Below are 57671 nucleotides of genomic sequence, written 5' to 3' on the forward strand. Positions count from 1 at the left end.
CGTGCTCGGCAATCCCAGGCTCGGCTTCGTCTGCACGGGGCAGACCGTCGACGGCCAGCCGGGGCTGGAGGGTTACTACAAGGAGTGGGACCGCGATCTCGCGCCCGAGGAGCGGCTGCAGTTTTCGCCCGGCGAGCGCTGTCCGCCGTTCCGGGCCGATCTCGCGCCGCGCCTGCCCGGAAACACATGGCCGGAGGACCGGCTGCAGAAGGTGCTTCGCAATTATGCGATGGAGTACGTTACGTCGATCGTGCCGGAGACGATCCGGGTGCTTGGCCCGGAAGAGGGCGGCCACCTCGCCGGCGCCGCGGCGCGGCTCGTCGGGATGCACACCTTCGACGAGGTAGCTCGGCTGTTGGGCGGCGTGGATTCCGGCGCGGCGGGTTTCGCCAAGGCCTTTGCCCGGCTTGCCCGCGGGCAGGACGACGACGCGGAATTCCAGGTGGAAGGCTTGGGCGCCAGCGTGCGCCAGACGTCGTGGCGCCTGATGGCGGAACGTGAAGCGCTGTCGCCTCAAGTGTTCGATGCCTGGAACGAATTATGGGTGGGAGCAGCGCTTGCGCATGACCGCTTCATACGCGTCGAAGTGACGGAACGCCGCGACCGCGGCGATGCGCACTGGAGCTGGAAATTCGGCTGATCAAAATGAAAAGGCAGCGCTGCGACACTGCCATTCACACTGTTTCAAAGGGCCGCGTCAGGTCCTTGTCATCGTGATCTTGACGCCGCGGATCTCGCCCTTGGAGTCGATCTGCACGCTCTGCTTGTTGCCGGTGGTCCGCAAATTCAGGTTCGCTGCAAATCCGGAGGCCTCGACGAATACTTCGATCTGGCCGCCGCCTGCGGTGCCCTGCAGATTGCCGAAGATATTGCGGCTCTTCTCGCTCCAATTGCCCGAGATGCGCTCACCCTGGCTGGTGACGTCGCTCGACAGGTCGAACTTGTAGCTGTCGCTGGCGCAGTGCAGATTCTGCTTCAGGCCAAGCCCGCTGGCGTTGACCTTGTAGTCGGCCTTGCAGCGGATGTTCTCGGTGGTGCCGTTGGAGAGCGCGACCGTGCCCGTGCCGCTCCAGTTTCCGTCAAAACCGGCAAACGGGCCTCCCGCCTGGGCATGGCTTGCGGTGACCGACAACATGAGCGCGGCGCCGACGCCAGCAGCTGCGAGAGCCTGACCGAACAAGCTGGAACCAAACAGTTTCATCGTAGTTTTCCCATCAAATAGACGTTCTTTGCAAAGATACGTCTCGCCGCATCGAAGATTTAGTGTTCCCGCAGTATCTTAGGTTCAAATGACGGAGCGTTGTTTCCGGCGCTTTCGGCACGAAAAAGTGCGCAATCGGCCGAGTGGAATCGAAACATTCACACCGACTTCGTCAGCGCAGCATCTAGCTTTGCACCGCATTGTCTGCAACAACCAATTGCCGGGAAAGTGTGGCGGAAATACACTTTAGATATCAGTTGGTTATTAAAGGTGCTTAGGTCGCCGTCAAGGTCGCCGTAAATTTGTCCGCATTTACCATGCTTGTCATCTGCTCGTTGCTGCGTTACGCGGCACTGCCATCCAAACAAATCCGTTCCGGCGATGCCGAAAGCGCAAATCGGGGAACAGGGTTTCTTGCTGCCGAAATGAAGGAATACGATGCGTAAATCTCTCTTGGCCCTCACCTTGTTGTCGATCTCGGTCTCATCGCATGCGGCATTCGCGCAGCAACAGCGCAGCGGAACGGCGGAAGAGCAGAAGGCCTGCACCCGTGACGTGCAGAAGTTCTGCCGTCCGGTCATCGATCAGGGCGATTTCACCGTCCTGGCGTGCCTCAAGGAAAATCGCTCCAAGATCAGCGCGGCCTGCAACCAGGTTCTCAAGAACAACGGCCAATAAAAACGCGCTGCGTCCGTTAACCCTCGCGGAAACGGCATTTTCGGCTCTATGACGCGCGTCACGGGCGGGGTTAATCAGCCCATATAGCATTGGTTTTGGCGACGTATTCCCCTATATGGGGCTCGCGATCTCCCGGCATGCGCCGAGCATCGGCGCATGCCGCCAATTCCGATTGATGTAGCCAGTTTCTTAATGACCAGCGCGAGCGACCTGAGATCCGGAAAGACCCACCGCGACGAGAATTTTCCTGTCGCGTCGTGGATCATTCATCCGCGTCACCGGGCGCTGATCCTCGCATTCTACAATTTCGTCAGGACGGCCGACGACATCGCCGATCACGCGACGCTCGGCGCCGACGACAAGCTGCGCTATCTCGACCTGCTCGAAGCCGAGTTGCTGGGCAAGGGCGACACGCAACCGGAGGCGGTCAGCCTGCGCCGCGCTTTTGCAGAGCGTGCGATGGCGCCGCGCCACGCGCTCGACGTGCTGGTCGCGTTCCGGATGGACGTCACCAAGTTGCGCTACGAGAACTGGGACGACGTCATTCACTATTGCCGCTATTCCGCGATGCCGGTAGGGCGCTTCATGCTCGACGTTCATGGCGAGAGCACCTCGACCTGGGCCGCGTCGGACGCGCTGTGCGCGGGGTTGCAGATCAATAACCATCTGCAGGACTGCGCCAAGGACTACAAAAACCTCAACCGCGTCTACCTGCCGCGCGATGCGCTGGCCGCAAGCGGCGCCACCGTTGAGATGCTGGGCGAGGCGAAGTCGCAGCCGGCGCTGCTGCAATGCCTCCATGCGCTCGCGGTGCGGACCGAAGCCCTGCTCAATGAAAGCAGGTCGCTCAGCGCCGAGGTAAAGGATTTCCGGCTCGGGCTCGAAATTGCCGTGATCCAGGCCTTTGCCGACAGGATCGTCGGCATGCTGAAGGTGCGCGACCCGCTTAGCGAGCGCGTGCATTTGAGCAAGCCCGAATTGCTCGTGCAGGGCATCGGCGCCATCACGAGCGAAATGATCAGGCGCGCTGCGGGGCGTCGCCCCCAGACAAAACCGGTGGCCGGCGCATGACGTTGCAGACGGCGGCGGCCAACGCAGATTACGGCACCACTGCGTCGGGCAGTTCGTTCTATGCCGCGATGCGCATCCTGCCGCGCGACCAGCGCGAGGCGATGTTCCAGATCTACAGCTTCTGTCGGCAGGTCGACGACATCGCCGATTCCGATGGGCCGCGGCCCGAGCGGCTGGCAGCGCTGCAGCAATGGCGCGAGGACATCGATGCGCTATATCACAGTCATCCGCCGCCGCGCCTGCAAGATTACGCCGCCTCGGTGAAAACCTTCGGCCTCAAGCGCGAGGATTTTCTCGCTGTGGTCGACGGCATGGAGATGGACGTGCCACAGGACATTCGTGCGCCGGATCTTGCCACGCTCGATCTCTATTGCGATCGCGTTGCCAGCGCCGTCGGGCGTCTGTCGGTGCGGGTGTTCGGCCTGCCCGAGGATGACGGAATCCAGCTCGCCCATCATCTCGGCCGCGCGCTGCAATTGACCAACATCCTGCGCGACATCGACGAGGACGCGGGGCTCGGCCGGCTGTATCTGCCACGCGAAAGCCTGCTGCTTGCCGGCATCACCACCGACGACCCCAATCGGGTGATCGTCGATCGCGCGCTGCCGAAAGTATGCCTGCCGCTGGCCGAGCGCGCGAAAAAGCATTTCGAGAAGGCCGACGAGATCATGAAACGCAATTCGCGCCGCGTGGTGCGCGCGCCGCGGATCATGTCGAAATATTACCGCGCGATCCTGGACCTGTTGCTGGCCCGCGGCTTTGCCGCGCCGCGTGAGCCGGTCCGTGTCCACAAATGGGCGAAGATCGCCATCCTTCTCCGTTACGCGATCATCTGATGCAGAAAAACGCTCATATCATCGGCGCCGGCGTTTCCGGCCTCTCGGCCGCTGTACGGCTCGCTAACGCCAATTACCGGGTGCATGTCCACGAGGCCACGCAGCAGGCCGGCGGCCGCTGCCGGTCCTATTTCGACGCGGCCACCAATCTCACCATCGACAACGGCAATCATTTGCTGTTGTCCGGCAACCGCCATGCGCTGGCCTACGCCAGATCGATCGGCACCGAGGCGGGGCTGGTCGGGCCGAAGCTTGCGCAGTTTCCCTTTGTCGACATCATGACCGGCCAGCGCTGGCAGCTCGACCTCGGCGACGACAAATTGCCGCTATGGGTGTTCGACGAGGCGCGCCGCGTCCCCGATACCAAGCTGTTCGATTATCTCGCATTGGCGCCGTTGATCTGGGCAGGCACTGGAAAGTTGGTCGGCGACACGATCCCCTGCAAAGGCACGCTGTACCAGCGGCTGGTGCAGCCGCTGCTGTTGGCCGCGCTCAACGTCGATCCGCCCGAGGGTTCGGCGGGGCTGGCCGGTGCGATCGTGCGGGAAACGCTGCTGGCGGGCGGGCAGGCCTGCCGGCCGCTGATCGCACGCGACGGCTTGAGCGCGGTGCTGGTCGAGCCGGCGATCAGGCTGTTGCAGGACAAGGGCGCCTCGATCCAGTTTGGTCATGAGCTGCGCGAATTCGCGATGACAGGCAACGCCGTTGGCGAGTTGAAATTCGGCAGCGACGCGATTGCGATCGGCCCCGACGACGTCGTGGTGCTCGCGGTGCCGCCGCGCCCGGCGGCGGCGCTGTTGCCGGGCCTGAAGACGCCGTCGAAATTCCGCGCCATCGTCAATGCGCATTTTCGCTTCGATCCGCCCCGCGATGCCGTGCCCATCCTCGGCGTGGTCGGTGGCCTCGTGGAATGGCTGTTCGCATTTCCGCAACGGCTGTCGGTCACCATCAGCAATGGCGACCGCCTCGTCGACATGCCGCGCGAAGAACTCGCGCTGGCGATCTGGCGGGATGTCTGCAAGGCTGCGGGGCTGCAGGGCGACCTGCCGTTGCCGCCCTGGCAGATCGTGCGCGAGCGTCGCGCGACTTTCGAGGCCACACCGGAGCAGAACGCGCTGCGGCCGGGGGCGGTGACATCATTCAAAAACCTGTTTCTCGCCGGCGACTGGACTGATACGGGATTGCCGGCAACCATCGAAGGATCGATACGGTCGGGCGACCGCGCCGCCGATCTGATCCTGGCGAGGCGTTAAAAGCCCGACGGACGTTGCGTGACCGGGTTCACAGAACCCGGTCGCGAATAGAGGGATGTCTAGCGAATGCTTTCCGTAGACAAAAAAATTGCAGTCGATTCCGTCGCGACCGTCGACCCGGTCGCGCTGGAGAAGAGCATCTCGTCGGCGACCGAAGCGCTGCTCGGCTATCGGCAATCCGACGGACATTTTGTGTTCGAGCTGGAAGCCGACAGCACCATTCCTGCCGAATATATCCTGCTGCGTCACTATCTCGCTGAGCCCGTCGACAGCGCGCTGGAAGCCAAGATCGCGAACTACCTGCGCCGCACGCAAGGCAATCATGGCGGCTGGCCCTTGGTGCAGGACGGCCCTTTCGACATGAGCGCGAGCGTCAAATCCTATTTCGCGCTGAAGATGATCGGCGATTCCGTCGATGCGCCGCACATGGTGCGCGCGCGCGAGGCGATCCGCAGCCACGGCGGCGCGGCCCGCGTCAACGTCTTCACGCGATTCCTGCTGGCTTTCTACGGCGTGCTGAGCTGGCGCGCGGTGCCGGTGTTGCCGATCGAGATCATGCTGCTGCCGATGTGGTCGCCGTTTCATATCAACAAGATTTCCTACTGGGCGCGCACCACGATCGTGCCGTTGATGGTGATGGCGGCGTTGAAGCCCTTGGCGAAAAATCCCAAGGGCGTCGGCGTCGACGAGTTGTTCCTGCAGGATCCCAAGTCGGTCGGAATGACGCCGAAGGCGCCGCATCAAAGCTGGGGCTGGTTCACGCTGTTCAGCACGCTCGACAAGATCCTGCGCGTCGTCGAACCGCTGTTTCCGAAGAAGCTGCGCCAGCGCGCGATCGATGCGGCGCTCGCTTTCACCGAGGAGCGGCTGAACGGCGAAGACGGCATGGGCGCGATCTATCCGCCGATGGCCAACATCGTCATGATGTACGACGCGCTCGGCAAGGGACCGGACTATCCGCCGCGCGCGGTCACCCGCAAGGGCATCGACAAGCTGCTCGTGATCGGTGAGCACGAAGCCTATTGCCAGCCCTGCGTCTCGCCGGTGTGGGATACCGCGCTGACCTGCCACGCGCTGGCGGAGGCCGGCGGCGAAGATACCATCAAGAAGATGGAACAGGGCCTGGATTGGCTGAAGCCGAGGCAGGTGCTTGATCTCAAGGGCGACTGGGCGGTGAAGGCGCCCGATGTCCGTCCGGGCGGCTGGGCGTTCCAGTACAACAATGACTATTATCCCGATCTCGACGACACGGCTGTGGTCGTGATGGCTATGGACCGGGCGCGGCGGGCGTCGGGCAGCAAGGAATACGACGAAGCGATCTCGCGCGGCCGCGAGTGGATCGAGGGCCTGCAGAGCCGCGATGGCGGCTGGGCCGCCTTCGACGTCAACAACCTCGAATATTACCTCAACAACATCCCGTTCTCGGACCATGGCGCGCTGCTCGATCCGCCGACCGAGGACGTCACCGCGCGCTGCATCTCGATGCTGGCGCAGCTCGGCGAGACTGCCGAGACCAGCAAGGCGGTCGCGGACGGGATCGCCTATTTGCGCCGCACCCAGCTCGCGGAAGGGTCATGGTACGGCCGCTGGGGCCTCAACTACGTCTACGGAACCTGGTCGGTGCTGTGTGCGCTCAATGCCGCAGGGGTGAGCCACCAGGACCCGATGATTCGCAAGGCGGCCGATTGGCTGCTTTCGATCCAGAACGAGGACGGTGGCTGGGGGGAAGATGCGGTCAGCTACCGACTCGATTACAAGGGATTTGAGGGCGCGCCGTCGACCTCCTCGCAAACGGCATGGGCCTTGCTTGGACTGATGGCGGCCGGAGAGGTCGAAAACCCGGCCATCGTGCGGGGTGTGGAGTACCTAAAAGCCACACAGACCGAGAAAGGGCTGTGGGACGAGGCGCGTTACACGGCTACAGGCTTTCCGCGGGTGTTTTATTTGCGTTATCATGGCTACTCGAAGTTCTTTCCGCTCTGGGCGCTGGCGCGGTATCGGAATTTGAGAAGCACCAACAGCAGGGTGGTAGGGGTCGGGATGTGACTTTGGGCGTGGGGGCCGCCGCGATCGTGGACAATTCGGTTGATCGCAATTCGAATGATCCGCGGCCAGTTTTGATCGTAACAGGATTGGTGCAGGAGGCCCGCATCGCGGCCGGGCCCGGCATGATCGTCATCTGCAGTTCCAGCGACCCGCAGCAATTGCGCGCGTTGCTGGCGACGCTGGATTCCACCACTTTCAGGGGTGTCATCTCGTTCGGCGTCGCCGGCGGGCTGGATCCGTCGCTGAAATCGGGCGACGTGGTGGTGGCGACCGAGGTTCTGGCGGGCGATACCCGTTTTCTGGCAGGTCTGGCGCTAAACGAGGAAATGATCGCCAGTGCGGCATTGCGTCGCCGCCGCGTAGTCCGTGGTGGCCTGGCCGGCGTGGAACAGGTGATTGCGGCGACCGCCTGCAAGGCCGCGCTGCATTCGGAGACGGGCGCGGCAGCGGTCGATATGGAAAGTCATATTGCCGCGGCCTATGCGGCTAAGGCCGGCTTGCCGTTCGCGGCGCTGCGGGTCATCTCCGATCCCGCCAGCCGGGCGCTTCCAGCGCTGGCCATGAGCGCCATCAAGCCGAACGGCGACATCGACCTCCGCAAGGTGCTGCGCGGGGTGGCGCGCAATCCCACCTCGCTGCGCGCGCTGGTCTCCACGGGAATCGATTTCAACCGCGCGCTGCGCTCCCTGCGTGGTTGCCGCGGCTTCCTGCACGGCGAAGAGGGGCTCGCCACCGCGGCGGTCTGATCCGCGCCGGCTTTTCAGAAAGCACCAAATTAAAGAGAAAGGCTCCGGTTGGTTCGAACCGGGGCCTTTGAAAATAGCTGCCTCGCCCTGAAGCGCGCGCATGGGCGGCCAGCTCCGATGACGTTCCGCATTCCAAGCTTAAATCAACGTGATCCGTCACCCGGGGATGAACGCAAGTGTGTTCACCTAGAGGTTGGCCGCGCGCAGCACGGCCCTCGCAGGGCGGCGGCCAATTCTTGTTAAAAGAACTTGCCGCTCATTCTTCGAGGCTCGCCCAGCCGTGCAAGTGCACCGCAAGGTTCGCACCTCCAGCGACAACGGCGAAGCCGTTGCGTGGGGATGACGGAGATGGTGCGAGCGCGCATGCATCGACCCCAAAATCATCAGGCTTTGGCTCGCCGTATTCAGATGCGGGGCTGGGTAAGCGCGTTCGCGTCCCTGGCGCCTCTGAGCGTGGCGTTGGTTTCAGATGCATTGATCCCGGGCGACACGCCAAAGCCTTCCTCGCAACTGGCGTCGCTTTTCCGACCGCAGGAACCCGCCGGGATACTTGACAAGCGCCGGCATTCGCTCAAGGATGAATTATGATCCTGTATTCATGAATTAAGGTTCACTATGGCAATTGCTGCAGTTCGCCTCAATCAACTCGTTGAAACCAAAGCGCGCATCCTGGATGCCGCACGCGACGCCGTGGCGCTGAGCGGGTGGAAGGATGCCCAGATCGCCCTGATCGCCGCACGGGCGGGGGTGGCTACCGGCAGCGTGTACCGCTACTTCGACTCGAAGGCGGACCTGTACGCGCAAGTGCTCGGGCTGGTTTCCGAGCGCGAGGTGGCCGTGGTCGCCGCGATCGTCGAGGCGGAGGGATCTGCGTCCCAGTGTCTGGTGGACGCGATTTACACCTTCTCGATACGCGCGATGCGCGGCCGCCGTCTGGCCTACGCGCTGATCGCCGAACCATGCGAGCCGGAGATCGACGCGGCGCGCCTGAAATACCGGGCGGCGCTCGCCGATCAGATCGCCGGGCTTGTCCGGCGCGGCATCGCCAGCGGCGAATTCATCCAAATCGACGCGAACGTTGCGGCATCGTGCGTGACCGGCGCTTTCATGGAGGCCCTCGTCGGTCCCCTGGCGCCGGAAGCGGCTCCCGATTCCGAAGCGGCAAAGTCGATCGCACAAGCCATCGCGGGGCTTTCCGCGCGCATGCTGTTTCGGCACGCCACGCCTGAATTGACCCTGGTATCGAAAGTCTCGGCATGAATGCGCGCGTCCAGCCGGTTGCCGTCGCGGAAGCGAAAGCCAGTCCGTTTGCGACCCACGAAGTCCGCAATCAGGCGCGGCCAGCCCTCGGTTTCAACGCGTTCGATGACGATCGGGCGCTGAGCGGCCTGATCGCAAAGATCGTGCCGTGGGCAAGGGAAAAACTTTCTGCGCTCGGCGCCCATGCCGGAAGCGATTCCGTGCAGGAGGCCGCGCGACTTGCCAACGAGCACGAACCGAAACTGCTGACCCATGACCGGTATGGCAACCGGAATGACTGGGTCGAGTTTCATCCGGCATGGCATCAATTGATGGCGCTGGCGTTCCAAAGCGAGGTCCATAGTCTGGCCTGGTCGACGAGCGAACCGAATGGACATTTGGCGCGTGCGGCGCTGAGTTACCTCTGGAATCAGATCGAGAACGGCGTCGGCTGCCCTACCGGGATGGCTTACGCCGCGATCGCGGGGTTTTCCGACAAACCGCAATTTGCGACGTGGCGGGAGCGAACGCTGGTGGCGGACTACGACCCGCGGCGGCTTCCCATCGAAGCCAAGCGTGCGGCGGTCATCGGCTATGCGATGACCGAGAAGCAGGGCGGCTCCGATCTGCGCGAAACCCAGACCACCGCACGATTCATCGAACGCGGTGCGCATGGCGAGATCTATTCGATCACCGGCCACAAATGGTTTTTCTCGGTGCCGGTGGCCGACGGGTTCTACACGCTGGCCCGGACCGAATCCGGCGTAAGTTGTCTGTTCGTGCCGCGCCTGCTGCCCGACGGCAGCGCCAACCGCATCTTCATTCAGCGTTTGAAGGACAAGTGCGGCAACCGTTCAAACGCTTCGAGCGAAATCGAATACCACGACACGTGGTCGATCCTTGTCGGCGAAGAAGGGCGCGGCATCAGGGAAATCCTTTCGCATGCTCATCTGACCCGGCTGGATTTTGCGGCAGGATCCGCCGGGCTGATGCGGCAGGCCTTGAGCCTGGCATTGAACCACGCGCAAACGCGAACGGCGTTTGGCAAGCCCATGTCCGAGCTTCCCATGCAGCGCAATGTGCTCGCCGACCTCGCACTTGAGAGCGAGGCGGCGATGCTTGGCGCACTTCGGGTCGCGCGGGCGACCGACGGCCTGCAGACCAGTGAACACGAACGGCTGCTGGCGCGGGTTGCCACGCCCGTGGTGAAGTTCTGGAATTGTCAGCGGGCACCCTCTTTCAGCTACGAGTGCCTGCAGGTGCACGGCGGCAACGGCTTCATCATGGAGAATGCGATGGCGCGCCTTTACCGCGAGGCGCCGCTGAATTCGATCTGGGAGGGCACCTCGAACATGATGTGCATGGACGTTCTGCGGGCCATGCAACGGGATGCACGCTGCCGGGACGCATTTGTCGACGAACTGCGTGCGAGCAGGGGCCTCAACCGGATCTACGACAGCAGCACGGAAGATCTTGCCGACCGGTTGAGTGCACGATACCCGGATGACGGGCATGCGAGGGCGCTGGTTACCCGGATGGCGCATGCGTTGCAGGCTGCCGAGATGTTGCAGCATGGCGATGCCGATGCCGCCGATCTCTTCGTGAAATCCAGGCTGGGCATGGATGGGATGCACGTATTCGGCGCTCTTCCATCGTCGGAAGGCCTTGCCCAGATCGTGGAGCGTGCCTCCGTCATCCGCCACTAGAAAGGGACCGCGGTTGCGGGCCAGGTAACATGCGTCAAACCGAAGTTCGCTCTGTCAACGATATCCGGGCCACCGTGGGGGAAGAGGAGTGGGCGGCGCGGGTTGATCTCGCGGCGTGCTATCGCCTGGTGGCGCTCTATGGAATGACCGACCTGATCTACAACCACATCAGTGCACAGGTCCCGGGGCATGACGACCAATATCTGATCAATCCGTATGGCATGCTGTACGAGGAAATCACGGCGTCGAGCCTCGTCAAGATCGACATCGAGGGGCAAACTCTGCTGCAGCCCGATCACGGCTACAACGTTAACGTCGCCGGATTCTATCTGCATGCCCCGATCCACCGGGCGCGGCCCGACGTGAAGTGCGTTCTCCATACCCACACCAGGGCTGGCACGGCAGTCAGCACGCTCGCCGAAGGGCTGCTTCCGTTGTCCCAGACGGCGATGCGGTTTCACGGGCGGATCGGCTATCACGACTTCGAGGGACCGGCGATCGATCGGGACGAATGCGACCGGGTCGTCGCCGATCTCGGCCGAAACGACGTACTGGTTTTGCGCAATCATGGTCTGCTGGTCTGTGGCAACACGATTCCACAGGCGTTCAATGCGATCTATTGGCTGGAGCAGGCTTGCCGGATACAAATAGACGCGCTCGGTTGCGGCCGGCCGCTTCACGCGCCGACAGAAATGGCGATCGGCAACACGGTGACCTGCTTCGCGGGCACCGAGATCACGCTGGACAATGAGCGCGACACCAATCCGGTATTGAATGAGGCGGCGCAAAATCTGCAAGCCGGTTACGGGCTGCTGGAATGGCCGGCGCTGCTGCGAAAGCTCGACCGCATCGACGGGAGCTACGCTCAATGAGCATTGAGCTCGCGGCGTTGCGAATCGGCTTCATCGGCGCCGGCCGTGTTGCGCAAACGCTCGCGCTGGCGTTTGACCGCGCGAACCTGAACGTCGCGGCTTTCTACAACCGTGGCTCCGATGCGGCGCAGCGCCTAGGATCCCGGGTACCGTCAGCACGGCCGATGCCGCACGCGCAGCATGTCGTGGACGATTGTGACGTGCTCTTCCTGACGGTGAGCGACGACGCGATCCTGCCGGTCTGCCGCGATTTGCGCTGGGAGCCACGTCACCGCGTCGTCCATTGCAGCGGAGCAACCGAATTGACCGCGCTGGATCACGCGAAATCCAGCGGTGCCGTAACCGGCGGATTCCATCCGATGCAGATGTTTGCAAATCCCGACGTCGCGCTGGAGGGTTTGCGGGGATGCACCGTCGGCATCGAAGCAGACCCCGATTTCAGGCGTGACCTGGAACGGCTCGCCACCAGCATCGGGTGCGAACCGCTGGCGCTGCCGGCCGGCGTGCGGGCGCTTTATCACGCCTCGGCCTACTATGTCGGTCCGTTCCTGATCGCATTGCTCAAGGAAGGCGTCGAACTCTGGAAGAGTTTTGGCGCCAGCGAGGCCGACGCGCTGCGTGCCATGATGCCGCTGCTGAGGGGAACGGTCGCGGCCGTTCTTGACGGCGGACTGGCCAACGGCATGGGTGGCTGCGTGGCGCGCGGGGACGTCGGAACGATCCTCAAGCACCTCGAAGCATTGGATGAGCGCTTTCCTTCCTCGGGCGCGTTGTACCGCGAACTGGCCCTCCGCAATGTGCCGCTCGGAATCGAGCGTGGCACACTCAGTGCTGGGCGCGCGGCAGCGATCGAGAATCTGCTTCTGCGGACTCGGACGAAGTAGCGGTCGTTCCGTGACAGTCTGAGAGACACGCAAAAAAGAAAGGGCCCCGGTTCGCCTGAACCGGGGCCCAAAAATCTTTTGTTGTGTTCCGCTCAGGCGGCGGTGGATGCCTTCTGTTGCTGCTTGGCGGCTGCCGCAGCCGCTTCGTCCTTGCGGATCTCGGACAGGCGCTTCTGCACCTCGGCCGAGAAGATGTATTGCGCCGGACGCTGCTTGGAGAGATCGATCTCGGGCGCCATCGGGCCCGTGGTGCGGACGCCGCGCAGCGCGACCCACATCGCCTTCAGCGGATTGACCAAGGCTGCGTTGGCAGCCGTCGGCTCGTAGCCGCAATGCGCCATGCAGTCGGCGCACTTCTCGTACTTGCCGGTGCCGTAGGTCTCCCAGTCCGTCGTCTCCATCAGCTCCTTGAAGGTCTTGGTGTAGCCTTCGCCGAGCAAATAGCAGGGCTTCTGCCAGCCGAAGATGTTGCGGGCCGGCATGCCCCAGGGCGTGCATTCGTAGCTCTGGTTACCTGCGAGGAAGTCCAGGAACAGGCCGGAATGCATGAAGTTCCACTTCTTGCCCTTGCCGAGCGCGAATACGTCGCGGAACAGCTTCTTGGTCTTGGTGCGGTTGAGGAAGTGCTCCTGGTCGGGCGCGCGCTCATAGGCGTAGCCCGGCGACATCGAGACACCGACGCCAAGTTCGGTGGTGAAGTCGAGGAATTTTGCGATCTCTTCCGCCGGATGGCCATCGAAGATCGTGGCATTGACGTTGACGGTAAAGCCGCGCGCTTTCGCGGCCTTGATCGCCGAGACGGCGCGGTCGAACACGCCCTTCTGCGACACCGCCTTGTCGTGGTGGTCCTTCAACCCGTCGAGATGCACCGAGAAGAACAAATAGGGCGAGGGCTCGAACAGATCGAGCTTCTTCTCCAGCAGCAGCGCGTTGGTGCACAGCGAGACGAACTTCTTGCGCGCCACGAGGCCGCGCACGATCTCGCCGATCTCCTTGTGGATCAGCGGTTCGCCGCCGGGGATCGCCACCATCGGCGCGCCGCATTCGTCGGCCGCATCCCAGCATTCCTGCGCCGACATGCGGCGGTTGAGGATCGCGTCGGGATAGTCGATCTTGCCGCAGCCGACACAAGCGAGGTTGCAGCGGAACAACGGCTCCAGCATCAGCACAAGCGGATAGCGCTTCCGGCCAAGCAGCTTCTGCTTGATCAGATAGCCACCGATACGCATTTCCTTGAAGAACGGTATTGCCATTTGAGAGATTTTCTTTCTGGACTTGAGTCTGGGCCTGGAGCCCAGACTTGGAACTCTTGAAGTGGATCAACCCGCAGTCAGTTCGGCCGGAAGACGGAACTCGATATTTTCTTCCCGGCCGGGAAGTACCGACACCTTGACGGGTCCGATACGCCTCAAAGCCTCGATCACGTCGTCGACCAAAACTTCGGGCGCCGAGGCGCCCGCCGTAATGCCGACGGCTTTCGCATCCTTCAACCAATCGGGATTCAACTCGCTCCCGTCGGCAATGAGATAACTCGCGACCCCGACCTCGGTGCCGATTTCGCGAAGCCTGTTTGAGTTGGAACTATTGGCGGCCCCCACCACCAAAATGACGTCCACCAGTTTACTTAGGTCCCTTACCGCAGATTGGCGGTTCTGTGTCGCATAGCAGATATCCCGGATGTCGGGGCCTTGAATATCTGTAAATTTGGCCTGAAGGGCGGCAATTATGTCCTTTGTGTCGTCCACGCTGAGGGTGGTCTGGGTGATATAGGCCAGCGGGGCGTCGGTCGGCAGCGTCAGCGCCGCCACCTCGTCGACGTTCTGGACCAACAGAACCGGCCCCGGAACCTGACCCATGGTGCCCTCGACCTCGGGATGGCCGGCATGCCCGATCAATACCAGGGTACGGCCCTTGGACATATACCGCTTGCCCTGATTATGGACCTTGGTGACCAGCGGGCAGGTGGCATTGAGGACGGGCAGGCCGCGGGCGGCGGCCTCCTCCTCAACGCTGCGGGCCACGCCGTGGGCGCTGAAGACGGTTACCGCCAGCGGCGGAACCTCCGACAGGTCCTCGACGAAGATCGCGCCCTTGGCTTTAAGGCTTTCGACCACGTATTTGTTGTGCACGATCTCGTGCCGAACATAGACCGGCGGACCGTACTTCTCGAGCGCGCGCTCAACGATTTCGATGGCACGCACGACGCCCGCACAAAATCCGCGGGGCTGCGCTAGATACACTTCCATGGGATGTCCATTACGCTGTTGCACCAGGTACTGAATTCGCAAATTCACCCAAAGGTCTCCGTGCAGCCGGTCACATCCGGATCTGCAATATCCGCACCATGACCGGAACCCGCAGGTAATCCCACCCAAGTAGATGGAAGCGCAGGACTATGTGTCAAAAATTGTGCGGTTGGAAAAGGTGCATCGCGCAATGGTTACCAAGCCGTAGGTAATTAAATACCTAAAAGCGGCTTATGAGAACCGTTGTTCCTTACCGGTTCGTCACTTTATCGCCCTTTCGGACGGGCTATACCGGCCCCCGAACACCGTCCGGTCGGTTTTGGCGGCTTCGCTTGAACCCTTGTGAACCCTTGGGCAAGTAACCAAAACAACATTAGATCGGCTCCGGGAACTCCGCTAGACAGCGGGCGTTTTCGCCCAGCTCTCCTTGAGATTTAGAAAGAAACGAAGTGCTGACCAGTATTGTTGTCGCCATTGTCAGAACCTGTACGCGGTTTGCCACTCTCGTCGTCATCGTCTCGCTGCTTCTGGCGGTCGGGGCGAGCTACTATGCGGCCCGGCATTTCGCCATCAACACCGACATCAACACGCTGATTTCGCCCGACCTCGACTGGCGCAAGCGCGACAATCAGTTCGAGCACGCGTTCGACCGCGAAAAACTGATTCTCGCCGTGGTCGAGGCGCCGACGCCCGAGCTCGCCAGTGCCGCGAGCAAGGCGCTTTTCACAAAGCTCTCCGGGGACACCAAGCATTTCGAATCGGTGCAGCCGCTGGGGTCGGGCGAGTTCTTCGAAAAGAACGGGCTGTTGTTCCTGCCGGTGGAGGAAGTCGGCAAGGTCGCCGGCCAGCTCGAAGCCGCCGCGCCCCTGATCGAGATCATGGCCGGCGATCCCTCGATCCGCGGCCTGACCGGGGCGCTGGAGACCGGGCTTGCCGGCGTCAAGCGCGGGCAGGTCAAGCTCGACAATACCGAACGGCCCTTCAACCTGATCAGCCAGACGGTCGAGGACATCCTGAACAAGGGGACGGCGACATTCTCCTGGCGCGAACTTACCAGCGACAAGCCTTTAACCGATGCCGATCGCCGCGCCTTCATCGAGTTCAAGCCGAAGCTCGACTACAGCGAACTGGAACCCGGCAAGGGTGCGACCGACGCGATCCGGCAGGCCGCGACCGATCTCAATTTTGCAGGCCAATACAGCGCGCGGGTGCGGCTGACCGGCCCGGTTCCGATCGCGAATGAGGAATATTCGACCGTGCAGGACGGCGCGATCGTCAACGGTGTCGTCACGGTGCTCATTGTCCTCGTGATTCTCTGGATGGCGCTGCACTCCTCGAAGATCATCTTCGCGGTGTTCGTGAACCTGTTCATCGGCCTTTCGCTGACGACCGCGGTCGGCCTGATGATGGTGGGGTCGCTGAACCTGCTGTCGATCGCCTTTGCCGTGCTGTTCGTCGGCCTCGGCGTCGATTTCGGCATTCAGTTCAGCGTCCGTTATCGTTCCGAGCGTTTCAAGAACGAAAATCTGGCGCTGGCGCTGGAGAGCGCGGCCAGACGCTGCGCGGTGCCGCTTTCGCTCGCCGCGATGGCGACCGCCGCCGGCTTCCTGTGTTTCCTGCCGACCGACTACAAGGGCATTTCCGAACTCGGCAAGATCGCCGGCGCCGGCATGCTGATCGCGTTCATCACCAGCATCACGTCCCTGCCTGCCATGCTGAAGCTGCTTCACCCGCCCGGCGAAAGCGAGCCGGTCGGTTACGCGTTTCTGGCGCCGGTGGACGAGTTCCTCGAAAAGCATCGCGTCATCATCGTCGTTGGTACGCTGCTCCTCGTCGTGGCCGGCCTGCCGCTGCTCTATTTCATGAAGTTCGACTTCAACCCGATCAACCTGCGCAATCCGAAGGCTGAATCGATCGCGACCTTCCTCGACCTGCGCAAGGACCCCAACACCGGCGCCAACGCCATCAACGTGCTGACCACCTCGGAAGCGGAAGCGAAGAAGATCGAGGCGCGGCTTGGAAAGTTGCCGGAAGTCCTGCGCGTGATGTCGATCGACAGTTTTGTCCCTGAGGATCAGCCGGCGAAGCTGCAACTGATCGCGAAGGCGGCGAGGGTGGTCGGGCCCGCGCTCAATCCCGATTCTGTCGATGCCGCGCCCACCGATGAAGAGAATGTGGAGGCGCTGAAGAGTTCGGTCGACAGCCTGCGCAGGACCGCCGGCGACGGCAAGGGGCCGGGCGCGGTCGCATCGCGGCGGCTGGCGGACGCGCTGTCGAAACTTGCCGGCAGCAACCAGGCGACGCGCGACAAGGCGCAGGGCATTTTCGTCACCCCGCTCAAGATCGTATTCGATCAGCTCAGGAACACGATGCAGGCCGGCCCCGTCACGCTCAAGACGCTGCCGCCGGAACTGCTGAACAGCTGGAAATCCAAGGATGGGTTGATTCGCGTCGAGGCGCTGCCGAAGGGTGATCCCAACGACAACGACAATTTGCGCCGATTTGCCGATGCGGTTTTGGCGGCCGAGCCGAATGCGATCGGCGGGCCGGTGTCGATCCTCAAATCCGGCGACACCATCGTGAAGGCGTTCATCCATGCCGGCATCTGGGCGCTGCTGGTGATCAGCCTGCTGCTCTATTTGACGCTGCGGCGGATCTCCGACGTGCTGATGACGATGGTGCCGCTGCTGGTGGCCGGCGCGGTGACGCTGGAACTCTGCGTGCTGATCGGGCTGCCGCTCAACTTCGCCAACATCGTCGCATTGCCGCTGCTGCTCGGCGTCGGCGTCGCCTTCAAGATCTATTATGTCACGGCCTGGCGCGAGGGCAGAACGAACCTGCTGCAGTCGAGCCTGACGCGCGCGATCTTTTTCTCGGCGCTGACGACCGCGACCGCCTTCGGAAGCCTGTGGCTATCCAGTCATCCCGGCACCGCCAGCATGGGCAAATTGCTGGCGCTGTCGTTCGTCATCACGCTGGCCGCGGTGCTGCTGTTCCAGCCGGCGCTAATGGGCAAACCGCGCGATGTCGGGAAGTAGGCAGATATCGCCGATATCGGCGGGCTGGGCCGCCGTGGCCGCCGCCTGCTTCTGAGCGGGCGCAGCCTTCGGCGCGGGCGCAGGATTCGCCGCAGCGGGTGCCGGATTTACCGCACCCGTGGTCTTCGGCGCCGTCGGCGCAGGTGCTGCGGTTTTGGGCGGCGCGCCGGCTGGTCCCTTCGGCGCACCCTTGGCCATGCTGTTGGCAGGGCTCGAGGGAATCGGCGGTCCGACACGGGTCCAGGTTTCACCGCCGCACAGGAAGCCGAGCACGCAGCCCTGAATCTCGAGCTGGTCGGTGCCGACAGGCTTGATCGTCGAGCTGTAGAGCTGTCCGTCCTTGGCGTTGTAGACTTGGCCTTCCCAGGCATCGACGCCGGGCTTCTTCTTCATTTCGATCAGGATCGGCATGCCCAAGGTCGGCCGGCTCTGCTTGGCGGTATCAGGATTATTCTTGTCCTTGCCGCCCGGCGTCTTTTCCCAGGCGACGACGCCCCACATGTTGCCGCTACATTGGGCGACGCGGATGTTGGCCACACCATCGGCTACTTTCCAGTCACCTGTGGGATCGGCGGCAAGCGCAACGGTAAGACCTGTGGCCAAAAAAACTCCCGAATAAACTATTGTACGCACGATGGTTCTTGGGCAGTGCAACATGGTTCAGACCTGTGTTTAAGTAAGATGATCCAATGCGGGGGTCAAAACGCCGCATTGAGTGTTTTCAGTTGACGAAACGGCCATCAACCGACGTATGTAGCGAATGCCAAGTTCATATCTAGACGTTTCCGGGCTGTTTGAAGAGCGGCAGGCGCAGCGCAGTTCCATGCATGCGCGCCATTTGAACGAGCAGCTCGTCCGGGTGCTGAAGACCATCGGCTACGATGTGGGCTTTCAGAAGGGTCAAGGTCAATACCTGTTCGATCGGGACGGCGCCCGCTATCTTGATCTACTGAGCGGATTTGGCGTTTTTGCGATTGGCCGCAATCATCCGGCGTTGCGTCTGGCGCTGAAAAGCGTGCTCGACAGCGATTTTCCCAATCTGGTTCAACTTGATGTGTCCACGCTCGCGGGCGTGCTGGCGGAACGCCTGCTCGAACATGTGCCATATCTGGACAAGGTGTTCTTCGCCAATTCCGGTGCCGAGACCGTCGAGGCCGCGATCAAGTTCGCGCGCGGCGCGACCGGCCGCCCGGGCATCGTCTCCTGCTCGCATTCCTTCCACGGCCTGTCCTACGGCGCGCTGTCGCTGATGGACGATGCGAACTTCCGCAGCGGATTCGAGCCGCTGCTGCCGGGATGCACGCAAGTGCCGTTCAACGATCTCGCCGCCCTCGAGCAGGCGTTGTCGTCGCGTCAGGTCGCGGCCTTCATCGTCGAGCCGATCCAGGGCAAGGGCGTCAACCTGCCCACGGACGAATTCCTGCCGGGCGCCGCTGCGCTCTGCAAGAAGTACGGCACCATCTTCATCGCCGACGAAATCCAGACCGGTGTCGGCCGTACCGGAAAATTCCTCGCGGTCGAGCACTGGAATGTCGAGCCGGACATGGTGCTGCTGGCGAAGGCGCTGTCGGGCGGTCACGTGCCGGTCGGCGCGCTGCTGACGCGCAAGCACATCTTCGACAAGATATTCAACCAGATGGACCGCGCGGTCGTGCACGGCTCGACCTTTGCGAAGAACGATCTGGCGATGGCCGCCGGTATCGCCACCCTCGACGTGATCAAGAACGAAAAGCTGGTCGAGCAGGCCGCCAAGCGCGGCGCCGAACTTCGCCTCGCGCTGACGCGGATGGTGCCCGGCTATGAATTGCTGAAGGAAGTGCGCGGCAAGGGATTGATGATCGGCATCGAGTTCGGTCCGCCGAAATCGCTGCGGTTGAAGGCATCCTGGAATCTGCTGGAGACCGCCAACAAGGGCCTGTTCTGCCAGCTCATCACGGTGCCGCTGTTCAAGGATCACAAGATCCTGACGCAAGTCTCCGGCCACGGCAGCCACACCATCAAGCTGCTGCCGCCGCTCGTGATCACGGAAGAAGACTGCAGCTGGATCGAAAAGTCTTTCGACGACGTCATCGCCGCCAGCCACAAGGTCCCCGGCGCGATCTGGTCGCTCGGCAAGACGCTGGTCGACAACGCGGTGCGGAAGTCGGCGTAAGCACAGGCCCTGTAGCCCCGTAGCCCGGATGGAGCGCAGCGCAATCCGGGGTGTCTCGCCGGCCGACAGATTTTTCCCGGATTGCGCTGCGCTCCATCCGGTCTACATGCCACCGTCTCTCGAGGAGAAGCGCATGGTCAACATCACCGGCGGCTGTCATTGCGGCGCGATCCGCTATCAGGTCGTGGGCGAACCGATCGTTCATGCGCTGTGTCATTGCGCGGATTGCCGGCGCCACGCCGGCGCGCCGATGGTCGGTTGGTCGATGTATGCGGAGGACGCGCTCAAGGTGACGAAGGGGACACCCAAGGTCTACGAATCCTCCGAACATGGCCGGCGGCAGTTCTGCGCGAACTGCGGCACGGGTCTGTTCTACACCAATGCGAATGTGTTGCCCGGCATCGTCGATATCCAGAGCGCGACCTACGACGATCCCGACGCCGTTCCGGCCATGGTGCACATCCAGACCGCCGAGCGCATTCGCTGGATGGAGCGCGCGCACGAACTGCCCACCTTTGAGCGCTATCCGCCGCAGACATAGCGGCTTGAAGCAAGCCCAGATGCCGTAGCCCGGATGGAGCGCAGCGCAATCCGGGGTGTCTCGCCGGCCGACAGATTTTTCCCCGGATTGCGCTGCGCTCCATTCGGGCTACATCTCCTCAACAGCGAAAAGCGTTGCTGCCGATCGTTTCATTTGTGGACGAATATTCTGCGCATTTTGCGGCCGAGGATATTCCGCACGTTCACGCTGTCGGGCATATTCAAACACGGTTTTTCAAATCGCGGTGAGGGCCGTCGCGCGGCTATCCGCTTTTGCGTTGCGATACCCAATTGGGCGGGGTGACTTCATGACAAAGAGGATCTCCGATGACCAAGTCGATCCCAACACTCGCCGCCGCGCTTCTGATGACCGCGATCACAACGCCTGTATTCGCGCAGGCCGCGATTCAGGAGCCGGGCGCTTTTGCGTTCTATCATCCCAACGCCGACGTGCTCGGGGGCAGGCCGGCCTATCGATCGTTCGATCAATCGAATGCCTATTACAATTCCAACGCCTATTACGGCGAGGCTGTGCCCGCGCCACAACTGCGGCAGAGGCCGGTCGCGCCGCGGCATTATCGCAGGGGGCAATAACGCGAGCGTGTCGTTCGCTCCGTTCAATGAAGCGGGCTACCTCGCTGAATTGGATGGAGCGCGCGCACGAGCTCCCAACCTTCGACTGCTATCCGCCGCAAACATAGCGCGCTGCCGCTTTCCTTCTGTATGGGAGTCGGCGTAAATCAAGAGCGATCCGACGGCGGGGCGGAGACATATGCCATCCATAACCTATTGCGACGACTCGATGATGGCCTATCGGTCGGCGCGAAAGACATTCCAGCCCGGTGAACGTGTCGTCTTCGACGAGGGATACCGGCTTGCGCATCTTCCGCTTGTCAATGCCGGACACGCTGCGGTTATCAGCGAGGTTAAAGGGCGCGATTATCGAAACGGTACCTATGAGAAGACGCGCCATGCGCTGGTGATGCCAATTTCCGCGGACGCTTTTCTCGAATCCGACCAGGTTCAGGCGCTTGAGCTCGCCATGAAGTCATCGCGCTTCGCGCCAAAGATTGCGTGGGAAATCTGCGAACGCCGCCGGTTACAGTTGCATGCAACGCTTGCCAGCGGCATTCCGGAGACCGATCTCGATCGCTATGCTGCGGTGGTCCAGGATCTGCTGGATCAAATCGGCCCGATATCCGTTTGCTTGAAAGGGCCGTTTCTGGGCACCAGGAACACCGGCCGTATCTATTTTCCGGTCTACCCGCAGAAGATCGGAGACGACGATGCGTTTGCGCTGGTGCAAAAGCGCATCGGCGTGTCGCCGACGAAACTCTACCTTGTCGGATATTATCATATGCGCCAAGAACTCGATCTGCTGGAAACAAGGGAGCTGGCCGAACTGATCGATCATTGGCGGGATCGGATTGTCGTCAGGACGACCATTCCTTTCCTGGAATTGTACGCCACCAACGATGATCTTGCGCTTTCAGCGCGCGTGCACGCGAAAATTGGGGCCAAGGACGCGCAGAGGTAATTCGGCAAGGTGCTACCTCGCATCCTCCAGAATCATCACGGCACCTTTCTCCGCGATCATCGCCGTCGGCGTGTTGGTATTGCCCGACGTAATGGTCGGCATCACCGACGCATCGGCGACGCGCAACCCGGCAATCCCGTAGAACCGCAACCGCTCGTCAACCACCGCCATCGAGTCGCTCGCGGTGCCCATCTTCGCCGTCCCCACGGGATGAAAGATCGTGGTGCCGATATCGCCGGCGGCTTTCGCCAGCGAGGCGTCGTCGTCGCCGACGGCGGGGCCCGGCAGGTACTCCTGCGGGCGATAGCGTTCGAGCCGCTTCTGCTTCATCAGCCGCCGCGTGGTGCGGATGGCATCGGCCGCGACCTGGCGGTCGTCGTCGGTCGAGAGATAGTTCGGCGCGATTGAGGGCGCCTCGTCCGGCTTTTCGGAGCGGATGCGCACGGTGCCGCGCGAGGTCGGCTGCAGGTTGCAGGCGCTGACCGTGATGGCGGGAAAACGATGCAGGGGATCGCCGAACTTGTCGAGCGACAGCGGCTGCACGTGGAACTGGATGTTGGCGCGCTCGCGGGTGGAATCGGAGCGCGTGAAGATGCCGAGCTGCGACGGCGCCATGGTCAGCGGCCCGCGGCGGCGGAAGGCATAATCGAGCCCCATCATGCCGCGCCGGATCAGATTGTAATAGGTCTCGTTCAGGGTGCGCACGCCAAAAACCTTGTAGATCGCGCGCTGCTGCAGATGGTCCTGCAGATTGCGCCCGACGCCCTGCTTGTCGAGCGCGACATCGATGCCGAGCGGCGACAGCCAGTCGGCCGGCCCGATGCCGGACCGGTGCAGCACCTGCGTCGATCCGATTGAGCCAGCACACAAAACGACTTCGCCCTTGGTGCGCGCCTCGACCACTTCATTGCCCTGGATGAAGCGCACGCCGACGGCGCGCCCCTGCTCGACAATCAGCCGGTCGACCAGCACATTCTTTTCCAGCCTCAGATTGCTGCGGTTCAGCACTGGCTTGAGGAAGCCGCGCGCAGAAGACCAGCGCCGGCCGCGCTTCTGGTTGACGTGGAAATAGCTGATGCCTTCATTGTCGCCGGTGTTGAAATCGGCAATGCGCTTGATGCCCATTTCCTCGGCGGCGTCGCCGACCGCGTCGAGAACCTCCCAGGACAGTCGGGGCGCTTCGATCCGCCAGCCGCCGCCGGTGCCGTGATGTTCGCTCTCGCCCAGGAAATGATCCTCCAGCCGCTTGAACAGCGGCAGCACGTCGTCATAGCCCCAGCCGGTCATGCCGAGCTGCCGCCAGTGATCGTAATCGGCGGCCTGTCCGCGCATCGAGATCATGGCGTTGATGGCAGAGGAGCCGCCGATCACCTTGCCGCGCGGATAGGCAAGTGCCCTTCCATTGAGCCCGGGCTCCGGCTCGGTTCGAAACATCCAGTCCGAACGGGGATTGCCGATCGCAAAGAGATAGCCGACCGGGATGTGAAACCAGATCCAGTTGTCGTTGCCGCCGGCTTCCAGCAGCAGCACGCGGTTTTTCGGGTCGGCTGAGAGCCGGTTGGCCATGATGCAGCCGGCCGTGCCCGCGCCAACCACGATATAGTCGAAATCGCCTTCAAGCCGTTTCGGCATTTCTCAGTTTCCACCCGTTGACGCCGTCATGCCCGGACAAAAGCGCGAAGCGCGTCTTCGCGCCAGATGTTCCAGGCATCCACGTCTTTTCTTGGTCGTTTATTAGTCAGACGTGGATGGCCGGGACAAGCCCGGCCACGATGGCGAGGCGGGAGGGTGTGCCGTCAGGGTGCGTTGGTTGGACCGCCCCTTGCATGCTACAGGGACAGAAGCGTTCAAATCCGGAAAGCCTGTTATCTCCATGCCCATCGTCAACCGTGTCGCCGAGTTTCAACCCGACATCCAGGCCTGGCGCCGGGATATTCATGAACACCCGGAACTGCTCTACGACGTGCACCGCACTGCGGCATTGGTAGCGGACCGATTGCGGGAGTTCGGCTGCGACGAGGTTATTACCGGTATCGGCCGCACCGGCGTCGTCGGCGTCATCAAGGGCAACCGGCCCGTCGGCAACGGCGACGTGAAGGTCATCGGGCTGCGGGCGGATATGGACGCGCTGCCGATCGAGGAGGCGACCGATCTGCCTTACGCTTCCAGGACGAAGGGCCTGATGCACGCCTGCGGCCATGACGGCCACACCGCCATGCTGTTGGGTGCGGCGCGCTATCTCGCCGAAACCCGCAATTTCGCAGGCGATGCGGTCGTGATCTTCCAGCCGGCCGAAGAGGGCGGCGCGGGCGCGGTTGCGATGATCAAGGACGGGCTGATGGACCGTTTCGGCATCGAGCAGGTCTACGGCATGCATAACGGTCCGGGCATTCCGGTCGGCTCGTTCGCGCTGCGGCCCGGTCCGATCATGGCCGGAGGCGATGCCGTCGTCATCAAGATCGAGGGGCGGGGCGGGCACGCCGCGCATCCGAACAAATGCATCGATTCCGTCCTTGTCGGCGCGCAGTTGATCACGGCGCTGCAGTCGATCGTGTCGCGCAGCGTCGATCCGCTGGAATCGGCCGTCATTTCGATGTGCCAGTTTCACGCCGGCCACGCCCGCAATGTGATCCCGCACACCGCTGAGCTGGCGGGCACCGTCCGTACTCTGAACGGCGACGTGCGGAAGATGGTGGAACGGCGGGTCCGCGAGGTCGTCGCCGGCGTGGCGCAGGTCACCGGCGCCAGGATCGATCTGACCTATGATCGCGGCTATCCGGTAACAGTCAATCATGTCCAGCAGACGGATGTCGCGACGCGGGCAGCCCGCGAAATCGCCGGCTATGCCAATGTACAGGTGATGCCGCCGCTGATGGCGGGCGAAGATTTCGCCTTCATGCTGGAGCAGCGGCCGGGTGCGCTGATCTTCTGCGGCAACGGCGACAGCGCAGGGCTGCATCACCCCGCCTATAATTTCAACGACGAGGCGATCGTGTTCGGCACCTCTTACTGGATCAAGCTGGTCGAGAACACGCTGGCCGCGTGAGGCCGCCCAAGGCCTCGCTGGGCTAAGGGCTTCGCCGGGCTTTCCAGCTCTGGTCGGCCAAGCTTCCGGGTGGAATGGGGGCTCTGCGGCAGCGTGCTGGGTGGACCGCCGCTTGCATGCTACAGAGGCGTTACTGTTCCAACCTGAGGTTCGAGAAAGTCCCATGCCCATCGTCAACCGCGTCGCCGATCTGCAACCCGATATTCAGGCCTGGCGCCGCGATATCCATGAAAATCCTGAATTACTGTACGACGTCCACCGCACTGCAGCATTCGTGGCGGACCGCTTGCGCGAATTCGGCTGCGACGAGGTGACGACGGGCCTCGGCCGCACCGGTGTCGTCGGCGTCATCAAGGGCAAGCAGCCCGGCAAGGGCGAGATCAAGGTGATCGGGCTTCGCGCCGACATGGACGCGTTGCCGATCGAGGAAGCGACCAACCTTCCCCATGCCTCCAAGACGCCGGGCCTGATGCATGCCTGCGGCCATGACGGCCACACGGCGATGCTTTTGGGTGCCGCGCGCTATCTCGCCGAAACCAGGAATTTCGCCGGCGACGCGGTCGTGATCTTCCAGCCGGCCGAGGAGGGCGGTGCGGGCGCCGCCGCCATGATCAAGGACGGTCTGATGGACCGGTTCGGCATCGAGCAGGTCTACGGCATGCATAATGGCCCGGGGATTCCGGTCGGCTCCTTTGCCATCCGCCCCGGTCCTGTCATGGCTGCGACCGACTCGATCGACATCAAGATCGAAGGACTCGGCGGCCACGCCGCGCGCCCGAACAAGTGCATCGATTCCGTGCTGGTCGGTTCGCAGTTGATCACCGCCCTGCAATCGATCGTAGCGCGGACCATCGATCCCCTGGACTCGGCCGTGATCTCGATCTGCGAGTTCCATGCCGGCAACGCGCGCAACGTGATCCCGCAGACCGCCGAACTGCGCGGCACCGTGCGGACGCTGACGCCGGAAGTCCGCGAAACGGTCGAGCGGCGCGTCCGCGAGGTGTGCGAGGGCGTAGCCAAAATGACCGGCGCCAAGGTCGATCTCGTCTACGAGCGCGGCTATCCCGTCACCAAAAACCACGCCGAGCAAACCGACTTCGCTACGCAGGTGGCCAGGGAAGTGGCCGGCGCCCAGAACGTCCACGACATGCCGCCGCTGATGGGCGCGGAAGATTTTTCCTATATGCTGGAAGCGCGGCCGGGCGCCTTCATCTTCTGCGGCAATGGCGACAGCGCAGGGCTCCATCACCCCGCCTATGATTTCAACGACGAGGCGATCGTGTACGGCACCTCGTACTGGATCAAGCTGGTCGAGAACAAGCTGGCCGCGGCGTAAGGGCGCCTCGCTCCTCTCTTGAACTTCCATCGTACGTGAAGTCGAATGCATATCAAAGAAGGCCCGTATCTCCAGTACGGGCCTTCCTTATTTGCCGCTCAGCCGCGACTTGAGATGCCGATAGGGCGCCTCAGGGCCCGGATGAACAAACAAAGACACGGCTAAAATCCCAGCCGTGTCCCGGCGCTACCGTCTACGGTCCGGCGGCACTCAGTAGCGCGCCGGCACGTACATTTCGGGCGGTATCGGTCCGCGGCTATATTCCGGGTTGCGAACCCGCGCCGGCAGAACCACCCGGTCCTGCTTGATTTCCTGGTAGGGAATTTGTTCGAGCAGATGCGCGATGCAGTTCAGCCGTGCCTTCTTCTTGTCGTCTGCCTCGACTAGGTGCCAGGGAGCTTCCGGAATGTGGGTACGCTCCAGCATCGCTTCCTTGGCCTTGGTGTATTGCTCCCAGCGGCTGCGCGATTCCACATCCATCGGGCTGAGCTTCCACTGCTTTAGGGGATCGTGGATCCGCATCGTGAAGCGCAAATGCTGCTGTTCGTCGGTGATGGAAAACCAGTACTTGATGAGGATGATTCCGGAGCGTACGAGCATACGCTCGAATTCCGGCACCGACCGGAAGAATTCTTCGACGTCGTCTTCAGTGCAAAAACCCATCACGCGCTCGACGCCGGCGCGGTTGTACCAGCTGCGGTCGAACAGCACGATCTCGCCGCCGGCCGGCAAATGCGAAACGTAACGCTGGAAATACCATTGCGTGCGCTCCCGCTCGTTCGGCGCCGGAAGCGCCGCGACGCGGCAGACACGCGGATTGAGCCTCTGGGTGATGCGCTTGATGACGCCGCCCTTGCCGGCGGAATCGCGCCCCTCGAAAATCACCACCACCTTCAGCTTGTGGTGCTGCACCCAGGTCTGCAATTTTACCAGTTCACCCTGCAGACGGAATAATTCCTTGAAGTAGACGCGCCGATCGATCGTCTCTTCTTCCGTATGGTCGGCAAATTCATTGGTCAGCGCATCGAGACGATCGTCGTCGATTTCAAGTTCCAGTTCCTCATCGAAACTATCCAGCATTTCCGCCTGAATGCGGTCGTGGATGGTGCCATTCGGGGGCCTTTTGGTCATGGCGGGCTCCAGCTGCAGAACTATTGGGTTCGCATGGTGTGCGAACGTCGGTGTCCTGCCGTATCATCGGTCAGGGCACTTTGCGGAAAGCAAAAGGCCGGAGTTTGGTTCCGGCCTTCCGCTACCTGTCGAGGCTGCCCGCATGACAGCGACCCGATCGCACCGCCGATACTCAGAACAGATTCGAGAACAGCACGTAGAGGCCTGCCGACAGGCAGATCGCGGCCGGCAGCGTCAGCACCCATGCCATCAGCAGGTTGCGGATGGTCGCCATCTGCAGGCCGGAACCGTTGGCTGCCATGGTGCCGGCGACGCCGGACGACAGCACGTGGGTGGTGGAAACCGGCAGGCCGAACACGTCGGCGACGCCGATCGTCGAGGCGGCAACAAGTTCGGCGGACGCGCCTTGCGCGTAGGTCAGATGCGACTTGCCGATCTTCTCGCCGACGGTGATGACGATGCGCTTCCAGCCGATCATGGTGCCCAGCCCGAGCGCGATCGCCACCGCGATCTTGACCCAGAGCGGGATGAACTTGGTGGCTGAGTCGAGCGAGCCCTTGTAGGCCTTGAGGATGTCGACCTCTTGCTTGTTCAGGTCGTTTTCCTTGTCCTTCATCAGGAAGCGGATCGCTTCCGAAGTCAGGTACATGTCGTTACGGGTGTTGCCGACGGCTTCCGCCGGCACCTTGTTCAGCGAACCGTACTTCTGGACCTGGTCGCCGATATCCTTCACCAGCACGGCCAGCGAGGGGTAGGTGCCTTCGCTGATCTTGCGGGCGGCGACGTATTGCGTCACCGCGGGCCGCGGGTCGCCGATGATGCTATGGCCGGCGCCCTTGGCGGCGATCACCTTGGAGGCGGCTTCCGAGGTCTTCTGGAACTGCACCACCTGGGATTCCGGCAGGGCACGGTTCAGAGCGTAGGCGGTCGGCACCGTGCCGATCAGGATCAGCATGATCAGGCCCATGCCCTTCTGGCCGTCGTTGGAGCCGTGCGCGAAGCTGACGCCGGTGCAGGTCGCGATCAGGACGCCGCGGATCCACAGCGGCGGCGGCTTGTTGCCTTCGGGCGCGGCATACAGCGCCGGATTGCGGACGACGAACTTCAGCACCAGCAGCAGGATCGCCGCCATGCAGAAGCCGAACAGCGGCGAGAGCAGCAGCGCGTAACCGATCTCGGTCGCCTTGGTCCAGTCGACACCCGAGGTGCCGTCGCGGCCGCGCATCAGCGCGTTGGCTATGCCGACGCCGATGATCGAGCCGATCAGCGTGTGCGAGGAAGATGCCGGCAGGCCGAAATACCAGGTGCCGAGATTCCAGACGATGGCGGCAATCAACAGCGCGAACACCATCGCAAAACCGGCGCTGCTTCCGACCTGGAGGATCAATTCCACCGGCAGCAGCGAGACGATGCCGAAGGCGACCGCGCCGGAGGAGAGCAGCACGCCGAGGAAATTGAAGAAGCCCGACCACATCACGGCGAATTCCGCCGGCAGCGAATGGGTGTAGATCACGGTCGCGACCGCGTTGGCGGTGTCGTGGAAGCCGTTGACGAATTCGAAGCCGAGCGCGATCAGGAGCGCCACGAACAGCAGGATATAGGGCAGGTAGGCGGTGACCCGCATGCCGGTCGCGTCGATGTCGGCGTAGATGCTGTAGGCGACGTACAGCAGCCCGGCGGCGAGGATGCCGCAGAACAGGATCATGGTCAGCGGATTGAAACCCTTGTCGAGGTTCGGCCGGGAGGCCGGCTGGACGGGCGCCGCGTCGCCCATCGATGGATTGAGAGCAACATCGGTCATTCTGACACCCCGCCGAAATAAACTGACTGAGGGAGCATTTTTGACTGAGGGACTTGAAGGTTGGATGACAGGCAGCGATTGGCTCGGCCTGGGGGCAGACGATGCAAGGCGCGTCGGCGCGGGCGTATGCCTTGGCGCCGGATGCTTCTCCTTGGAATCGTTGGGCCATTGGCGAGGCGGTGCCGCGCGATGGCGCAGTTCCCGTCCTTATCAATGCGGGTTGAAGCAATGCGGATTGAACTATTCCGGTCGCGTGCGGCCGAGGGATTGCGCGCCGCTACCTCTCACCGTTTCCTCATGCCGTCGCCTCTCGTATGGTCGGCTTCGCGGCGGAAGAGTGGGTCGCGCGCTGCACGGCGCCGGGGCTGAAGTGGACCGCGCAGCGCGTCGACCGTATGGGAGCGTCATGGCGTGACCAGACGTCCCACATTCCCTTGAGAATGCGATTGTGTCTTCTATCAATTAATGGTTGCAGATGGAATTGTCAATTTTTCCCGTTATATTTCACCAATAATTGCGGCTGCCGGATTGGCGGAATTCAGGCCGCATGTGCTGATTTTCGCAGCACGTCGGCGGCTATTTTGAGGTCCTGGACGAAGCGCCGGTATTCCCGCGCCTTGGCCTCGGCGTCCGGCAATCGCAACAGATAGGACGGGTGCACCGTCACCAGCGCCCTGGTGCCGTCGTCGAGATCGATCGGGCGGCCGCGGTTCTTGTTGATCGGGGTAATTTTCCCGAACACACTTTGCGCTGCGGTAGCGCCCATTGCCACCACCAACTCGGGTTTGATCGCGGCGAGTTCCCGTTCGTACCATTGCCGGCACGCCTTGATCTCCGGCGTATTCGGCTTCTGGTGCAGTCGGATCTTTCCGCGCGGCACGAACTTGAAATGCTTGACCGCATTGGTGACGTAGACCGTGCGGCGGTCGATCCCGGCCTCTTCCAGCGCGCGGTCGAGCATTTGACCCGCGGGACCTACGAACGGTTTTCCGGCAATATCTTCCTTGTCGCCGGGCTGCTCGCCGACCAGCATGATCCGCGCCGTTTGCCGGCCTTCGCCGAATACGGTCTGCGTCGCATCCTTGTAGAGATGACAGGCGCGGCAATCGGCGGCTTCCTCGCGCAGCATCTCAATATCGTCAGCCTGTTTGCGGGCCATTTCGCTCGCCGTGTCGTTTGCTTTGGGCGGTTTCAGGGGGTTAATCAACGAGGCCTCCGGCAGGTTCCGCCAGTATTTCCGTGGCATCTCCTTACTCGTCGCCTGCACTTTCAGCCGGGCCGGATTGAAAATGCTGGCGTAATAACTCCGCCAGGTTTCCTCCAGCCGATCCGCGGTCGGAGCTTCGCTCTTGGCGACGCCGGGTGTGATCGAGACGGCATGGCCGTCCCAATGCGCGCAGACGTCAGGCGTCAGGATCGACCAGGGCATGTCGGCGAAGCGCCGCGCGAAGAACGGCGCGGCCAGTTCGACGATGTGATGCTCCGGCTCGAACCAGGCGACGAAGTGCGATTTGTGCTCGCGGCCGATTTCGCGGAAGCGGACAAAGGCGTGCATCTTGTGCTCGTCGCGGCGCACGGCCTTTGCCATCGCGGCGACCTCGGCCACGTCAGGATCGGTTGCGAGTTCAAGCACGTCGTGATGAATTCGCAACCGATACAGCAGACGGTAGAGCAGGGCAAACCGCTCAGGGTTGCGGTGCAGGATCGCGACTTCAGCCAGTTCGACGAATTTGGCAGGTACGTTGAACGTGCCATGTGGCGGCTCGAGCGGCGCCGCCGCCGGCTCGAACAGTTCGGGCGCATCGCCCGTCACGCGCCAGCTCACATCGGAGGGTTTCACATCGCCCAGTGCCAGTGCGCGGGCGGCTTTCCGCCAGCCATCGAAATCGGTTTCGCTGTCGAGGGTGATGTGGTGCATTTGCTTACTCCACGTACTTCGCTGTCATCCCCGCGCAACGGCTTTGCCGTTGTCGCTGGAGGAGCCGCGTAAGCGGCGTCTCGAAGGATGGGCCGCGTTCCTGTCATCCTTCGAGGCTCGCAAGTGCTCGGCAGCGCCTTTCTTCTTGGGATGCCGCGTGCGGGGTTGGCATGCGCCAGGATTTCCAGCTTACGTTGTACGGCCATCGTTGAATCCCTTTGATTCCATTCATGAATCGGCTGAGCGTCGATCTCGATTGACTCTGTCGGGCCGGTTAGCTTTATATTAGAACATATCATGAACAAATGAGCCGGCCGCGGGTTCACTAGGAAAAAGCGGTAAAGGCCAAATTTTCTTAAGGAGCGGGGCATGAGCACCGCACGCACAAGCACGCTTACGAATTTGCGCGGGAGCATCGAGCGGATCGAGACGCATGGCGATGCGCATGACCTCAACAAGGTCGCGCTTGGCCATGCGGCCGCGGATGCGACGCTGTGCGGCGGTCTTGCGGTCGCAGCGGTGCATGAAGTGTTCGCCGAGGGCCGCCAGAGCGCGGCGGCCACGGGGTTCATTGCAGGGCTGGCGGGAAGGGTATCGCCGCGCCGGCCGCTGGTTTGGGTGCGGCAGGATTTTTCGGAAATTGAATCCGGCGCGCTGTCGATGAACGGGCTTCGCGAGTTGGGTCTCGATCCGCGGCTGCTCGTGACGGTGCGCGCGCCGGACACCGACGCCGCGTTGCGGACCGCCGCCGACGCGGTGGCCTGCGATGCGCTCGGCGCCGTCGTGCTGGAAGTCTGGGGGCAGGCCCGCCAGCTCGATCTCGTCGCCAGCCGCAAGCTCACGCTGGCGGCGCAGGCCTCCGGCGTCACTGCGCTGCTGCTGCGGGTGGCGGCGGAGCCGCGGCCCTCGACCGCGGAGACAAGATGGATCGTGCGCGCGGCGCATTCGCCGCCTTCTGCTCCATGGACCGCGTGGGGCGCGCCGGTGTTCGACGCGCAACTGGTTCGTAACCGTCATGGCCCGGTCGGCCGCTGGATCATGGAATGGAAATGTGATGAGTGCCTCTTCAGCGAACCGTCGGCGTATCCTCAGCCTGTGGCTGCCACGCCTGCCCATCGACCGCATCAAGCGCAAGCTTTCGGGCAGCGGCGACGCGCTGGATAAAACCCCCAGCGTCGTCGTCGCCAAACAGCATAACGCCATTCTGATTTATGCGCTTGATGAGTTGGCCGTACACGCCGGCCTCTCGATCGGCCTGCCGCTCGCCAACGCTCGCGCGATCTGTCCCGAGCTGACGGTGTTCGACGCCGACGAGGTCGCCGACCGCAAGACGCTCGACGACATCGCCGACTGGTGCGACCGCTTCACGCCGCTGGTGGCGCTCGATCCGCCGCATGGGCTTTATCTCGACATCACCGGCTGCGCCCACCTGTTCGGCGGCGAGCGCGCGTTGCTGCAGACCGTGAGCGGCGCGCTGAGCCGACGCGGCTTTGCCGTCAGCGCCGCGATCGCCTCGACCGCGATCTGCGCCCGGACGCTGACGCGCCAGACTTCCGGAAAGATCGTTGCTGATGGCGAGGAGGCCGAGGCTGTCAGCCCGCTGCCGGTATCCGCACTCGGCGCCGGTGACGCCATCACCGGCGGCCTGCGCCGCGCGGGCCTGAAGACCATCGGCGACGTCGCCTCGCGCGGACGTCACGAGATCACGGCGCGGTTTGGCGCAGGCTTCACCACGCTGCTGGAGCAGGCGCTGGGGCAGGGCGATGCGCCGATCAGTCCCCGAAAGCCGCTGCCGGATTACATCGTCGAAAAACGCTTTCCCGAACCGGTCGCCACCGACACCGTGATCGCGATGAACCTGTCCGCGCTCGCTGCCATGCTGGTCACGGCGATGGACAAGCAAGGCAAGGGCGCGCGGCGGCTGGAAGCAAGTTTTTTCCGCACTGACGGGGCGGTGCGCACGATCCCGGTCGATACCGGCCGTCCGGTGACGAAAGCGGAAGTGATCGACCGCCTGTTTCGCGAGCGGCTCGATGCGCTCAACGATCCCCTCGATCCCGGCTTCGGCTTCGATCTCATCAGGCTTTCCGCCAGCCGCACCGAAATCGTGGTGCAGCAGCAGCGCGACCTCGACGCCAACGTGCATGACAATGACGAACTGGCCGCGCTGATCGACCGCATCGCCGCGCGCATCGGGGGCAAGCGTGTCGTCGTGCACCTGCCGCAGGATACCCACATCCCAGAGCGCGCCGTGTTGGCCGTAACAGCGCAGCATCATCTGGCGGCGGCTGCGCAGGCCGCCTGGCCCGAGCGCATCGAAAGCGAGCCGCCGCTGCGGCCCCTGCGGCTGTTCGACAGGCCGGAGCCCATCAACGTGCCGTTCGCAACCGTGCCCGACGGCCCGCCGCATCAGTTCACCTGGCGGCGCGTGACGCATGCGGTGGTGCGGGTGGAGGGGCCCGAACGCATCTCCATGGAATGGTGGAAGCAAAACGGCGATGGGCCGACGCGGGATTATTTCCGCATCGAGGATGAAGCGGGGCTTCGTTTCTGGATCTTTCGCGACGGGCTCTATGAAAGCGAACTGGCCGACGAAGAGAGCGAACCCGCATCAGTCCGATGGTTCGTGCACGGGCTGTTCGCATGAAACGCCCCGCTGACATTTCCGGCTATGCCGAGATTGGCATCACCACCAATTTCTCGTTCCTGCGCGGCGGCTCCGATCCGCGCGCCTATGTGCATCAGGCAAGCGAGCTCGGCATCCCCGCCATCGGCATCGCCGACCACAACACGCTGGCCGGCGTGGTGCGCGCGTACAAGGAACTCGACAATCCCGAGGTCATGCACAAGCCAAAGCTTCTGATCGGCGCTCGCCTCGTCTTTATCGACGGCACGCCCGATATTCTGGTCTATCCGCGCGACCGCGCCGCCTATGGCCGGCTCTGCCAGTTGCTGACCCGCGGCAAGCGCGGCGACGACATCACGCGGATCGAGAAGGGCGAGTGTCATCTGCGGTTCGATGACCTGCTTGAATTCGCCGAGGGGCAGCTTCTGGTGCTGGCGCTGCCGCATCGCTTCGACGGGGAAAGCGCGCAAGAAATTCTGCAGCGACTGAAGCAGAGTCGGGCGGCCGGCGTGTGGCTTGCCGCAAGCCTGCTCTACCGCGGCGACGACAAGCGCCGGCTGGCGCGGCTGCATCGTCTGGCGCTTGCGGCAAAAGTGCCGCTGCTGGCGACCAACGAGGTGCTGTACCACCATCCCGCCCGCCGTCGCTTACATGACGTGCTCACCTGTATCAGAGAGAAGACCACCATCGACGCCATCGGCAGGCGGCTGGAAGCCAATGCCGAGCGATACCTGAAGCCGGCCCGCGAAATGGTGCGGCTGTTTCGCGACCTGCCCGAGGCCATCGCGGAAACCATGCGCTTTGCGGGGCGCATTTCATTTTCGCTCGATCAGCTCAAGTACCAGTATCCGGACGAGCCGGTGCCGCCGGGCAAGACCGCGCAGCAGCATCTGGAAGATCTGACCTGGGCTGGTGTCGACAAATATTTCGGCGGTGAAATCTCTGACACGCTGCGCGCCACCTTGCGGAAAGAACTCGCGCTGATCGCCGAGCTCAAATACGCGCATTATTTTCTCACCGTGCACGACATCGTCCATTATGCGCGCAGCCAGAACATCCTGTGCCAGGGAAGGGGATCGGCGGCAAACTCCGCCGTCTGCTACGTGCTCGGCATTACCTCGGTCGACCCGACCAAGGTCGATCTGTTGTTCGAGCGCTTCATCTCCAAGGAGCGGCTGGAGCCGCCCGACATCGACGTCGATTTCGAGCATTCGCGGCGCGAGGAGGTGATGCAATATGTCTACCGCCGCTACGGCCGCCACCGCGCCGCGATCATCGCCACCGTCATCCATTATCGTCCACGCAGCGCGATCCGCGACGTCGGCAAGGCGCTGGGGTTGACGGAGGATGTCACCGCGGCGCTCGCCGATACCGTATGGGGAAGCTGGGGCAAGGGCCTCAACGAGATGCAGGTCCGCCAGGCCGGGCTCGACCCACAGAATGCGATGGTCGAACTCGCGGTCGAACTTGCCACCGAACTGATCGAATTCCCTCGCCATCTGTCGCAGCATGTCGGCGGCTATGTGCTGACGCAGGACCGGCTTGACACCTATGTGCCGATCGGCAACGCCGCGATGGATGACCGCACCTTCATCGAATGGGACAAGGACGACGTCGACGCGCTTCATATGATGAAGGTCGACGTGCTGGCGCTGGGCATGCTGACCTGCATCCGCAAATGTTTTGATCTGATCGACGAGCACAAAGGCGAGCGTTGGGAGTTGGCGACCGTCAAGCAGGACGACTCTAAAGTCTACGACATGCTGTGCCGGGGTGAATCGCTCGGCGTATTCCAGGTCGAAAGCCGCGCACAGATGAACATGCTGCCGCGGCTGAAGCCGCGCACCTTCTACGATCTCGTCATCGAGGTCGCGATCGTGCGGCCCGGTCCGATCCAGGGCGACATGGTGCATCCCTATTTGCGGCGGCGGAACGGCCAGGAAAAGGTGAGCTATCCGTCACCGTCGCCCGACCACGGCCCGGCGGATGAACTGTATCGCGTGCTGCACAAGACGCTCGGCGTGCCCCTGTTCCAGGAACAGGCGATGCGGATCGCGATCGAGGCCGCCAGGTTCACCTCCGAAGAGGCCAATGGCCTGCGCCGTTCGATGGCGACCTTTCGCAACCTCGGCACCATCGGCACGTACGAGACCAAGCTGATCGGCAACATGATCGCGCGCGGCTACGATCCCGAATTCGCCAAAGGCTGTTTCGACCAGATCAAGGGCTTTGGTAGTTACGGCTTTCCGGAAAGCCACGCCGCAAGCTTCGCCCAGCTCGTCTATATCTCGTCATGGCTGAAGCATTATCATCCGGACGCCTTCTGCTGCGGCCTGCTCAATTCGCAGCCGATGGGTTTCTACGCGCCCGCGCAGATCGTCGGCGACGCCCGCAAGAACGGCGTCGAGGTGCGTGAGGTCGATGTGTCCTATAGTTTTGCGCAGAACACGCTGGAGGAGGGGGAAGGGAAATACTGCGCGGTTAGACTCGGCTTCCGCCAGATCGACGGGTTTAGCTGGATCGATGAGGATGAGGAGCGGCTGAAGCAACTTCAACTGTCATTCTCCGATGCGCCCTTGCGCATCGTGGGCGCGCGTAGCGCGAATGACAATGTGGGGAAAGAGCAGGACTGGGCCGACCGCATCGTCGCCGCCCGCGCGCGCCGTCCCTTCACCTCGCTCGAAGAATTCGCCCGCGACACCGCACTTCCAAAGCGTGCGCTGATCCTCTTGGCCGATGCCGACGCCTTCCGCTCCATCGGGCTCGACCGCCGCGCGGCGTTGTGGGCGGTGCGGCGGCTGCCCGACGACGTGCCGCTGCCGCTGTTCGAAGCCGCGGTCGCGCGCGAGCAGCCCGACGAGAACGCAAAACCGTTGCCGCTGATGCCGCTGCCGGAGCAGGTGGTCGCCGATTACCAGACGGTACGGCTGTCGCTGAAGGGCCACCCGATGGAATTCCTGCGCGAGAGGTTCACGAAGGAGCGCGTCGTCGCCTGCAAGGACGTCAATCACAAAAACGACAAGCGCCGTATCCGTTGCGCCGGCGTGGTGCTGGTGCGGCAGCGGCCGGGCAGCGCCAAGGGCGTCGTCTTCATGACGCTGGAGGACGAAACCGGCATCGCCAATATCGTGGTGTGGCCCAAGGTGATGGAGCAGTACCGGAAAGAAGTGATGGGCGCCCGCCTGATTCTGGTGGAAGGCTATATCCAGAGCAGCCCGGAACAAGTGACGCACCTGGTGGCGCAGCGGATGTTCGACCGCTCCCAGGACCTGATCGGCCTCGCCAATGATGCGCCGAGCCGCAAGCATCCCGTCCCGGCCGGCCCCGCGCTGATCGAGCCGCTCAACGACGACCGCCGCGATCACGTCGACGCGCCCGCGCAAAAAATCCGCCATCCGCGCGACGTCCGCATCCTGCCGCCGTCACGGGATTTTCATTGAGCCGATTTCTTCTGCTGTGGGCCATCGGAGTAGCGCAAAGCTGACGCTGCTTTCACGATGCACTCGCCCTTTGAGTTCTCGCGGCTGCGGCAGCAAAGATCGCTTCGATGTTGTCAGGTGCAAAAAACTCCGTCGGCGATATCGTCCCTGCATTCAGACGCGCAAAGCCGTCCATGGCGGCCCGGTTGCCGTGAACCGCCTCCAGGATCCGTTGCAGCTCGGGTGGCGGCGGTTCGAGCGTTGCGAGGTCGCAGGTGAAATCGTACATCGGCCCAACTTGCGCATCGCGGGTGCGCTGGTACTCACCCATGGCTTCCTCGAATGGCCGCGCGCCCGACAATGATTGGTCGATTGCCCCGGCGCAGAGTTCGGCGTCCCGGAAGGCATCGAGAATTCCCTGCGCCGTTATGAAGTCCCTGTTATAGCCGGCGTCTCCCACGAGAGCCCAGCCTGCGCCGTAAGGCTTGCGGAAATAGTTCGGCACCGCCGCGCCGGCGAACGGTGCTTCGCGCGTGGCGCTGCGCAGCCTTTTGGCAAAGTCCGGCGCCTGTTCGATAGTCTTCAGGTAGTTGCCCTCGATATCCCTCTTGTTTTCCGCAAACTCCGCGTAGGGCCATCCGGCAATGACGAGCGTCAGATCGTCATGGGTTGGCATTGCCGCAAATGCGCGCCTGTCGCGCACAAAAGTTTCAAAGCGGCCGTCGGTGGGCAGCCCGCGCCAATAGCTGTAGTAACCCGCCAGCAGAGGCGGCTTCTCGCGGTACTGTTCGGGATGAACCGCCTCGCTCAGCATGGAGTGCCTCCCGTCGGCCCCGACGATCACGTCGGCATATTCCGTGACCATGCCGCCTTGCTTCGACCGGCCCTTGATTCCGACGACGCGCGCTCCTTCGATCATGATTTCCTCGACGACAAAACCCTGACGGATCTCCGCGCCGGATTCGGCCGCCGCGTCGACCAGCAGTTTGTCGAGGATGATCCGCCGCGGGCAGTAGGCGACGGCATCCCTGTCGATGCCCGGGGCGCCTGTAATCGTGAAAGCGCCGAAGTCGAAGGAGTAGGTGTGGATTGGCGGGCAGCCGGTTGCCACCAGCCGGTCGAGCAGCCCCCATCGCGATAGCGCATTCACCGCAGGGGGATGCACGAGATGCGTTGACACGGTGTCGCTCGGGAAAGAAGCGCGGTCGACCGCCAGCACCCGGTATCCCTTGCGCGCCAGCAACATCGCGGTTGGCGAACCGGCGCAACGCGCGCCCGTGACGATCACGTCGAATGCCTTGCCCATCGAAACCTCCTTGCAGAGTTGTTCCGTGCCGGTTCACGGCAGCCAGGCTGACGGATCGCGGCGGCCTGACCCATGCATGTGAGTTTAACGGCAAGCCGAAGCCCCAACTTTGCCGAAACTCCGTGGTTCTTTGCAGCCCATGGGGTCCACCTTCGGGAGCCAAGGAAATGGATGCCCTATCGGAAGCTCTCGCGTCGGTACACATGACGGGCGCCATCTTCTACCACGCAGAGTGCACAGCGCCTTGGGGGTTCAGCGTGCCGCATTTGCGAGACGTCGCCCACGTGCTTGCTCCCGGAACCGAGCGCCTGGTCAGCTATCATCTGGTCACGGACGGGAAGGCGATCGTGCGCTTCGCGGGCGAAGACGACATCGCCGTCGCTGCGGGCGATATCCTGATCATCCCCCACGGCGATGCCCATACCGTGTCGAACGGCTCGCCATCGACCTACCTCGATAGTGGAGCTTCGATCGGCGAGTTCCTGGTCGGCCATCTGACCACGATGCGATTGGGCGGCGGAGGCGAGGCGACAAGGTTTGTCTGCGGCTATTTCGGTTGCGAACGTCATGCCGAACGGCTCTTCCTCGCCGGCCTGCCGCTGATGATCAAGATCAACCTGCGCGGAGACCCAGCCGGCGAATGGCTGGAGAGTTCGGTTCGCCATCTGGTCTCCCAGGCTGGATCGGAGCGACCGGGACAATCGATCCTGCTCTCCAAGATGGCGGAAGCGCTCTTCATCGAAACCATCCGCCGCTATATGGAGGCGTTACCGGCGGAACAGACCGGCTGGCTCGCGGGTGCGCGCGATCCGGTCGTCGGCGGTGCACTTGCGCTGCTGCACCGAAGACCCTGTCGTCATTGGACCGTGGAGCAACTTGCCGCTGAGACCGGCGTTTCGCGCTCGGTGCTTGCCGAGAGGTTCTCCCGGTTTCTTGGCGAGCCGCCGCTGACCTATCTTGCGCGCTGGCGATTGCAACTCGCTGCCAGGATGCTGCAAACCACCCGGGAGGCGGTGATACAGGTGGCCTCCGAGGTAGGCTACGACTCGGAGGCGGCGTTCAATCGGGCATTCAAGCGCGAGTTCGGCGTTCCGCCAGGAGAATTCAGGGGCCAATTCAGGCGATCGTGCGCCCGATCGGATCTGGTTGGAGGTAACGGGCCAACTCGCATTCCCGCGGGCACGGCGTGAGAGCAATCAAAAGGTATCCCTGTGGTGTATGCCTTTTCCCACGATCCCCGATCAACTGGTTCCGATCTACCAGTAGATCAATCCCCCTTTCGTCTTTCCGACGCCACTTCCGGCAAATGCTGCTGCGAGCCTTTGCTTTTCGGCGCAATGTGCAGCCAGGGTCTCGTATAGCCTTGCCTCCATGAAGTGGGTGTGTTCGCCGCTGGTGGACGCTGCATCGGCGGTCGCAGATATCAGCGCACTGATTTGGCGTATCAGCAGATCGTCTGTCGATGGCTGCATAACCTTCTCCTTCGATCGCGGTCCGACAAGATCACTCCTGATTTCGGTTCACTGCAAGCCGGCAAATCACAGGAACCGCAGATGCCGACTGCGACAGATTGCGCACGCTTCATCTGGCTTCAGCGAGAAACCTGCGCATCCCCCGTAGTCGAGCCTGGCAGTGTTTTCGATAGAGCAGGCAATATTCCCGGTAAAATATTTCGACGAGGTTCCACATGATCGATTCCATGTCTAATGGATCATGGTACGACGACATTGTTTCGGGATTTCTTCTTGGTCCGAGAAAATGGCTTCGCGCAAGGCGCGGAATATTTCATGCCGTCCGTGGGCGACGAAATACCCTCACGGTGTGGTGACTGTTATGCATCTCAATCCGACCTGGCGTCGCGCTTGCGCTCGTTCTCGCCGTCCTTGAGATCGTCTTCCTTCACCAGCGTCAGCAGCCTCAGCGTCAGGAACGTGAACACCGCCGTCACTGCGACGTCGTAGCTGCCGAGCCCGACGGAAACGCCGATCGCGCCGGTGGGCCCACAGGCTCGCGGCCGTCGCCGTGCCCTGCACGGTCGTTCCCTGCTTGAGGATCGCGCCGCCGCCGATGAAGCCGATGCCGGTGATCAGGCCTTCGATCACCTTCGCCATGCCATCGGGGGAGTGCACCAGCAGGTTTTCGCTGGCCTGCACGAAGCGCAGCTTGCCATCGCGACCAGAGGAAAGGTGCGCAGGCCCGCGCTGCGCGCGCGCTTCTCGCGGTCCTAGCCGATCGGGACGGCGAGCGCGAAGGCCGCGGCCAGCGCCAGAAAATGGGTGCCTATCTGAAACCGGTCCAAAGCCTGCCCTTGTGAAACGAAAAACGCCGCACCTGCGATACATGTGTGTAACGCGGCAATGCGGCGTAAAGTTTCAGCGTGGTGGCTGTTGTGCTACCGGGTGCCGACGACGGTCGTGCTCGACGCTCCGCTTACGATCGCAGCTTCGGTCCGGTACTGCGGCAGATGATTTTCGAGCGCGTAGAACACGCACAGCGCCAGGCTCGACCAGACCGCCAGGCTGAAATAAAGCGACATCCAGGCAATCTCGTCCTTCCACTCGGCAAGGTCGTGCGTCACCACCCAGCGCGTGCTGACGTCACGCAGGCCCTCGCGGGGCGTCAGGCGCTTGTCGCCATCGGCATCGCCGGTCCGCCAGCGGTTCAGGTACATCGGGACGTCGATCGTCATCAGAAAAGCCAGGAAGCCCGCAATGCCTGCGATGGCTATGGCAAGCATCAGGCGAACCGCGCCGTGGAATTCCGGCAGCAGGCGGCAAAGACCTGCACCGATGATAAAGAACGCAACCGCCCACAGCGAATTTTCGATGGCGTTGCCGAGATAGTTCCTGGTCAGCACCGCATACCATGAGAGGCATTCCGCGATCAGGATCAGAGGTACAATCACCCACGCGGCATTCACGGTCGTTTCCGCCCCGGTCATCGTGCCGAGCTGGTGCAGGAGCATCGCCCATTGCACCACAAAACAGATCTCGGCCACGGTCGCCACCGTCCGTCCGACCAGAACGCTCGACCACCAGGTGTCGAACAGGCAGATCCGTTGAACATCGGCGCGCGGCAGAAACGACCTGAAGGCGCAGCCAAAAACATAGGCCGCACAGAACAGCAGCATGACGCCGACGCTGGCGGTGCTGCCGGCAGATTCGGTCGCCAGCACGGGAAGCTCGCCATACAGCACGAACCAGACAGCGATATTGACGCCGCTCACCAGGGTCAGCACGCCCCACCACCAGGACACGGGGTTCGACCAGGCCAGGGAACCTGACCGCGCCTGCCATTCCAAACTCATTCGTCGCTCCGCTGTAATCGAACTGACATTTAACTGTAATAATGCAGTCATGTGTCAAGGCGAATCACGACATAGATATGTCCGCGGAGGGCAGCCGGGCTGGGGCGAGGGGTGTTGCCGGTCGATATCGGCCGCTGGTCCGGCCCTGGTTCAAGTCAGAACCGGCCCGACCGATCTCAGAGTCGAAAATCAGCCGATAGAAGTAGGGCCTTGCTGAGCATTCGTCACGGCCCGGATAAAAGCGCGAAGCGCGTCCTCGCGCTGATGTCCCGAGCATCCAGGCTATCTTTCGAGGCAAGCAGGCAAGGATGCAGATGGCCGGGACATCTTGCGCGAAGTCGCGCTTTAGCCGGCCGTGCCACAAATCAAATCAAGTTCGTGCGGTTTGAAACGCCTGACAGTGCTTGCCGCTTTTTCCGGTCAGGCTTTCAGGACAGGAATTTCACGCCGTAGGTCTTGCCCCGGCGCCAGACCACTTCGCACGACTGGCGCGTCGTATGTTCGGGCACCAGCGCCAATTCAAAGCTGTCTCTGACATCAAGCGCGGTATCGGTCGCGATCTTGGCGCCGCCCGGCGAGACGTCCAGGACGAAGCATTCAAGCTTCGTGATCCCGTTGTCGATCGTCATCCATGTCGGCCGTTTGCGCAGCTCGCGCCGCGGTTCGCGCTGCACCTTTGTCCTTTGCTCGTCGACAATCATCCTGCCCATCCGTCGTTGGACCCAGTCGTCTCGTCTGGGTCTTCGAAACAGGCCGCCAGAATGAAGGTAACTTCGTAAAGTTCCCTTAGTTTATCGTTTCAAATTTACCGGTTTGCTTCGCGAGTTGTAAATCGATCTCTCTCAACCCTGCCATATGCCTCAAAAATTTACGCGGTTCGAGATCGCGCCGTCGACGACGAGGTTCGACCCTGTCGTGAACGAGGAGGCCGGGCTCGCCAGGAACACCGCCGCATTGGCGATCTCCTGCGGCGTTGCCATGCGGCCGGTCGGGTTGCGCGCCAGCGCATCCTGGTAGCGCTTCGGCATGTTCTGCTCGACCATGTTCCAGATGCCGCCCCTGAAATAAACGGTGCCCGGCGACACCACGTTGACGCGAATTTTCTTGCCCGCGTATTGCCGCGCCAGTCCCTTGGCCATGTGGATCAGCGCCGCCTTGATCGGGCCGTAGGAACTGGCGCTATCCGCCTGCGCCGCCGAGATCGATGAAATGATGATGAAGGCCGCGTCACCGGTCTTCTCGCCGCTGGCTTCGAGCGAGGGACGCGCGGCCTCGAACGCGTTGACGGCGCCGAGCACGTCGAGCCGAAAGTTCTGCTCCCATGAAGCGGGATCGCCGCCTTGCGCCATGGCCCCGGCATTGGAAAACAGCATGTCGACGCTGCCCAGCTGCCGTGCAACATCGGCGATCCACGACTTCAATGCGGCGGCGTCGGTGATATCCACGGACGCGCCGGTCGCCTTCACGCCCATCGCCTGCAGTTCGGCAACGCTGCCGGCGACCTGATCGGCGTTGCGGGCGCACACCGCGACGCCTGCGCCTTCGCCCGCCAGCGTGTCCGCAATCGCCCGCCCGATGCCGCGCGTGCCGCCGAGCACGACGGCATTTCTGCCCTTCAAACCCAAGTCCATTCTGTTTTTCCTTATGTGATTCCGCCGCATTGTAGCGGCCAAGTTGACCCGGGAGAAAGCTCAAATCGCTTTACCCGGATTGCGCTGCGCTCCGTCCGGGCTACGTTGCGTGGGATGTTAAGAAAGACGTTAGGAAAGAGACACGCTTATGCAAAGCCCCAGAGAAATCCTCCGCGATATCTGGACCTCCGCCGGCGGTGAAGTCTCCGCGCTCGACGCGCTCACGCTGACCGGCGACGAGCCGCAACTGCCGTCGTCGTTTCGCGTCGCTGCCGCCGCACAGGTCAGCGTCGCTGCAACCGGGCTGGCGGCGGCCGAAATCTGGAAAATGCGCAGCGGCGAGGCGCAAGGCACGGCGGTCGATATGCGTCATGCCGTGGTCGAATGCCGGAGCGAACGTTATCTGCGCGTCGACGGCAATCCCCCGCCACCGGCCTGGGATGCGATCGCCGGTGTCTACAAAACCCGCGACAATGGCTTCGTGCGCCTGCACACCAATTTTCCCCATCACCGCGATGCGGTCTGCAAGGTGCTGCACTGCAAGCCGGAGCGTGACGCGGTTCAGGCCGCGCTGATGCAATGGGACGGCGAAGCGTTCGAGACCGCCGCCTATGCCGGCGGCTGCGTCGTGGCCTTCATGCGCTCGCACGACCATTGGTCGGCAACGCCGCATGCCAAAGCGCTCGCCGGATTGCCGCTGCTCTCGATCACGAAAATCGGCGAGGCTGCGCCGAAGCCGTGGCCTAAAGGCGATCGTCCGCTCGCGGGGCTTCGGGTGCTCGATCTGTCGCGCGTGATCGCGGGTCCGGTGGCGGGCCGGACGCTTGCCGCGCATGGCGCCGACGTGTTGCTGATATCCGGCCCAGAGCTACCGGCCATTCCGTGGCTCACCATCGACACCGGCCGCGGCAAGCTGACGAGTTTTGTCGAACTCAAGAACGAGCAGGGGCGCGGCATGCTGCGCGACCTGTTGGCCGCGGCGGATATTTTTTCGCAGGGCTACCGGCCGCGCGCGATTTCAGGTCTCGGCTTCTCGCCGGAGGATGCCGCGCGCATCAATCCCGGTATCATTTATGTCACGCTGTCGGCCTATGGTGCCGCAGGTCCCTGGGCCGGGCGGCGCGGCTTCGACTCGCTGGTGCAGACCGCGACCGGATTCAACCATGCCGAGGGGCGGGCCGCCGGCGTCGATGGACCGAAGGAATTGCCAGCGCAGATGCTCGACCACGCCACCGGCTACTTCATGGCGTTCGGCGCCATGATGGCCAAAGCGCGCCAGGCGCGTGAAGGCGGCAGCTGGCACGTCCAGGTGTCGCTGGCGCAGACCGGCCGCTGGCTGTGGAATCTCGGGCGGGTGGCCGGCGGCCTCGATACCCGTGATCTTACGGGGGAGGCGGTAACGCCCTTCATCGAGGAGGTGGGCTCAGGCTTCGGTGCGCTGCGGGCGGTCAGGCATTCCGCGATTTTGTCGAAAACCCCGGCGTTTTGGGCCCGTCCGGCGATGCCGCTCGGCAGCCACCCGCCGCAATGGCCGCCACCGGCGTAGGCCGCTTGCCGGCCTTCGGGCCGGCTCTCCAAACTTTAATCGCCCCCGCTAGGGCCATTTTCGTTTTTCATGTTGTTGGAACGTGAATTGGGCACTATTAGCGCAGGGTGAGACAAATCGTCGCTGAATGGTTCCCGGCAGGATGCCCAACGTGTTTACCAAGTCATTGCAGATCGTTACCCGGCAGCGATTGGCCGTGGGCATCGGCGTGTTGGCCTTGGTCGGCGTAGGCGCCTACGGCTTTGCGAAGATAGGCAACACCAAGGCCGGCCATTCGGAAGTCTCGAGCCAGTCCCGCAAGGGATTGCAGCGCTACACGCCGAGCCCTGCCGAATGGGCCAGCCTGACCATTCAGCCCGTCACCGAACGCGGCTTCCGCGCCGAACACGTCACTGAAGGCAAGATCGCGATCGATGAAGATCGCTCGACGCCGGTGTTCTCGCCCTATGCAGGCCGCGTCACCAAGCTGCTGGCCAAGCCGGGCGACAGCGTCGTCAAGGGCCAGCCGCTATTCGTGATCGAGGCCGCCGACAACGTTCAGGCGCAAAACGATTTCATCGGCGCGATGGCCGCCATGAACAAGGCGAAGTCCGCGCTCGATCTGGCGCAATTGCAGGGAACGCGCGCCAAGGACCTGTTCGAGGGCAAGGCCGTTCCGCTGAAAGATTACCAGCAGAGCCAGGCGACCCTGATCCAGGCCGAAAACGACATGCGCTCGTCGCAGACGGCGATGGAGGCGGCGCGCAACAAATTACGCATTCTCGGTCTCACCGATGAGGACATCGCGACCTTCCAGGAAAAGCGCCATATCAATCCCGAGACCACCATCTTCGCGCCGATCGCCGGCACCGTGGTCCAGCGCAAGATCGGCCCCGGCCAGTATGTCAACGCCGGCGCCAGCGACCCCGTCTATGTGATCGGCGATCTCTCCACGGTATGGATGACGGCCTTCGTCCGCGAAAGCGATTGCGCGAACGTCGCGATCGGGCAGGAGGTGACCTTCAACGTTCTCGCGCTGCCGGGCCGTTCGCTGTCGGCGCGGATCAATTACGTCGCCACCGCGATCGATCCGGCGACGCGGCGGCTGCTGGTCCGCGCCACCATCGACAACAAGAACGGTACGCTGAAGCCGGAGATGTTCGCCAACGTCACGATCTATTCGGCGGGCGACCGGCCGGCGGTCGGCGTGCCGAAGCAGGCACTGATCTATGAAGGCGATCAGGTGCGGATCTGGGTTGCGCATCCGGACAAGACGATTGAATTGCGTCAGATCAAGCCTGGCCTCACCAATGGCGATCTCGTCGAGGTGGTCGGCAATCTGAAACCCGGCGAGCAGATCGTCACCAAGGGTGCGCTATTCATCGATCGCGCCGCGTCCGGCAGCTGACCCCCTTATTGAAAGCTCCGGTCTGAATGGATCGCCTGGTCGCCCTAGCCGTCAGCCGCCGTTATTTGATGGTTGGCATGTTCGTCGCCGTGCTGGTCGGCGGCCTGATCGCATTCAAGCAGCTCAACATCGAGGCCTATCCCGATCCGACCCCGCCGATGGTCGACATCGTGACGCAAAGTCCGGGCCTGTCGTCGGAAGAGATCGAACGCTACATCACGATACCGATCGAGACCCAGGTTGCCGGCATCAAGAACCTGCGCACCATCCGCACCATCTCGCTGTACGGATTGTCCGACGTCAAACTGCAGTTCTCGTTCGATTACACCTATGAAGAGGCGCTGCAGCAGGTGTTGAACCGGCTGTCGCAGCTTGCGCCGTTGCCGGGGAATGCGCAGCCGACCATCTCGCCGCTCAGTCCGACCGGCGAGATTTTTCGTTACCGCCTGAAAGGCCCGCCGAATTACAGCGTGCTCGACCTCAAGACGCTGCAGGACTGGGTGTTGCAGCGCCGGTTCCGCGCCGTGCCCGGCGTCGTCGACGTCACGGGCTGGGGCGGCAAGACCAAGACCTACGAGCTGCAGGTCGATTTCAACAAGCTGGTCGCCAACGGGCTGACGTTGCCGCAGGTGCTGCAGGCTGTTTCCAACGCCAACATCAATGTCGGCGGCAACACCGTCAACATCGGCGCGCAATCCGCCGTGGTGCGCGGCGTTGGCCTGATCCGCTCGATCGACGACCTCAACAACACTATGGTGTCGCAGTCGGGCGGCAATCCGGTGCTGGTCCGCGACATCGCGCATGTCACGATCGGCGAAAAGCCGCGGCTCGGCATTGCCGGCCTCGACCAGGATGATGACATCGTGCAGGGTATCGTGCTGATGCGCCGCGGTGAGCAGAGTTCGCCGACCATCGCCCGCGTCGAAAAGCTGGTTCACGAGATCAATCATTCCTCGATCCTGCCGCCCGGCGTGAAGATCGAGCGGATCTACGACCGCAAGGACCTGATCGACATCACTACGCATACGGTGCTGCACAACATGGTGGTCGGGATTATCCTGATCGTGCTGCTGCAGTGGATATTCCTCGGGGACTTGCGAAGCGCGCTGATCGTCGGCGCGACGATTCCCTTCGCGCTATTTTTCGCCGTCATCATTCTCGTCCTGCGCGGCGAATCCGCCAATCTGCTGTCGGTCGGCGCGATCGATTTCGGCCTGATCGTCGACGCCACCGTGATCATGGTCGAGGCGATCTTCCGGCGGCTGACGCAGACCACCGCGCTGTCCGCGGCCGAGCAGAGCCACATCTCCTTCGACACCACGATGGGAATGAAGAGCCACGCGATCATGTCGGCGTCCGCCGACGTGTCGCGCTCGATCTTCTTCGCCGCCGCCATCATCATCGCAGCCTTCCTGCCGCTGTTCACGCTGAGCGGCGTCGAAGGTAACATCTTCGGGCCGATGGCGCGGACCTATGCCTACGCGCTGGCGGGCGGATTGCTCGCGACCTTTACCGTGACACCGGCGCTGAGCGCGATCGTCCTGCCCTCGCATCTGGAAGAGGCCGAAACCTGGGTCGTGAAAAAGCTCGACCGGCTTTATGTGCCGGTGCTGAAATGGGCGGTCGCGAACCGCAGGATCGTGCTCGCCGGCGCTGCCGTGCTCGTCCTGATGACGATTGCGTTCGCACGGCTGCTGGGACTGGAATTCCTGCCCAAGCTGGAAGAGGGCAATCTGTGGATCCGCGCCACGCTGCCGCCGACCATCTCGCTGCAGGAGGGCAACGCCTACGTCAACGAGATGCGCAGGATGATCCGTGCGCGCCCCGAAGTGGAATCGGTGGTGTCGCAGCACGGCCGGCCGGACGACGGTACCGACGCCGCCGGCCTCTTCAACGCCGAGTTCTTCGCGCCCTTAAAGCCCAACAGCGAATGGCCCGGCACCCGCGACAAGGACGAACTGACCGCGCAATTGCTGGGGCAGTTGCAGGACAAATTCCCGGGCGTCGAATTCAACTTCTCGCAATATCTGCAGGACAACGTCTCGGAGGCGGTCTCGGGCGTCAAGGGCGAGAACTCGATCAAGCTGTACGGCAACGATCTGCAGGCGCTGACGGATACGGCCAACAAGATCAAGTCCGTGCTGAGCACCGTGCAGGGCGTCACCGATCTTGCGGTGTTCACCTCGCTCGGCCAGCCGACCATCCAGATCGATATCGACCGCGCCCGTGCCGCCCGCTACGGCCTGTCGCCGGGCGATATCAACGCCACCATCAAGGTCGCGGTCGGCGGCGACAGCGCCGGCGATCTCTATGAACCCGGCAGTGACCGGCATTTCCCGATCATCGTTCGGCTTGCCCCGGAATACCGCAAGAGCGCCGAAGCTATCCATAACCTGCGGATCGGCGTGGCAGGGCAGGGCGGCGCGATCACCCAGATCCCGCTCAGCGAGGTCGCCTCGATCAATCTGATCTCGGGCGCCGCCTACATCTACCGCGAGCAGCAGGAACGCTATCTGCCGATCAAGTTCTCGGTGCGCAACCGCGACCTCGGCAGCGCGATCCAGGAGGCGCAGGAAAAGGTCGCAGCCCAGGTCCAGTTGCCGCCGGGATCGCGGGTCGAATGGGTCGGCGAGTTCGGCAACCTGCAGGACGCCATCAAGCGGCTGTCGATCGTGGTGCCGATCAGCCTCGCGCTGATCGGCGTGCTGCTGTTCTTCAATTTCGGCTCCATCGTCGACACCCTGCTGGCCATGAGCGTGATCCCGATGGCGATCTTCGGCGGCGTGCTCGGTCTGTTGATTACCGGCATCCCCTTCAGCGTGTCGGCCGCGATCGGCTTCATTGCGCTGTTCGGCATTGCGGTCATGGACGGCATCATCATCCTGTCGCAGTACAACCAGCTGATCGACGAAGGCTATGAGCGGATGCGCGCGGTGATCCGCACCGGCGAACTGCAATTGCGGCCGGTGCTGATGACCTGCGTGGTGGCGGGTGTCGGGCTGTTGCCGGCGGCGCTCTCCGAGGGGATCGGTTCGCAGGTGCAAAAGCCGCTGGCGATCGTGGTCGTCACCGGCATGATGCTGGCGCCGATCGTCATCCTGGTGACGCTGCCGGTGCTGATCTCGGTGTTCTCGCGACGGGCGCGGTAGATGCGCTGTGGGCACATGCCCATGTTTCCTGCCCACTCGGTTTGTGGTTGACGCAATCCGGCGGCCGTCCCTTGATACGGCCAAGGACAACCGCAGGAGACAGCCATGCGGATCGAGGGAAGCCAGGGATCGAACGGCGGGCAGAACGGCCACGCGCAGCCGGCGAAATCGGCGCCGACGGCCGAGCAGATTCTCGGCGAGATCCGCGACTTCTGCCGCGAGACGCGCACGGCCGAATCCACCTTCGGGCGGCTGGTGGTCAACGACGGCAAGCTGGTGTCGCGGTTGCGCGACGGCGCCAGGATCACGACGGGCACGCTCGACAAGGTCCGCGCCTATCTCGCCGAGCACCGGTCCGCTTCGAGCGAGGCGACAGGCCAGCCGTCACCGGCCGCCAAGCCGCTGAACGGCGCGGGCGCCGCCAACGCCGTCGCGCCGCCGGGCTTCCGATTCTTCGACAATCGCCAGAAATACCTGCTGTTCGTCTCCACCTGCAGCGAGAAGAGCGAGGTCGGCAACCGCATCTCGCTCGAGCTCGGCAATCTGCAGCCGGCGCCACCGGCGCTTCGCATCTTCGATGCCGGCGTCGGCGATGGCACCGTGCTGTCGCGGGTGATGCGGGCGGTGCATGCGCGTTTCCCCACCATGCCGCTCTATGTCGTGGCGAAAGAGATCAGCTACGAAGACGTCCGCCTGATGCTGGAGAAGATGGCGGACCGCCTGTTCGAGCATCCCGCCACCGTGCTGGTCGTGACCAACCTCTATTACGCCGAGGCGCCATGGCTGACGCCGCGCTCGGTGACGTCGGCGCAAGGCCTGATCTGGAAAGATGTCACGCTGACCGGCAACACCGCGCATGGCTTCGCCGAGCAGATCGGCGAGCTCGAAGGCTTCCTCGCCGAGAACTGGCGCGCGGGCATCAGCCCGACCACGGGCAATCCGGTCTATCAGCGCCCCGTCATCCTGACGCTGCGGCGCGAGGATCATTCCTTCCTGCTCGATCCGATCATGCCGCGGCCCGGCAGGGTGATGGCCGACTATGATCTGGTCATTGCTTCGCAGCCCTATCGGGCGCGGGCGAGCGTAGAATTCAAGGCTTCAAAAGTGTTGACGCCGCTGGTCAAGTCGCTGCGGCCGGGCGGGCGGCTGATCGGCATCCATTCGCACGGCAAGGATCCCGGCATCGAGATCATCGATCAGGTCTGGCCGGGAGATGATCCCTTCAAGACCGATCGCTACGCCATCCTGCGCCAGGTCAAGCACGAGCTCGGCGCGGCGGCCCGGCACTACAATTTCAACGCCTCATCCGATGCGCGCTCGATCTTCCGCTACCGCATGCACACGCTGCCGGACGAAGTCAGCGGACCGATCGGGACATCGACGCTGTTCGCGGCCTGGAACGCGGCGATCTACGTGGCGCAGATCGAGGACAACAGGTTGTCGGAGGTGGTCCGGGACGGCCGCTACCTCGAAGCCACCGACCGCGTGCTGAAGAAGCATGGCGGCTTGTGGTTCAACGACGAAACCTATGTGATCTCGCGCCGCCGCGCGCCGGCATGACCCTGGGAGGCGCCCGTGACCGTCTCCGATCCGTCATCCCCCAGACTAGCCGCGCTGCTGTCATCGGCGTCCGTCGAAATCTCCTCGCGCGGGCATCAGATTGCGGAACTGCGCGATCATTTCGCTGCCGGCACGGATGTCACCATCACGTTCTTGCCCGGCGATCATTATCGCCACAATGTCGAAACCGCCACGGCGCTGCGCCGGGCAGGCTACAACCCGGTGCCCCATATCGCGGCGCGTGAAATGGCTTCGCGGGAGGCGCTCGACGATTTCCTGGCGCGGGCGCGGGACGAGGCCGGTGTGTCGCGCATTGTCCTGATCGCGGGCGACGTCGCCGCTGCAAGGGGCCCGTTCAAATCGACGCGCGATGTCTGCGCCAGCGGATTGATCGAGGCGCACGGCATTGCCTGTGTGAGTGTCGCCGGTCATCCCGAAGGTCATCCATTTCTCGAGTTGCGCGACGCGCTGAACGGGCTCAAGGCGTGGCGCGACTGGGGAGGGCGGACCGGAACACGTGTCGATGTCGTCACGCAATTCTGCTTCGAGAGCACCCCGATCCTGCAATGGATCGCTGAACTCGATCGGGCCGGCATCGATCTTCCCGTGATCATTGGCCTTGCCGGTCCGGCCACGCCGGCGACACTGACAAAATTCGCGCTCCGCTGCGGCATCGGCAATTCCATCCGCGCGCTGCGGGCCCAGATCGGCCGGTTCGGCCGCCTGCTGACGGATACCGGGCCGGACGACGTCGTCAGGGGATTGCGCGGCGCGCCTGCGGCCGCAACGGCTTCGATTGCGGGATTTCACCTGTTCCCGTTCGGCGGCCTGCGCAAGGCCGGCGACTGGCTGCGCACCTGCGACCGCGACCCGCTCGGACTTCAGCGGGCCGCGATGTCGAGCGCTGGATTTCAGAACCCGTAAAGCTGCGCCGGATTGTCGACCAGGATCTTCTTGCGGATCGCCGCATCCGGCGCCCACACCGGAAGCTGGTTCAGGAGTCGCCCGTCGTCGATCTGGAATAGCGGCGTGACGTCGGAGATCTGTTTGCCGGGCGGGGTGACGGAATCCGGATGCGGCCAGTCGGTGCCCCAGACGATGCGGTCGGGGTTGGCGGCGATCAGCGACTGGGCGAGCGGAATGCAATCGGCAAAATCAGGCCCGAGCTTCGAGGCGCGGTAGGCGCCGGAGATCTTCACATAGGCCTTGCCCGATTTCACCAGCTCCATCAGATCGGCAAAACCCGGCTGCTCGATGCCCTGGGCGGCCTGCGCGCCGCCGAAATGATCGAACACGACCGGCACCGGCGAGGCCATGACCAGATCCTTGATCGCGGTGATCATCGCCAGACTCGTGAATAGCTGCACATGCCAGCCGCGCGCCTTCATGCGCTCGACGGCGGCCGTGAAGCGTGGCCTGGCGACACTCGGATCATTGACGCCGCCGGTTGCGAGATTGAGGCGGACGCCGCGAATGCCGGCCTTGCCCATCAGGTCGAGATCGCTCTCCGACGTCTTGTCGTCGATCACGGCGACGCCGCGGGCGGTCAGCCCGCGCGCCGCCATGCCGAACAGCGTGGCCGCGTTGTCGGTGCCGTAGATCGAGGGCGTGACGATCACGACGCGCTCCATGTGCAGCGCCGTGTGCAGGGCGGTCATTTCCTCTGGCGAGGCCAGTTCGGGCGTATAGACGCGGCCGGAGAAGAACGGGAATTTCTCAGGGTCCGGATGGATATGGGTATGGCAGTCGCAGGCGCCTGCGGGCACGTCGAAATTCACCGGCGTCGCGGGCTGCGCCGCTTTGGCGGAGGCGGTTCTGTTGTTCATGGTCACTCCGGCTGCGATGGAGGCAAGCATCATACCGCGTCGCGTCAGCATTGGTGTTCTCCCTGGATAATGTTTGTTGATTGTTGGTGTCCGGACAGGCCGTCATGCCTTCGACTTCAGCGTTCCTCCTCGGCGCCGGGCGTTGCTTCGCCCGTTATGGGGTCGGGAGATTATCGGGAGAAGTGAGGCGCGGGAAGGGCGGCCGTCGTCTGGCTGCATTGGGTTATCGGTTCAGTAACGCTGCCGGCCTATCGAACCGGAAGGCGCTCCGATTTGACTAATCATCCGCCCGCCCGGAATATCTCGCAATCCTCTGGAATCAGTTCATGCGAAAATTTTCACAAAAATTCAAAACCGGCGTGTCCGTTGCCGCCGTGGTCGTCGTGTTGCTGGGTGTTTACAGCTATCGCAAGCTTCAGGCGCTGGCAGCGGATCCCACCGGGGAAAAGGATTGCGGGCCTGCGGTCGGCGGCGAGCAAGCGAAAATCGACCTGGAGCGGATCAAGGCGTTTGCGCCGCTCAAGGACGTGAAATGGTCGCAGCTTGGCGGCAGCATCAATGATGCGAGCTGCCTCAACAAGACCGAAATCTACGGCATGGTCGAGGTGCGCAGCGTCGAGGATATCGCAAAGACCCTTGCCTTTGCGCGCGACAACAAGCTCTCGGTAACAACCGCCGGCGTACGTCACAGCATGGGCGGGCACGCGTTCCGCAAGGGCGGCGTCGTGCTGGACATGCGCGGCTTCAACAAGATCGTGCTCAACGAGAGTTCGCGATCGGTCACGGTGCAGCCGGGCGCGACCTGGCACGATATCCAGAACGTGCTGCACCCGCGCTTTGCGGTCCGCGCCATGCAGTCGACCGATATTTTCAGCGTCGGCGGTTCAATCTCGGTCAATGCCCATGGCATGGACCATCAGGCCGGTGCGCTTGCGAAGTCGATCAAGTCGATGAAGGTGATGTTGGCCGATGGTTCGCTGCGCACGGTATCTGCGACCGAGAACAAGGACCTGTTCAACCTCGTGGTCGGCGGCTACGGCCTGTTCGGCATCATCGTCGAGGCCGAGCTCGATATATCAGACAATCTGGTCTACCAGACCGGGCGCCGCATGATGGACTACAAGGAATTCCCGGCGCTGTTCGCCAAGGAGATCGAAAAGGACGGCAATATCGGGCTGATGTACGGGCACCTCTCGACCGCGCCAAGCTCGTTCCTGAAGGAGTTGCTGCTCTATACCTACACCAAGGTCGACGGCACCGATTTCAAGCGCGAACCGCTCGGCGAGGTCTCAGGCACCAAGCTGCGGCGGCTCACCATCAACCTGTCCAAGCAGGGCCCGCTGTTTCAGGAAATGAAATGGCTGTCGGAAAAGCACATCGAGCACCGGATGGAGACCTGCACGGTGACGCGGGCGCAGGCGATCGGATCGGCGGAAGCCTGCCTCGTCAACCGCAACGACCCGATGCACGATTCCGTGCCTTACTTGCGCAATTCGCTGCCCAACGACACCGACATACTGCACGAATATTTCATACCGCGCAGCCAGTTCGTCTCGTTCGTCGACGGCATGCGCAAGGTGCTGACCGACAACAGGACCAATCTGTTGAATGCGTCGGTGCGCGTCGTGCATCAGGAGAACAATTTCCTGACCTATTCGCCGGAGCCGGCGTTCTCGCTGGTGCTCTACATCAACCAGACCACCGATGACGAGGGCAACCGGCGCATGAAGAAGGCGACGGAAGAGCTGATAGACCTCACCATCGCGCACAAGGGCCGGTTTTTCCTGCCCTACCAGCTCTATTATTCAAAGGATCAGTTGCAGCGGTCATACCCGCAGATCAACGATTTTTTCGCGGCGAAGCGGAAGTATGATCCGAGCGAGCTGTTCACCAATACGTTCTATCAGAAGTACGCGTCGTAACGCGTCAGAGCTGCGCGGTGGATCGCTTAGGCGAGAGGCCGCTGCAGCCGCCGGCCTGTTCGGCGTCCAGGACCAGCAGCGCGCCCGCTGCATAGAGGCGGGCGACAAAACCGGCATCGTCGGAACGCGCGATGGTAAAGTAGTCGTTCGAGACGAGGATGCGTCCGTTGGCCTTGGCGATGGCTGCCAGCGCCTGTGACTGTGGACCGACAATGGCCATCGACTTGCCGGGGGCCGAACCGAAGGTCAATGCAACGACGACCGCGAGCCAGCCAAAGACGACAAGGGCGATGGCGCCGGCAACGCGGCCCAGTGGCAACGTCCGGTGCTGCTGATGCCTGTCAGTAGTCATAGAAGTGCTCAATGCTCGCGCCCCTGGCCTTGAGCTCGCGGTTGATATCCACGAGGCGGTCGATCCTGGCTTTCAGGCCGGCCCTGCGAAACCCGGGGCGGGCATCCAGCTCCTGCGAAAACAGCTCCGTCGTGCCCTTGATGTCGAGTTTTGCAGCATTGGGCGCAACCACCGTGATGAAGATGTCGTGATTGCCCGCGATTTCCGCAAGGCCAAATCCCTGGTCCAGCAGGCTCTGCAGGATCTCGGTGAAAGCCTTGTAGCGCGGCGTCTGCACCAGCTGCCATTGCGGCGTCAACGCGCGGACCGGCTTGATGCGCGGTTCTTTCGCCAACGCGGCAGGCGGCAGCGTTGCCACCGCGAACATGATGTCGCGCGGCTCGTTGTCGCCGCCGGCGTCGAGCGCCTTCTGGATCAGCGCGGCGTAGCCGATCTTGACGAAATATTCCGCGCCGAGCGCGAAGTTGCGCTCCCAGCTGCGCAGATTGCTCGGCGTCGGCGCCGAGATCGCCATCAGGCCGTCGAGCTTTTCGCGGAACGGATATTTGTACCAGGGGACGGTGTAGAGGAAGGCGGCATAATCCTGCAGCACGGCGCGGCCGAACTCGTCCTGTGGCGTGCGCTTCTCGCCCCTGATCCATTCGAACACCCGCCCGATGGTGTTTTCATAAAGTCCCTTGATGGCGTATTCGGCGGAGTAGCTGATGCCGATCACGTAGATCATGGTCTTGACCTCCGTGAGCTGCTCGCCGGTTGCGGGCACCGCGCGGTTGATCGTGCAGAAGCTCTGCCAGAACCCGAAGATGTGACCGAGATAGTTGAAGTGGCTTTCGCTGGAGCGGTCGAGGAAGCGGCCGAAATCCTCGAAGGAATAGACGATGTACCATTCGGGGAAGGTGAAGAAGGTGTTGTTCAGTTTGCGCCGATAGCCTGCCTCATCGATCGCGGGCAAGGTCACGGCCGGTGTACTGGCCGTTGCAGGACGGGAAGAGGGGCGGCACGTCCCCTCGATATAGGCCAGCGGCACAAGCACCGACAGCGCGATCAGAATCGCGATGCCGGCCAGGATGCGCCGCAACCATTTAAGCATGAACAGCGGTCCGCGTCCGCGGCGCGAGCATAAAGCCGATCAGTATCGCCACGCCGCCGAGGCCGAGATGCGGGGCATTGGCGAAAAACCGCGTCGCGAGCGGCAGGTTGAGGACGCCGTTGATCAGGATGCCGAAGTCGAGATAGCCGCTACCGGTAGCCAGCCCGAGCAGGCCATCGGCAAAATAGAACACGCCGAACAATTGGAAGAACAATTCCGAGGCGCGGCGCGAGGTGATCGCCGCCGCCGCAGCCCACAGCGCCGAGACGAGATGCAGCCCGTCGGCGTACCAGGTGCGGCGAAACAGGCCGAAGATCATGTCATTGGCGTCGATGAAGGCCGGGATGTAGCCGGTGAGGATCACGAAGCCGAGCAGGGCGGCATAGCCCCAGGCGCACAGTCTGATGATGTCCATGATGTCTCCGGCGGCGATCTGCAAGACTTGTCGAATCTCTGCCCAGTCTAGAGTTTTCCGAGTGTCTTGAGCAGGGCATCGTTGAACATGCCGGGGTCCTCGATCTGCGGAATGTGGCCGAGCCCCGGCAGCAACGTCAGGTCCGTCTCCGGCGGCAGCAGCGTTCGGAGATCGAGAGCCTGCTCGACGGGGGTGATAGTATCCTTGTCGCCCCACAGGATCGCGACGGGGACTTCCAGCTTCGCATAGGCATTGCGGTCCGCGCTCGCGGCACTGGTGTCGGCGCCGAGGAAATAATACAGCCAGTCGGCGATATCGCTGGTGCTGTCGCGCTGCGTCAGCGGCCTTTGCAGGATCGCGACATATTCCGGCAGCGCGCGTTCCTTCTTCGCGATCATCGATTGCAGCAGCATTTGCGTCGCCATGGGATTGGTGATGGTCAGCGACACCAGGATTTCGCGAATCCATTGCGGCTGGATTACCCAGGGCGCGGCCGATGGCGCAGCCGTCAATCCGAGCGCCGCATCGACCAGCACCAGCGCGCGCGTCCGATCCGGATATCGCATCACGAGCTCTGTCGCCGCACCGGCGCCGAAGGAGTGCCCGACGATGATGGCGGGCTCAGCTTTCAGTGCATCAAGCACATCGTTGATCCGGGCGGCTTGGTCCTGCCGCGTGTAACTGCCGGAACGGTCCGAGAATCCGAACGGCGGCAGATCGAGGGCGATCACATGAAAGCCTGCCGCGGCCAGCGCGTCGCTGGTACGACGCCATAGCTCGCTCCAGGCCGCCGTGCCGTGAAACAGCACCACGGGAACGCCGTCCTCCGGACCCTTCTCCTGCACGAAAACGGCGCCT

General features: G+C 62.9%; 46 protein-coding genes and 1 pseudogene (2 of these 47 cut by a window edge). 28 read left to right on the forward strand and 19 right to left on the reverse strand.

The genetic code is table 11. From position 1 onward, the window contains the following. Nucleotides 1-640 carry the 3' portion of a hypothetical protein gene (locus V1294_RS15580; protein WP_334498378.1) on the forward strand. It extends 419 nt beyond the left edge of the window, so the window shows 640 of its 1059 coding nt (coding positions 420-1059); the start codon falls outside the window, past its left edge; its stop codon occupies nucleotides 638-640. A gap of 57 nt (nucleotides 641-697) precedes the next feature. Here the strand turns inward: V1294_RS15580 and V1294_RS15585 are convergent, their stop codons facing one another. Beyond that, a complete protein-coding gene (locus tag V1294_RS15585) occupies nucleotides 698-1201 on the reverse strand; it encodes a hypothetical protein (protein WP_334498380.1) in 504 nt (167 codons plus the stop codon). Nucleotides 1202-1639: 438 nt separating this feature from the next. Here V1294_RS15585 and V1294_RS15590 point away from each other — a divergent pair, with 438 nt between their 5' ends. From V1294_RS15590 to V1294_RS15635, 10 genes are all read left to right on the forward strand, one after another. Beyond that, nucleotides 1640-1879: a cysteine rich repeat-containing protein gene (locus V1294_RS15590; protein ID WP_334482339.1), complete on the forward strand. Its 240-nt coding sequence runs from the start codon at nucleotides 1640-1642 to the stop codon at nucleotides 1877-1879. A 192-nt stretch (nucleotides 1880-2071) separates the two neighbouring features. Beyond that, the gene (gene hpnC, locus V1294_RS15595; protein WP_334498382.1) at nucleotides 2072-2950 is read left to right on the forward strand and encodes a squalene synthase HpnC; all 879 of its coding nucleotides are present in this window, start codon (nucleotides 2072-2074) and stop codon (nucleotides 2948-2950) included. Further along, entirely contained in the window at nucleotides 2947-3786 is an 840-nt protein-coding gene (gene hpnD, locus V1294_RS15600; protein WP_108513147.1) for a presqualene diphosphate synthase HpnD, read from the forward strand. Before hpnC ends, hpnD begins: the two co-directional genes overlap by 4 nt. Next, on the forward strand, nucleotides 3786-5039 hold the full coding sequence (gene hpnE, locus V1294_RS15605) for a hydroxysqualene dehydroxylase HpnE (RefSeq protein WP_334498385.1): 1254 nt from the start codon (nucleotides 3786-3788) through the stop codon (nucleotides 5037-5039). Before hpnD ends, hpnE begins: the two co-directional genes overlap by 1 nt. 66 nt (nucleotides 5040-5105) lie before the next feature. Beyond that, entirely contained in the window at nucleotides 5106-7085 is a 1980-nt protein-coding gene (gene shc / locus V1294_RS15610) for a squalene--hopene cyclase (RefSeq protein ID WP_334498387.1), read from the forward strand. Continuing rightward, a complete protein-coding gene (locus V1294_RS15615) occupies nucleotides 7082-7831 on the forward strand; it encodes a phosphorylase (RefSeq protein ID WP_417021170.1) in 750 nt (249 codons plus the stop codon). Before shc ends, V1294_RS15615 begins: the two co-directional genes overlap by 4 nt. A 615-nt stretch (nucleotides 7832-8446) precedes the next feature. Then, nucleotides 8447-9091, forward strand: a complete 645-nt coding sequence (locus V1294_RS15620; RefSeq protein WP_334482333.1) for a TetR/AcrR family transcriptional regulator — start codon at nucleotides 8447-8449, stop codon at nucleotides 9089-9091. Continuing rightward, entirely contained in the window at nucleotides 9088-10776 is a 1689-nt protein-coding gene (locus tag V1294_RS15625) for an acyl-CoA dehydrogenase family protein (protein WP_334498389.1), read from the forward strand. The genes V1294_RS15620 and V1294_RS15625 overlap by 4 nt, the downstream gene beginning before the upstream one ends. A gap of 29 nt (nucleotides 10777-10805) precedes the next feature. Further along, nucleotides 10806-11648, forward strand: a complete 843-nt coding sequence (locus tag V1294_RS15630; protein WP_334498392.1) for a class II aldolase/adducin family protein — start codon at nucleotides 10806-10808, stop codon at nucleotides 11646-11648. Then, nucleotides 11594-12532 (forward strand): Rossmann-like and DUF2520 domain-containing protein, encoded by a 939-nt coding sequence (locus V1294_RS15635; RefSeq protein WP_334498394.1) that lies wholly within the window; start codon nucleotides 11594-11596, stop codon nucleotides 12530-12532. The genes V1294_RS15630 and V1294_RS15635 overlap by 55 nt, the downstream gene beginning before the upstream one ends. A 92-nt stretch (nucleotides 12533-12624) precedes the next feature. Here V1294_RS15635 and hpnH read toward each other — a convergent pair whose 3' ends face one another. Further along, entirely contained in the window at nucleotides 12625-13785 is a 1161-nt protein-coding gene (gene hpnH, locus V1294_RS15640; protein WP_334498396.1) for an adenosyl-hopene transferase HpnH, read from the reverse strand. A 66-nt stretch (nucleotides 13786-13851) separates the two neighbouring features. Then, a complete protein-coding gene (gene ispH, locus V1294_RS15645) occupies nucleotides 13852-14778 on the reverse strand; it encodes a 4-hydroxy-3-methylbut-2-enyl diphosphate reductase (protein WP_108513140.1) in 927 nt (308 codons plus the stop codon). Nucleotides 14779-15227: 449 nt separating this feature from the next. On the opposite strand from ispH, the gene V1294_RS15650 reads away from it, so the two are divergent. Beyond that, entirely contained in the window at nucleotides 15228-17816 is a 2589-nt protein-coding gene (locus V1294_RS15650; RefSeq protein ID WP_334498398.1) for an MMPL family transporter, read from the forward strand. Here V1294_RS15650 and V1294_RS15655 read toward each other — a convergent pair. Beyond that, a complete protein-coding gene (locus V1294_RS15655; RefSeq protein WP_334498400.1) occupies nucleotides 17784-18449 on the reverse strand; it encodes a DUF2147 domain-containing protein in 666 nt (221 codons plus the stop codon). The two genes, V1294_RS15650 and V1294_RS15655, sit on opposite strands and share 33 nt — an antisense overlap. 127 nt (nucleotides 18450-18576) lie before the next feature. Between V1294_RS15655 and hpnO the strand changes: the two genes are divergently transcribed. From hpnO to V1294_RS15675, 4 genes are all read left to right on the forward strand, one after another. Then, entirely contained in the window at nucleotides 18577-19968 is a 1392-nt protein-coding gene (gene hpnO, locus V1294_RS15660; protein ID WP_334482321.1) for an aminobacteriohopanetriol synthase HpnO, read from the forward strand. A 133-nt stretch (nucleotides 19969-20101) separates the two neighbouring features. Continuing rightward, entirely contained in the window at nucleotides 20102-20509 is a 408-nt protein-coding gene (locus V1294_RS15665) for a GFA family protein (protein WP_334498402.1), read from the forward strand. 326 nt (nucleotides 20510-20835) lie between these two features. Further along, entirely contained in the window at nucleotides 20836-21102 is a 267-nt protein-coding gene (locus tag V1294_RS15670; RefSeq protein ID WP_334498404.1) for a hypothetical protein, read from the forward strand. 178 nt (nucleotides 21103-21280) lie between these two features. Then, nucleotides 21281-22045, forward strand: a complete 765-nt coding sequence (locus V1294_RS15675; RefSeq protein ID WP_334498406.1) for a hypothetical protein — start codon at nucleotides 21281-21283, stop codon at nucleotides 22043-22045. 12 nt (nucleotides 22046-22057) lie between these two features. Here V1294_RS15675 and V1294_RS15680 read toward each other — a convergent pair whose 3' ends face one another. Further along, on the reverse strand, nucleotides 22058-23677 hold the full coding sequence (locus tag V1294_RS15680) for a GMC family oxidoreductase (protein WP_334482315.1): 1620 nt from the start codon (nucleotides 23675-23677) through the stop codon (nucleotides 22058-22060). A 241-nt stretch (nucleotides 23678-23918) separates the two neighbouring features. Between V1294_RS15680 and V1294_RS15685 the strand changes: the two genes are divergently transcribed. Continuing rightward, nucleotides 23919-25091, forward strand: coding sequence for a M20 aminoacylase family protein (locus tag V1294_RS15685; protein WP_334498409.1), 1173 nt, complete (start codon nucleotides 23919-23921; stop codon nucleotides 25089-25091). A gap of 163 nt (nucleotides 25092-25254) precedes the next feature. Beyond that, nucleotides 25255-26427 carry a M20 aminoacylase family protein gene (locus tag V1294_RS15690; RefSeq protein WP_334482313.1) on the forward strand — a complete coding sequence of 391 codons (1173 nt, stop codon included), beginning with the start codon at nucleotides 25255-25257 and terminating at the stop codon, nucleotides 26425-26427. Between the two features lie 210 nt (nucleotides 26428-26637). Here the strand turns inward: V1294_RS15690 and ppk2 are convergent, their stop codons facing one another. From ppk2 to V1294_RS15705, 3 genes are all read right to left on the reverse strand, one after another. Further along, nucleotides 26638-27558 carry a polyphosphate kinase 2 gene (ppk2, locus tag V1294_RS15695; RefSeq protein WP_334482312.1) on the reverse strand — a complete coding sequence of 307 codons (921 nt, stop codon included), beginning with the start codon at nucleotides 27556-27558 and terminating at the stop codon, nucleotides 26638-26640. Between the two features lie 172 nt (nucleotides 27559-27730). After that, a complete protein-coding gene (locus V1294_RS15700; RefSeq protein ID WP_334498411.1) occupies nucleotides 27731-29359 on the reverse strand; it encodes an inorganic phosphate transporter in 1629 nt (542 codons plus the stop codon). A gap of 538 nt (nucleotides 29360-29897) precedes the next feature. After that, nucleotides 29898-31277, reverse strand: coding sequence for a UdgX family uracil-DNA binding protein (locus tag V1294_RS15705; protein WP_334498414.1), 1380 nt, complete (start codon nucleotides 31275-31277; stop codon nucleotides 29898-29900). A gap of 369 nt (nucleotides 31278-31646) precedes the next feature. Here V1294_RS15705 and V1294_RS15710 point away from each other — a divergent pair, with 369 nt between their 5' ends. The 3 genes from V1294_RS15710 to V1294_RS15720 are packed head-to-tail and all read left to right on the forward strand — an operon-like array spanning nucleotide 31647 to nucleotide 37343. Further along, the gene (locus V1294_RS15710) at nucleotides 31647-32441 is read left to right on the forward strand and encodes an ImuA family protein (protein ID WP_334498416.1); all 795 of its coding nucleotides are present in this window, start codon (nucleotides 31647-31649) and stop codon (nucleotides 32439-32441) included. Next, on the forward strand, nucleotides 32332-33924 hold the full coding sequence (locus V1294_RS15715) for a Y-family DNA polymerase (protein WP_334498418.1): 1593 nt from the start codon (nucleotides 32332-32334) through the stop codon (nucleotides 33922-33924). Before V1294_RS15710 ends, V1294_RS15715 begins: the two co-directional genes overlap by 110 nt. Next, nucleotides 33921-37343, forward strand: coding sequence for an error-prone DNA polymerase (locus V1294_RS15720; RefSeq protein WP_334498420.1), 3423 nt, complete (start codon nucleotides 33921-33923; stop codon nucleotides 37341-37343). The genes V1294_RS15715 and V1294_RS15720 overlap by 4 nt, the downstream gene beginning before the upstream one ends. 52 nt (nucleotides 37344-37395) lie before the next feature. Here the strand turns inward: V1294_RS15720 and V1294_RS15725 are convergent, their stop codons facing one another. Then, complete coding sequence (locus V1294_RS15725; protein ID WP_334498422.1) at nucleotides 37396-38628, reverse strand: NAD(P)/FAD-dependent oxidoreductase; 1233 nt, start codon at nucleotides 38626-38628, stop codon at nucleotides 37396-37398. A gap of 167 nt (nucleotides 38629-38795) precedes the next feature. Between V1294_RS15725 and V1294_RS15730 the strand changes: the two genes are divergently transcribed. Next, nucleotides 38796-39818, forward strand: a complete 1023-nt coding sequence (locus V1294_RS15730; protein ID WP_334498424.1) for an AraC family transcriptional regulator — start codon at nucleotides 38796-38798, stop codon at nucleotides 39816-39818. 66 nt (nucleotides 39819-39884) lie between these two features. On the opposite strand, the gene V1294_RS15735 is transcribed toward V1294_RS15730, so the two are convergent. The 5 genes and pseudogenes from V1294_RS15735 to V1294_RS15755 form a co-directional block, all read right to left on the reverse strand. Next, a complete protein-coding gene (locus V1294_RS15735; protein WP_108513122.1) occupies nucleotides 39885-40100 on the reverse strand; it encodes a hypothetical protein in 216 nt (71 codons plus the stop codon). Nucleotides 40101-40468: 368 nt separating this feature from the next. Next, a pseudogene (locus tag V1294_RS15740) lies at nucleotides 40469-40927 on the reverse strand (MgtC/SapB family protein). 93 nt (nucleotides 40928-41020) lie between these two features. Next, complete coding sequence (locus V1294_RS15745) at nucleotides 41021-41935, reverse strand: hypothetical protein (protein WP_334498427.1); 915 nt, start codon at nucleotides 41933-41935, stop codon at nucleotides 41021-41023. A gap of 428 nt (nucleotides 41936-42363) precedes the next feature. Beyond that, nucleotides 42364-42636 (reverse strand): PilZ domain-containing protein, encoded by a 273-nt coding sequence (locus tag V1294_RS15750; RefSeq protein WP_334482295.1) that lies wholly within the window; start codon nucleotides 42634-42636, stop codon nucleotides 42364-42366. Between the two features lie 159 nt (nucleotides 42637-42795). After that, nucleotides 42796-43566, reverse strand: coding sequence for an SDR family NAD(P)-dependent oxidoreductase (locus tag V1294_RS15755; RefSeq protein WP_108513120.1), 771 nt, complete (start codon nucleotides 43564-43566; stop codon nucleotides 42796-42798). 148 nt (nucleotides 43567-43714) lie between these two features. On the opposite strand from V1294_RS15755, the gene V1294_RS15760 reads away from it, so the two are divergent. The 5 genes from V1294_RS15760 (at nucleotide 43715) to V1294_RS15780 (ending at nucleotide 52132) form a co-directional block, all read left to right on the forward strand. Continuing rightward, complete coding sequence (locus V1294_RS15760; RefSeq protein ID WP_334498430.1) at nucleotides 43715-45112, forward strand: CoA transferase; 1398 nt, start codon at nucleotides 43715-43717, stop codon at nucleotides 45110-45112. A 142-nt stretch (nucleotides 45113-45254) separates the two neighbouring features. Continuing rightward, the gene (locus tag V1294_RS15765; RefSeq protein ID WP_334498433.1) at nucleotides 45255-46499 is read left to right on the forward strand and encodes an efflux RND transporter periplasmic adaptor subunit; all 1245 of its coding nucleotides are present in this window, start codon (nucleotides 45255-45257) and stop codon (nucleotides 46497-46499) included. A gap of 26 nt (nucleotides 46500-46525) precedes the next feature. Continuing rightward, nucleotides 46526-49648 carry an efflux RND transporter permease subunit gene (locus V1294_RS15770; RefSeq protein ID WP_334482289.1) on the forward strand — a complete coding sequence of 1041 codons (3123 nt, stop codon included), beginning with the start codon at nucleotides 46526-46528 and terminating at the stop codon, nucleotides 49646-49648. 105 nt (nucleotides 49649-49753) lie between these two features. Continuing rightward, on the forward strand, nucleotides 49754-51208 hold the full coding sequence (locus V1294_RS15775; RefSeq protein WP_334498435.1) for a hypothetical protein: 1455 nt from the start codon (nucleotides 49754-49756) through the stop codon (nucleotides 51206-51208). A 15-nt stretch (nucleotides 51209-51223) separates the two neighbouring features. Next, nucleotides 51224-52132 (forward strand): methylenetetrahydrofolate reductase, encoded by a 909-nt coding sequence (locus V1294_RS15780; protein ID WP_334498436.1) that lies wholly within the window; start codon nucleotides 51224-51226, stop codon nucleotides 52130-52132. On the opposite strand, the gene V1294_RS15785 is transcribed toward V1294_RS15780, so the two are convergent. Beyond that, entirely contained in the window at nucleotides 52120-53085 is a 966-nt protein-coding gene (locus V1294_RS15785) for an amidohydrolase family protein (RefSeq protein WP_334498438.1), read from the reverse strand. The two genes, V1294_RS15780 and V1294_RS15785, sit on opposite strands and share 13 nt — an antisense overlap. A gap of 275 nt (nucleotides 53086-53360) precedes the next feature. On the opposite strand from V1294_RS15785, the gene V1294_RS15790 reads away from it, so the two are divergent. Continuing rightward, entirely contained in the window at nucleotides 53361-54956 is a 1596-nt protein-coding gene (locus tag V1294_RS15790) for an FAD-binding oxidoreductase (RefSeq protein ID WP_334498440.1), read from the forward strand. A gap of 4 nt (nucleotides 54957-54960) precedes the next feature. On the opposite strand, the gene V1294_RS15795 is transcribed toward V1294_RS15790, so the two are convergent. The 4 genes in view from V1294_RS15795 to V1294_RS15810 are tightly spaced (at most 47 nt apart) and all read right to left on the reverse strand, a layout consistent with a single transcriptional unit that may run on beyond the window. Further along, on the reverse strand, nucleotides 54961-55308 hold the full coding sequence (locus tag V1294_RS15795; protein WP_334498441.1) for a hypothetical protein: 348 nt from the start codon (nucleotides 55306-55308) through the stop codon (nucleotides 54961-54963). Then, complete coding sequence (locus V1294_RS15800) at nucleotides 55298-56398, reverse strand: hypothetical protein (protein WP_334498443.1); 1101 nt, start codon at nucleotides 56396-56398, stop codon at nucleotides 55298-55300. Before V1294_RS15800 ends, V1294_RS15795 begins: the two co-directional genes overlap by 11 nt. After that, nucleotides 56391-56813, reverse strand: coding sequence for a hypothetical protein (locus tag V1294_RS15805; protein WP_108513111.1), 423 nt, complete (start codon nucleotides 56811-56813; stop codon nucleotides 56391-56393). The genes V1294_RS15800 and V1294_RS15805 overlap by 8 nt, the downstream gene beginning before the upstream one ends. A 47-nt stretch (nucleotides 56814-56860) precedes the next feature. Then, nucleotides 56861-57671: the 3' portion of an alpha/beta fold hydrolase gene (locus V1294_RS15810; RefSeq protein ID WP_334498445.1), read on the reverse strand. Its footprint extends 161 nt past the window's final position; only the last 811 of its 972 coding nucleotides appear in the window; its start codon lies off the right edge, out of view; its stop codon occupies nucleotides 56861-56863.

The sequence above is a fragment of the Bradyrhizobium sp. AZCC 1678 genome (assembly GCF_036924765.1).
Classification (GTDB): Bacteria; Pseudomonadota; Alphaproteobacteria; order Rhizobiales; family Xanthobacteraceae; genus Bradyrhizobium; species Bradyrhizobium algeriense.

Bases quoted from the DNA above. Each gene is read 5' to 3' on its own strand.
- V1294_RS15585 (WP_334498380.1), bottom strand. From the start codon at position 1,201: ATGAAACTGTTTGGTTCCAGCTTGTTCGGTCAGGCTCTCGCAGCTGCT.
- V1294_RS15590 (WP_334482339.1), top strand. From the start codon at position 1,640: ATGCGTAAATCTCTCTTGGCCCTCACCTTGTTGTCGATCTCGGTCTCA.
- hpnC (WP_334498382.1), top strand. From the start codon at position 2,072: ATGACCAGCGCGAGCGACCTGAGATCCGGAAAGACCCACCGCGACGAG.
- hpnD (WP_108513147.1), top strand. From the start codon at position 2,947: ATGACGTTGCAGACGGCGGCGGCCAACGCAGATTACGGCACCACTGCG.
- hpnE (WP_334498385.1), top strand. From the start codon at position 3,786: ATGCAGAAAAACGCTCATATCATCGGCGCCGGCGTTTCCGGCCTCTCG.
- shc (WP_334498387.1), top strand. From the start codon at position 5,106: ATGCTTTCCGTAGACAAAAAAATTGCAGTCGATTCCGTCGCGACCGTC.
- V1294_RS15620 (WP_334482333.1), top strand. From the start codon at position 8,447: ATGGCAATTGCTGCAGTTCGCCTCAATCAACTCGTTGAAACCAAAGCG.
- V1294_RS15625 (WP_334498389.1), top strand. From the start codon at position 9,088: ATGAATGCGCGCGTCCAGCCGGTTGCCGTCGCGGAAGCGAAAGCCAGT.
- V1294_RS15630 (WP_334498392.1), top strand. From the start codon at position 10,806: ATGCGTCAAACCGAAGTTCGCTCTGTCAACGATATCCGGGCCACCGTG.
- V1294_RS15635 (WP_334498394.1), top strand. From the start codon at position 11,594: ATGGCCGGCGCTGCTGCGAAAGCTCGACCGCATCGACGGGAGCTACGC.
- hpnH (WP_334498396.1), bottom strand. From the start codon at position 13,785: ATGGCAATACCGTTCTTCAAGGAAATGCGTATCGGTGGCTATCTGATC.
- ispH (WP_108513140.1), bottom strand. From the start codon at position 14,778: ATGGAAGTGTATCTAGCGCAGCCCCGCGGATTTTGTGCGGGCGTCGTG.
- hpnO (WP_334482321.1), top strand. From the start codon at position 18,577: ATGCCAAGTTCATATCTAGACGTTTCCGGGCTGTTTGAAGAGCGGCAG.
- V1294_RS15665 (WP_334498402.1), top strand. From the start codon at position 20,102: ATGGTCAACATCACCGGCGGCTGTCATTGCGGCGCGATCCGCTATCAG.
- V1294_RS15670 (WP_334498404.1), top strand. From the start codon at position 20,836: ATGACCAAGTCGATCCCAACACTCGCCGCCGCGCTTCTGATGACCGCG.
- V1294_RS15675 (WP_334498406.1), top strand. From the start codon at position 21,281: ATGCCATCCATAACCTATTGCGACGACTCGATGATGGCCTATCGGTCG.
- V1294_RS15680 (WP_334482315.1), bottom strand. From the start codon at position 23,677: ATGCCGAAACGGCTTGAAGGCGATTTCGACTATATCGTGGTTGGCGCG.
- V1294_RS15685 (WP_334498409.1), top strand. From the start codon at position 23,919: ATGCCCATCGTCAACCGTGTCGCCGAGTTTCAACCCGACATCCAGGCC.
- V1294_RS15690 (WP_334482313.1), top strand. From the start codon at position 25,255: ATGCCCATCGTCAACCGCGTCGCCGATCTGCAACCCGATATTCAGGCC.
- ppk2 (WP_334482312.1), bottom strand. From the start codon at position 27,558: ATGACCAAAAGGCCCCCGAATGGCACCATCCACGACCGCATTCAGGCG.
- V1294_RS15700 (WP_334498411.1), bottom strand. From the start codon at position 29,359: ATGACCGATGTTGCTCTCAATCCATCGATGGGCGACGCGGCGCCCGTC.
- V1294_RS15705 (WP_334498414.1), bottom strand. From the start codon at position 31,277: ATGCACCACATCACCCTCGACAGCGAAACCGATTTCGATGGCTGGCGG.
- V1294_RS15710 (WP_334498416.1), top strand. From the start codon at position 31,647: ATGAGCACCGCACGCACAAGCACGCTTACGAATTTGCGCGGGAGCATC.
- V1294_RS15715 (WP_334498418.1), top strand. From the start codon at position 32,332: ATGAGTGCCTCTTCAGCGAACCGTCGGCGTATCCTCAGCCTGTGGCTG.
- V1294_RS15720 (WP_334498420.1), top strand. From the start codon at position 33,921: ATGAAACGCCCCGCTGACATTTCCGGCTATGCCGAGATTGGCATCACC.
- V1294_RS15725 (WP_334498422.1), bottom strand. From the start codon at position 38,628: ATGGGCAAGGCATTCGACGTGATCGTCACGGGCGCGCGTTGCGCCGGT.
- V1294_RS15730 (WP_334498424.1), top strand. From the start codon at position 38,796: ATGGATGCCCTATCGGAAGCTCTCGCGTCGGTACACATGACGGGCGCC.
- V1294_RS15735 (WP_108513122.1), bottom strand. From the start codon at position 40,100: ATGCAGCCATCGACAGACGATCTGCTGATACGCCAAATCAGTGCGCTG.
- V1294_RS15745 (WP_334498427.1), bottom strand. From the start codon at position 41,935: ATGAGTTTGGAATGGCAGGCGCGGTCAGGTTCCCTGGCCTGGTCGAAC.
- V1294_RS15750 (WP_334482295.1), bottom strand. From the start codon at position 42,636: ATGATTGTCGACGAGCAAAGGACAAAGGTGCAGCGCGAACCGCGGCGC.
- V1294_RS15755 (WP_108513120.1), bottom strand. From the start codon at position 43,566: ATGGACTTGGGTTTGAAGGGCAGAAATGCCGTCGTGCTCGGCGGCACG.
- V1294_RS15760 (WP_334498430.1), top strand. From the start codon at position 43,715: ATGCAAAGCCCCAGAGAAATCCTCCGCGATATCTGGACCTCCGCCGGC.
- V1294_RS15765 (WP_334498433.1), top strand. From the start codon at position 45,255: ATGCCCAACGTGTTTACCAAGTCATTGCAGATCGTTACCCGGCAGCGA.
- V1294_RS15770 (WP_334482289.1), top strand. From the start codon at position 46,526: ATGGATCGCCTGGTCGCCCTAGCCGTCAGCCGCCGTTATTTGATGGTT.
- V1294_RS15775 (WP_334498435.1), top strand. From the start codon at position 49,754: ATGCGGATCGAGGGAAGCCAGGGATCGAACGGCGGGCAGAACGGCCAC.
- V1294_RS15785 (WP_334498438.1), bottom strand. From the start codon at position 53,085: ATGCTGACGCGACGCGGTATGATGCTTGCCTCCATCGCAGCCGGAGTG.
- V1294_RS15790 (WP_334498440.1), top strand. From the start codon at position 53,361: ATGCGAAAATTTTCACAAAAATTCAAAACCGGCGTGTCCGTTGCCGCC.
- V1294_RS15795 (WP_334498441.1), bottom strand. From the start codon at position 55,308: ATGACTACTGACAGGCATCAGCAGCACCGGACGTTGCCACTGGGCCGC.
- V1294_RS15800 (WP_334498443.1), bottom strand. From the start codon at position 56,398: ATGCTTAAATGGTTGCGGCGCATCCTGGCCGGCATCGCGATTCTGATC.
- V1294_RS15805 (WP_108513111.1), bottom strand. From the start codon at position 56,813: ATGGACATCATCAGACTGTGCGCCTGGGGCTATGCCGCCCTGCTCGGC.